44 protein-coding genes and 1 tRNA gene (1 of these 45 running past the window's edge) are annotated in these 57,671 nt (G+C 75.0%); 19 read left to right on the forward strand and 26 right to left on the reverse strand.

Translation table 11 applies throughout. The features are described 5' to 3' along the window. Nucleotides 1-402: 402 nt before the first annotated feature. The gene (locus tag QNH85_RS00005; protein WP_282943716.1) at nt 403-3,243 is read left to right on the forward strand and encodes an aconitate hydratase; all 2,841 of its coding nucleotides are present in this window, start codon (nt 403-405) and stop codon (nt 3,241-3,243) included. A 104-nt stretch (nt 3,244-3,347) separates the two neighbouring features. Beyond that, nucleotides 3,348-3,914 (forward strand): GNAT family N-acetyltransferase, encoded by a 567-nt coding sequence (locus tag QNH85_RS00010; RefSeq protein WP_282943717.1) that lies wholly within the window; start codon nt 3,348-3,350, stop codon nt 3,912-3,914. Here QNH85_RS00010 and QNH85_RS00015 read toward each other — a convergent pair. From QNH85_RS00015 to QNH85_RS00035, 5 genes are all read right to left on the reverse strand, one after another. Then, on the reverse strand, nt 3,904-4,338 hold the full coding sequence (locus QNH85_RS00015; RefSeq protein WP_282943718.1) for a DUF1801 domain-containing protein: 435 nt from the start codon (nt 4,336-4,338) through the stop codon (nt 3,904-3,906). The genes QNH85_RS00010 and QNH85_RS00015 overlap by 11 nt on opposite strands. Before the next feature lie 56 nt (nt 4,339-4,394). Next, nucleotides 4,395-5,306, reverse strand: a complete 912-nt coding sequence (locus QNH85_RS00020) for an aminoglycoside phosphotransferase family protein (RefSeq protein ID WP_282943719.1) — start codon at nt 5,304-5,306, stop codon at nt 4,395-4,397. A gap of 34 nt (nt 5,307-5,340) precedes the next feature. After that, nucleotides 5,341-6,090, reverse strand: coding sequence for an EI24 domain-containing protein (locus QNH85_RS00025; RefSeq protein WP_282943720.1), 750 nt, complete (start codon nt 6,088-6,090; stop codon nt 5,341-5,343). Between the two features lie 11 nt (nt 6,091-6,101). After that, nucleotides 6,102-7,610, reverse strand: coding sequence for an MATE family efflux transporter (locus QNH85_RS00030; RefSeq protein WP_282943721.1), 1,509 nt, complete (start codon nt 7,608-7,610; stop codon nt 6,102-6,104). Between the two features lie 225 nt (nt 7,611-7,835). Further along, on the reverse strand, nt 7,836-9,104 hold the full coding sequence (locus QNH85_RS00035; RefSeq protein WP_282943722.1) for an ROK family protein: 1,269 nt from the start codon (nt 9,102-9,104) through the stop codon (nt 7,836-7,838). A gap of 60 nt (nt 9,105-9,164) precedes the next feature. Between QNH85_RS00035 and QNH85_RS00040 the strand changes: the two genes are divergently transcribed. From QNH85_RS00040 to QNH85_RS00055, 4 genes are read left to right on the forward strand one after another with little or no spacing between them, the layout of a single operon-like run. Continuing rightward, complete coding sequence (locus QNH85_RS00040; RefSeq protein WP_282943723.1) at nt 9,165-10,424, forward strand: ABC transporter substrate-binding protein; 1,260 nt, start codon at nt 9,165-9,167, stop codon at nt 10,422-10,424. Between the two features lie 11 nt (nt 10,425-10,435). Then, on the forward strand, nt 10,436-11,296 hold the full coding sequence (locus tag QNH85_RS00045) for a carbohydrate ABC transporter permease (RefSeq protein ID WP_282943724.1): 861 nt from the start codon (nt 10,436-10,438) through the stop codon (nt 11,294-11,296). Continuing rightward, nucleotides 11,296-12,204, forward strand: a complete 909-nt coding sequence (locus tag QNH85_RS00050; RefSeq protein WP_282943725.1) for a carbohydrate ABC transporter permease — start codon at nt 11,296-11,298, stop codon at nt 12,202-12,204. The genes QNH85_RS00045 and QNH85_RS00050 overlap by 1 nt, the downstream gene beginning before the upstream one ends. A gap of 53 nt (nt 12,205-12,257) precedes the next feature. Beyond that, a complete protein-coding gene (locus tag QNH85_RS00055) occupies nt 12,258-13,961 on the forward strand; it encodes a glycoside hydrolase family 13 protein (protein ID WP_282943726.1) in 1,704 nt (567 codons plus the stop codon). A gap of 21 nt (nt 13,962-13,982) precedes the next feature. Here QNH85_RS00055 and QNH85_RS00060 read toward each other — a convergent pair whose 3' ends face one another. Both QNH85_RS00060 and QNH85_RS00065 read right to left on the reverse strand, forming a co-directional pair. Beyond that, complete coding sequence (locus tag QNH85_RS00060; RefSeq protein WP_282943727.1) at nt 13,983-14,690, reverse strand: NUDIX hydrolase; 708 nt, start codon at nt 14,688-14,690, stop codon at nt 13,983-13,985. Between the two features lie 6 nt (nt 14,691-14,696). Beyond that, a complete protein-coding gene (locus QNH85_RS00065) occupies nt 14,697-15,401 on the reverse strand; it encodes a type 1 glutamine amidotransferase (protein ID WP_282943728.1) in 705 nt (234 codons plus the stop codon). A gap of 197 nt (nt 15,402-15,598) precedes the next feature. On the opposite strand from QNH85_RS00065, the gene QNH85_RS00070 reads away from it, so the two are divergent. Beyond that, a complete protein-coding gene (locus QNH85_RS00070; RefSeq protein WP_282943729.1) occupies nt 15,599-17,077 on the forward strand; it encodes an HNH endonuclease signature motif containing protein in 1,479 nt (492 codons plus the stop codon). Between the two features lie 51 nt (nt 17,078-17,128). Here QNH85_RS00070 and QNH85_RS00075 read toward each other — a convergent pair whose 3' ends face one another. From QNH85_RS00075 to QNH85_RS00095, 5 genes are all read right to left on the reverse strand, one after another. Beyond that, entirely contained in the window at nt 17,129-18,583 is a 1,455-nt protein-coding gene (locus QNH85_RS00075) for a GuaB1 family IMP dehydrogenase-related protein (protein WP_282943730.1), read from the reverse strand. 71 nt (nt 18,584-18,654) lie between these two features. Beyond that, nucleotides 18,655-19,575, reverse strand: coding sequence for a carbohydrate ABC transporter permease (locus tag QNH85_RS00080; RefSeq protein ID WP_282943731.1), 921 nt, complete (start codon nt 19,573-19,575; stop codon nt 18,655-18,657). Continuing rightward, nucleotides 19,572-20,792 carry a carbohydrate ABC transporter permease gene (locus QNH85_RS00085; RefSeq protein ID WP_282943732.1) on the reverse strand — a complete coding sequence of 407 codons (1,221 nt, stop codon included), beginning with the start codon at nt 20,790-20,792 and terminating at the stop codon, nt 19,572-19,574. The genes QNH85_RS00080 and QNH85_RS00085 overlap by 4 nt, the downstream gene beginning before the upstream one ends. Nucleotides 20,793-20,797: 5 nt before the next feature. Next, nucleotides 20,798-22,066 (reverse strand): sugar ABC transporter substrate-binding protein, encoded by a 1,269-nt coding sequence (locus QNH85_RS00090; protein ID WP_282943733.1) that lies wholly within the window; start codon nt 22,064-22,066, stop codon nt 20,798-20,800. Between the two features lie 43 nt (nt 22,067-22,109). Continuing rightward, a complete protein-coding gene (locus QNH85_RS00095) occupies nt 22,110-23,147 on the reverse strand; it encodes a LacI family DNA-binding transcriptional regulator (RefSeq protein ID WP_282943734.1) in 1,038 nt (345 codons plus the stop codon). A 165-nt stretch (nt 23,148-23,312) separates the two neighbouring features. Here QNH85_RS00095 and QNH85_RS00100 point away from each other — a divergent pair, with 165 nt between their 5' ends. The 4 genes from QNH85_RS00100 to pflA all read left to right on the forward strand — a co-directional run bounded on the left by QNH85_RS00100 (nt 23,313) and on the right by pflA (nt 30,774). Further along, nucleotides 23,313-25,382, forward strand: coding sequence for a glycogen debranching N-terminal domain-containing protein (locus tag QNH85_RS00100; protein WP_282943735.1), 2,070 nt, complete (start codon nt 23,313-23,315; stop codon nt 25,380-25,382). Nucleotides 25,383-25,460: 78 nt separating this feature from the next. Next, nucleotides 25,461-27,344, forward strand: a complete 1,884-nt coding sequence (gene dxs / locus QNH85_RS00105; RefSeq protein WP_282943736.1) for a 1-deoxy-D-xylulose-5-phosphate synthase — start codon at nt 25,461-25,463, stop codon at nt 27,342-27,344. Between the two features lie 152 nt (nt 27,345-27,496). Next, a complete protein-coding gene (gene pflB / locus QNH85_RS00110; RefSeq protein WP_282943737.1) occupies nt 27,497-29,764 on the forward strand; it encodes a formate C-acetyltransferase in 2,268 nt (755 codons plus the stop codon). Between the two features lie 107 nt (nt 29,765-29,871). Further along, a complete protein-coding gene (gene pflA, locus QNH85_RS00115) occupies nt 29,872-30,774 on the forward strand; it encodes a pyruvate formate-lyase-activating protein (RefSeq protein ID WP_282943738.1) in 903 nt (300 codons plus the stop codon). Here pflA and QNH85_RS00120 read toward each other — a convergent pair. Further along, the gene (locus tag QNH85_RS00120) at nt 30,761-32,947 is read right to left on the reverse strand and encodes a 3-hydroxyacyl-CoA dehydrogenase NAD-binding domain-containing protein (protein WP_282943739.1); all 2,187 of its coding nucleotides are present in this window, start codon (nt 32,945-32,947) and stop codon (nt 30,761-30,763) included. The genes pflA and QNH85_RS00120 overlap by 14 nt on opposite strands. Nucleotides 32,948-33,076: 129 nt before the next feature. Continuing rightward, nucleotides 33,077-34,405 carry an HRDC domain-containing protein gene (locus QNH85_RS00125; RefSeq protein ID WP_282943740.1) on the reverse strand — a complete coding sequence of 443 codons (1,329 nt, stop codon included), beginning with the start codon at nt 34,403-34,405 and terminating at the stop codon, nt 33,077-33,079. Nucleotides 34,406-34,533: 128 nt separating this feature from the next. On the opposite strand from QNH85_RS00125, the gene QNH85_RS00130 reads away from it, so the two are divergent. After that, nucleotides 34,534-35,937: an outer membrane protein assembly factor BamB family protein gene (locus QNH85_RS00130; RefSeq protein WP_282943741.1), complete on the forward strand. Its 1,404-nt coding sequence runs from the start codon at nt 34,534-34,536 to the stop codon at nt 35,935-35,937. Nucleotides 35,938-35,993: 56 nt separating this feature from the next. Here QNH85_RS00130 and QNH85_RS19985 read toward each other — a convergent pair whose 3' ends face one another. Next, entirely contained in the window at nt 35,994-36,422 is a 429-nt protein-coding gene (locus QNH85_RS19985) for a response regulator transcription factor (protein WP_213281582.1), read from the reverse strand. Between the two features lie 304 nt (nt 36,423-36,726). Beyond that, complete coding sequence (locus tag QNH85_RS00140) at nt 36,727-37,308, reverse strand: DUF3000 domain-containing protein (RefSeq protein WP_213281583.1); 582 nt, start codon at nt 37,306-37,308, stop codon at nt 36,727-36,729. Nucleotides 37,309-37,418: 110 nt separating this feature from the next. Here QNH85_RS00140 and gndA point away from each other — a divergent pair, with 110 nt between their 5' ends. After that, nucleotides 37,419-38,858 carry an NADP-dependent phosphogluconate dehydrogenase gene (gene gndA, locus QNH85_RS00145; RefSeq protein ID WP_282943744.1) on the forward strand — a complete coding sequence of 480 codons (1,440 nt, stop codon included), beginning with the start codon at nt 37,419-37,421 and terminating at the stop codon, nt 38,856-38,858. After that, nucleotides 38,855-40,126, forward strand: coding sequence for a carboxylate--amine ligase (locus tag QNH85_RS00150; RefSeq protein WP_346016276.1), 1,272 nt, complete (start codon nt 38,855-38,857; stop codon nt 40,124-40,126). Before gndA ends, QNH85_RS00150 begins: the two co-directional genes overlap by 4 nt. Nucleotides 40,127-40,222: 96 nt before the next feature. On the opposite strand, the gene QNH85_RS00155 is transcribed toward QNH85_RS00150, so the two are convergent. The 3 genes from QNH85_RS00155 to QNH85_RS00165 form a co-directional block, all read right to left on the reverse strand. Next, nucleotides 40,223-40,708, reverse strand: coding sequence for a hypothetical protein (locus QNH85_RS00155; protein WP_282943746.1), 486 nt, complete (start codon nt 40,706-40,708; stop codon nt 40,223-40,225). A 10-nt stretch (nt 40,709-40,718) separates the two neighbouring features. Then, nucleotides 40,719-41,507 (reverse strand): dihydrofolate reductase family protein, encoded by a 789-nt coding sequence (locus QNH85_RS00160; RefSeq protein ID WP_282943747.1) that lies wholly within the window; start codon nt 41,505-41,507, stop codon nt 40,719-40,721. A gap of 61 nt (nt 41,508-41,568) precedes the next feature. Further along, the gene (locus QNH85_RS00165) at nt 41,569-43,029 is read right to left on the reverse strand and encodes an aminotransferase class I/II-fold pyridoxal phosphate-dependent enzyme (RefSeq protein ID WP_282943748.1); all 1,461 of its coding nucleotides are present in this window, start codon (nt 43,027-43,029) and stop codon (nt 41,569-41,571) included. 108 nt (nt 43,030-43,137) lie between these two features. Here QNH85_RS00165 and zapE point away from each other — a divergent pair, with 108 nt between their 5' ends. Continuing rightward, entirely contained in the window at nt 43,138-44,187 is a 1,050-nt protein-coding gene (gene zapE / locus QNH85_RS00170; RefSeq protein WP_282943750.1) for a cell division protein ZapE, read from the forward strand. A 78-nt stretch (nt 44,188-44,265) separates the two neighbouring features. Here the strand turns inward: zapE and treZ are convergent, their stop codons facing one another. The 3 genes from treZ to glgX are packed head-to-tail and all read right to left on the reverse strand — an operon-like array spanning nt 44,266 to nt 50,845. Beyond that, nucleotides 44,266-46,089: a malto-oligosyltrehalose trehalohydrolase gene (gene treZ, locus QNH85_RS00175; RefSeq protein ID WP_282943752.1), complete on the reverse strand. Its 1,824-nt coding sequence runs from the start codon at nt 46,087-46,089 to the stop codon at nt 44,266-44,268. Then, on the reverse strand, nt 46,086-48,617 hold the full coding sequence (treY, locus tag QNH85_RS00180; RefSeq protein WP_282943754.1) for a malto-oligosyltrehalose synthase: 2,532 nt from the start codon (nt 48,615-48,617) through the stop codon (nt 46,086-46,088). The genes treZ and treY overlap by 4 nt, the downstream gene beginning before the upstream one ends. Beyond that, nucleotides 48,614-50,845, reverse strand: a complete 2,232-nt coding sequence (gene glgX / locus QNH85_RS00185; RefSeq protein WP_282943756.1) for a glycogen debranching protein GlgX — start codon at nt 50,843-50,845, stop codon at nt 48,614-48,616. The genes treY and glgX overlap by 4 nt, the downstream gene beginning before the upstream one ends. Before the next feature lie 264 nt (nt 50,846-51,109). Between glgX and QNH85_RS00190 the strand changes: the two genes are divergently transcribed. Next, nucleotides 51,110-51,319, forward strand: a complete 210-nt coding sequence (locus tag QNH85_RS00190; RefSeq protein ID WP_282943758.1) for a hypothetical protein — start codon at nt 51,110-51,112, stop codon at nt 51,317-51,319. 61 nt (nt 51,320-51,380) lie between these two features. On the opposite strand, the gene QNH85_RS00195 is transcribed toward QNH85_RS00190, so the two are convergent. Together QNH85_RS00195 and QNH85_RS00200 are read right to left on the reverse strand one after the other, a co-directional pair. Then, a complete protein-coding gene (locus QNH85_RS00195; protein WP_282943759.1) occupies nt 51,381-52,004 on the reverse strand; it encodes an isochorismatase family protein in 624 nt (207 codons plus the stop codon). A 52-nt stretch (nt 52,005-52,056) separates the two neighbouring features. Continuing rightward, on the reverse strand, nt 52,057-52,854 hold the full coding sequence (locus tag QNH85_RS00200; RefSeq protein WP_282943761.1) for a putative protein N(5)-glutamine methyltransferase: 798 nt from the start codon (nt 52,852-52,854) through the stop codon (nt 52,057-52,059). A 101-nt stretch (nt 52,855-52,955) separates the two neighbouring features. On the opposite strand from QNH85_RS00200, the gene QNH85_RS00205 reads away from it, so the two are divergent. Both QNH85_RS00205 and QNH85_RS00210 read left to right on the forward strand, forming a co-directional pair. Next, nucleotides 52,956-53,969: a methyl-accepting chemotaxis protein gene (locus QNH85_RS00205; RefSeq protein WP_282943762.1), complete on the forward strand. Its 1,014-nt coding sequence runs from the start codon at nt 52,956-52,958 to the stop codon at nt 53,967-53,969. 266 nt (nt 53,970-54,235) lie between these two features. Beyond that, nucleotides 54,236-54,312, forward strand: a tRNA-Leu gene (locus QNH85_RS00210). Nucleotides 54,313-54,323: 11 nt separating this feature from the next. Here the strand turns inward: QNH85_RS00210 and QNH85_RS00215 are convergent. Then, the gene (locus QNH85_RS00215) at nt 54,324-54,905 is read right to left on the reverse strand and encodes a M15 family metallopeptidase (RefSeq protein WP_282943763.1); all 582 of its coding nucleotides are present in this window, start codon (nt 54,903-54,905) and stop codon (nt 54,324-54,326) included. Nucleotides 54,906-55,211: 306 nt separating this feature from the next. On the opposite strand from QNH85_RS00215, the gene QNH85_RS00220 reads away from it, so the two are divergent. Further along, a complete protein-coding gene (locus tag QNH85_RS00220; protein ID WP_282943765.1) occupies nt 55,212-57,494 on the forward strand; it encodes a putative bifunctional diguanylate cyclase/phosphodiesterase in 2,283 nt (760 codons plus the stop codon). 11 nt (nt 57,495-57,505) lie between these two features. Here the strand turns inward: QNH85_RS00220 and QNH85_RS00225 are convergent, their stop codons facing one another. Next, a protein-coding gene (locus tag QNH85_RS00225; RefSeq protein WP_428830341.1) for an RNA polymerase sigma factor crosses the window boundary here: on the reverse strand, nt 57,506-57,671 show its end. 1,079 nt of this gene lie beyond the right edge of the window; only the last 166 of its 1,245 coding nucleotides appear in the window; its start codon lies beyond the right edge, outside the window; it ends in the stop codon at nt 57,506-57,508.

Here is a 57,671-nt window from a genome sequence, read left to right on the forward strand (position 1 = left end):
GGATGGCCAGGGCCGGCACCGCGACGAGGATCAGGTCGAGCAGGTTGTTGGAGTCCACCGGGACAGTCTGTCAGCCGTCGCGGGGCTGCGGCGGCTGGGGCTGAGAAGGCGACGCGGGCGAGGCGGGGGGGGGGGCCGCGGGCGGCGGCGGCGGGGCGGGGGGGGGGGGGGGGGGGGGGGGGGGCGCCGCGCCGCGGGGGGGCCGGACGGGCGGTGGGCGCGCGGGCCGCCGCCCGCCGCACCCCCGCTGCCCCTCCGGCGGCACCCCGCGACGGTGCCGCGCGCCTCCTCGCGCGTCGCCGCCGGAGCCCCGACGCGGTACGATGTATCTTGACGTCAAGATACTTGCCCCACCCCGGCCGACCCCCATGCGGCCGCACTCGCCCAACGAAGGAGCCCACTGTGAGCAGCGTCGACAGCTTCGGGTCGAAGTCCCGGCTGCAGGTCGCCGACGAGACCTACGAGATCTTCCGGCTGGACGCCGTCCCCGGGACCGAGAAGCTGCCGTACAGCCTCAAGGTGCTGGCGGAGAACCTGCTGCGGACCGAGGACGGCGCGAACATCACCGCCGACCACGTCCGCGCGCTCGCCGCCTGGGACCCCGCGGCGGAGCCCGACACCGAGATCCAGTTCACGCCCGGCCGCGTGATCATGCAGGACTTCACCGGCGTGCCCTGCGTCGTCGACCTGGCCACCATGCGCGAGGCCGTCGCGGAGCTCGGCGGCGACCCGGCCCGGATCAACCCGCTCGCCCCGGCCGAGCTGGTCATCGACCACTCCGTGCAGATCGACGTCGCCGGCCGCCGCGACGCCTTCGAGCGCAACGTCGAGCTCGAGTACCAGCGCAACCACGAGCGCTACCAGTTCCTGCGGTGGGGCCAGACGGCGTTCGACGACTTCAAGGTCGTCCCCCCGGGCACCGGCATCGTGCACCAGGTCAACATCGAGTACCTGGCCCGGGGCGTCATGACCCGCGAGGTCGACGGCGCGCTCCGCGCGTACCCGGACACCTGCGTCGGCACCGACTCGCACACCACCATGGTCAACGGCCTCGGCGTGCTCGGCTGGGGTGTCGGCGGCATCGAGGCCGAGGCCGCCATGCTCGGCCAGCCCGTCTCGATGCTCATCCCGCGCGTCGTCGGCTTCAAGCTCACCGGCTCCATCCCGCCCGGCGTGACCGCGACCGACGTGGTGCTGACCATCACCGAGCAGCTGCGCCAGCACGGCGTGGTCGGCAAGTTCGTCGAGTTCTACGGCGACGGCGTCGCGGCGGTCCCGCTCGCGAACCGCGCCACGATCGGCAACATGAGCCCCGAGTTCGGCTCGACCTGCGCCATCTTCCCGATCGACCAGGTCACGATCGACTACCTGCGGCTCACCGGGCGCTCCGAGCAGCAGCTGGCCCTCGTCGAGGCGTACGCCAAGGAGCAGGGCATGTGGCTCGACCCGGCGGCGGGCGCGGCCGACGCGGTGTACTCCGAGTACCTCGAGCTCGACCTGTCGACCGTCGTCCCGTCGATCGCCGGCCCGAAGCGCCCGCAGGACCGCATCGAGCTGACCGCGGCCAAGGAGTCGTTCGCGACGTCGATCCTCGACTACGTCGACGCCGACGAGGCCGCGCCGTTCACCGGCGCCGCCCGCGGCTTCACGGGCCTGGACGAGTCCGTCGACGAGACGTTCCCGGCCTCCGACCCGATCGCCGCGGGCGAGCACGCCGACGCGAGCGACGCCCCGGCGCACGTCCCCGGCGGCGACAGCAGCCACCGCCCGCACAAGCGGGTCCCGGTCACGCTGGCGGACGGCACGCAGTCCGAGCTCGACCACGGCGCCGTCGTGATCGCCTCGATCACGTCCTGCACCAACACGTCGAACCCGTCGGTGATGCTCGCCGCCGCCCTGCTCGCCCGCAAGGCCGTCGAGCGCGGCCTGGCCGCCAAGCCGTGGGTCAAGACCTCGATGGCCCCCGGGTCGCAGGTCGTCACGAACTACTACGAGAAGGCGGGCCTCTGGCCGTACCTGGAGAAGCTGGGCTTCCACCTGGTCGGCTACGGCTGCGCCACGTGCATCGGCAACTCCGGCCCGCTGCCGGAGGAGGTCTCGGCGGTCGTCAACGAGCACGACCTGTCGGTCGTCTCCGTGCTGTCCGGCAACCGGAACTTCGAGGGCCGCATCAACCCCGACGTGAAGATGAACTACCTGGCGTCGCCGCCGCTGGTCATCGCGTACGCGCTCGCCGGGACCGTGGACTTCGACTTCGCGAACGAGCCGCTCGGGCACGACGACGCCGGGCAGCCGGTGTTCCTCACCGACATCTGGCCGACGCCGGAGGAGGTCCAGGCGACCATCGACGCGTCGATCGACCGCCAGATGTTCGAGGCCGACTACGCCGACGTCTTCGCGGGCGACGACCGGTGGCGGTCCCTGCAGACGCCCGAGGGCGACACGTTCGCCTGGGACCCGGAGTCGACGTACGTGCGCAAGCCCCCGTACTTCGAGGGCATGGGTGCCGAGCCGGCGCCGGTCGCGGACGTCACCGGCGCCCGCGTGCTGGCCAAGCTCGGCGACTCGGTCACGACCGACCACATCAGCCCCGCGGGGTCCATCAAGGCGGACAGCCCGGCCGGGACCTACCTCGCGGAGCACGGCGTCGAGCGCCGGGACTTCAACTCCTACGGCTCGCGCCGCGGCAACCACGAGGTGATGATCCGCGGCACGTTCGCGAACATCCGGCTGCGCAACCAGCTGGTGCCGGGCGTCGAGGGCGGCTTCACGGTCAACCACCTGACCGGTGAGCAGACCTCGATCTACGACGCCGCCCAGGCGTACGCGGAGGCCGGCGTCCCGCTGGTGATCCTCGGCGGCAAGGAGTACGGCTCCGGCTCGTCCCGCGACTGGGCGGCCAAGGGCACGGCGCTCCTGGGCGTCAAGGCCGTCATCACCGAGTCGTTCGAGCGGATCCACCGGTCGAACCTCATCGGCATGGGCGTGCTCCCGCTGCAGTTCCCCGCCGGCGAGTCGGCCGACTCCCTCGGGCTGGACGGGACCGAGACGTTCGCCATCGCGGGCATCACGGAGCTCAACGCGGGCACCACCCCCCGCACCGTGCACGTCACCGCGACCAAGGCCGACGGCTCCGCCGTGGAGTTCGACGCCGTGGTCCGGATCGACACCCCCGGCGAGGCGGACTACTACCGCAACGGCGGCATCCTGCAGTACGTGCTCCGCTCGCTCGTCGCGGCCTGACGCACCGACCCGGCGCCCCCACCACCCCCGCGGTGGTGGGGGCGCCGTCGTGCGCGGACGAAATGCGCTGCGGCCGCGTGGGACCGGCCGCTAGCCTCGCGGCCGTGATCCACTCCGACGCCCTCGCCCCCGTGCCCACGCTCGTCACCCCGCGGCTGCGCCTCGTGCCGCTCGGGCCCGAGCACCTGGACGACACGTGGGAGGCGCTCCAGGACGCCGAGTCGATGCGGCTCACGGGCACCCGCGCGTCGTTCACCCGCGAGCAGGTCGCCGCGCACCTCGCGCGGGTCGGGGCCGATCCCGAGCGCGGCGACTGGGCGATCACGCTCGCCGACGACGGCTGCTACGTCGGGGAGGTCGTCCTCAACGACCTGGAGCCCGACGACGCCGCGATGAACGTCCGCATCGCGCTGGCCGCCGGCATGCCCGGGCGCGGGTACGGCACCGAGGCGATGACGGCCGTGCTCGACCACGCGTTCGGCGCGGTGGGGCTGCACCGCGTGAGCCTCGACGTGTTCGCGTTCAACCCGCGGGCGCAGCGGTCCTACGAGAAGGCCGGGTTCGTGGTCGAGGGGCGGCAGCGGGACACGCTGCTGTGGGACGGCGAGTGGACGGACTCCGTGCTCATGGGCGTGCTGGCGACGGACCCGAGGCCGACGTTCAGGCGGTGACGCCGCCGGGCGGCTCGGCGGTGAGCGTCCGCCAGCTGCGGGCCAGCACCCGCTCGAGCACAGCGAGGTCCACCTGCTCGAGGTCCTTGAGGTACAGGCACCCCTTGCCGACGGTGTGCGGGCCCAGCGCGGCCAGGTCGTCCGCGTGCGCCTCGACGCCGTCCATCAGGTAGACTGTCGTGGCGGCCTTGCGCGGCGAGAACGAGGCGGCCGGCCACTCGCCGGTCCGGCCGCTGCCGTACCGGTACGCGTACCGCCCGAACCCGACGATCGACGGCCCCCACATCACGGGCTGCTCGCCCGTGACGCGCTCCAGGAGCGCCAGGAGGGTCCCGGCGTCCCGGCGGCGGGCGGCGGGTGACGCCTCGGCGAGGAAGGCGTGGACGTCGGCCTCGGTGGGTGCGGTCTTCGCGGTCTCGGCCATGCGCCCATGATGCGCCCGGACCGTCGCACGGCTCGCGACGCAGGGCGCCGGGCGGGTCAGCCGAGCAGCTCGCGCACGGCGTGGGCGCCGATCGCCGCGATCGTCGGGTCGTCGTCGCCGTGCGTCACCATCGCCGACGCCATCACGAGCGCCCAGCCCGCCGCGCGGCGCCAGCGGCCGCGGTCCGGAACGCCTCCGCCCGCGTCGGCGAGCGCGTCCGTGCGGTCCCGGAACGCGGCCCGCCCGTCGGCGTCGAACGTGAGCCAGGCGGTGGCCAGGTCGCACGCGGGGTCGCCGGCGGTCACGTCACCGAAGTCCAGCAGCGCCACCAGCGCGCCGCCGCGCGTCACGAGGTTCGCGGGGTGCGGGTCGCCGTGCGCCCACACCGCCGGGCCGGGCCACGCCGGCGCGGCGAGGGCGTCGTGCCACAGCGCGGTGGCGCGGGAGCGTGCGTCGGGCACCAGCTGGTCGAGGTGGCCGGCGGCGAGCCGCTCCGTGAACGCGGCTCGCCGGCCGGCGAGCGCGCCGCCGCGGACCGGGTTCACGGGCGCGCCCGCCGGGGCGGGGACGTGCAGCGCCGTGAGGGCCGACGCCAGGGCCGGTGCCCAGGCGGTGCGGTCCGCGACGGGCTCGTCGGCCGCGGGACGCCCGGCGAACCACGGCACGACGCTCCACGCCCAGGGGAACGTGGCGCTCGGCACGCCGACGCGGACCGGCGCGGGGACCGGCACGGGGCAGAGCCGCGCGAGCAGGGGGAGCCACTGCTGCTCGTGCTCGACGAGGTGCGCGGCCACCGCCCGACGGGGGAGCCGCACCGCGAGGCCGTCGCCGAGCCGGAACGTGGCGTTGTCCCAGCCCTGCGCGACCAGCCGCACCTCCCGCCCCGCGAGGTCGGGGTGCTGCTCGGCGAGGAGCGCGTGCACCAGGCCCGCGGTGAGCTCGACCTCGGCGGGCGGCTTGACGGGCACGGCGCGGGCTCCTTCGCGGGACGGACCCGCCACGCTACCGGAGCGTGGTGGCCGCCCTCGGCGCCGGCAGCACGGACTGCGCCAGCAGCGTCGCGCCCACGACGGCGGCCGGCATCGTCGCGACCGCACCGCCCGGGACCAGGAAGCACAGCTGCGTCGCGACGCCGAAGCCGAGCGTCCGCCCGCGGTGGGCGCGCAGCACCGCGTTGCGCCCCCGCCGGTCGACGCCGCGTGCCAGCAGGGCGCGGGATGTCAGCTCGTGCGCCAGCAGCCACCCGGTGAGCACCACGCCGGCCGTCCAGCCGAGCGCCGCCCCGACGACCGGGACGAGGCCGAGCGCGCCCGCGAGGGCGGCCGCCACGAGGCCCCGCGTCAGCAGCGCCAGCCCGTCCGCGGCGCCCCGCCAGAAACCGGTCGGCTCCTGCGGCACCGCCCCGGTCACGTCCTGCTCCACCGCGCGCCAGATGCGGTCGTAGAACGGCTCGCCGACCGCCAGCGTCAGCGCGGTGAACGTGACGACGACGAGCACCAGCGCGCCGGCGAGCACCACCCCCTGGGCCGCCAGCTCTGCGGCGCGCTCGAGGCCCGGCGACCAGCCGTCGGCGAACGGGGTGAGCCCCTCGCCGACGACGTCCAGGTTGACCACCAGCGTGATCAGCGCGGCGAGCACGAACGCCCCGACCACCGCCGCCGGGATCAGCCCGCGCGCCATCGCCCCCGGACGCCGGCGCCACCAGCCCCAGCCGCGTCCGAGCAGGCGGACACCCTCCACGACCTCGCGCACGGGACCGCAGCCTAGGGCGCGGAGGGCGTCCGGGCGACGCCAGGCCCGCCGGTGTGCGCGGTGCCGTCGGTGCGGTCCGTGCCGTCGCGGGGCTGCGGCACCACGGCGTCGACGACCATCGACCCGTCCGTCGGACCCTCGAGCGGCACCGGGGGCGGGGTCGCCTCCACCCGGCTCATCGGCGCCACCGGCAGGCCGGCCAGGTGCCGGTGCGCCCGCACGTACGCGGGCACCAGCAGCACGACCGCCCCGGCCCAGGCGAGCGGGTTGCCCCACACCACCCCGACGAACCCGAACGCCCCGCCCAGCACGATCGCCGCGCCGACGCGCATCACCAGCTCCACGACCCCCGTCAGCGTCGGGACCCCGGTGTGGCCCAGGCCCTGGAGCGCGCCGCGCAGGACGAACAGCACGCCCAGCAGCACGTACAGCGCGGCGTTGACGCGCAGGAACTGCGTCGCGAGCGCCACCACCTCGTCCTCGCCCGCACCGACGAACAGGCGGACCAGGGTCGTGCCCGAGACGATCAGCAGCGCGCCGAGCACCACCGAGCCCGCCACCGCCATCCACGACGCCTGCACGACGCCCCGCCGGATGCGGTCCGGACGGCCGCCGCCCAGGTTCTGCGCGACGAACATCGACACCGCCAGGCCCAGCGACTGCAGCAGCGCCACCGCCAGCCCGTCCACCCGCGAGGCCGTCGTGTACGCCGCGACGGCGTCGGAGCCGAGCTCGTTCAGCCGCACCTGCACGGCCAGCGCGCCGATCGCGATGATCGACGCCTGGAAGCCCATCGGCAGGCCCAGCCGCAGGTGCTCCGCGACCTCCGCACGTGCGCCCCGCCAGTCCGCGCGGCGCACGTGCAGCACCGGGATGCGGCGCCGGACGAGCTGGAGGCACAGCAGCACGGACACCGCCTGCGACAGCACCGTCGCCAGCGCCGCCCCACCGACCCCCAGGCCCGCCGGCCCGACGAGCAGGACGACGAGCCCGACGTTGAGCGCGCACGCCAGCGTGAGGAACAGCAGGGGCGTACGGGAGTCGCCGATCGCCCGGATGATCGCCGACAGGTAGTTGAAGAACATCAGCGCGCCGGTGCCGAGGAAGCTCACCTGCGCGAACGTCGTCGCCTCGGCCATCAGCTCCTCGGGGGTGCGCAGCAGCTCCAGAGCGGGCCCCGCGAGCAGCGGCGCCGCGACCGTGAGCAGCACGCTCGCCGTGCCGGTGAGGATCGTGCCCGCACCGACCGACCGGCGGACCGCCGCGGCGTCGTGCGCGCCGAACGCCTGCGCCGTCGGGATCGCGAACCCCGACGTCATGCCCCACGCGAACCCGAGCAGCAGGAACAGCAGGCTGCCGGTCGCGCCGACCGCCGCGAGCGAGTCCACGCCGAGGTGCCGGCCGACGACGATCGCGTCGACGAGCTGGTAGAGCTGCTGGACGACGTTGCCCACCAGCAGGGGGACGGCGAACGCGAGGATGACGCGCCAGGGGCTGCCGGCGGTCAGGACCTTGGCCATGACGAGGGGACTCCGGGACAGAGGCGGGGCAGGGGGCGGAGCGGGGGCGGTGCGGGGCGGTGCGAGGGGGCGGTGCGGGGGGCGGTGCGAGGGAGGCGGTGCGGGCGGCGGGCGGGGCGTGCCGGGGCCACCGCTGTGGATCGTATCGTTTTGATCGACCGCGACCAGCGCTTTCTTCGGGGTCCGCGCGTGCCCGCCGGTGGCTAGCCCTCCGAGGTCGGTTGGCTAGCCCCCCGACGTCGTGGCACGAGGCAGGCGAAGGTCCACCGCCCGTCCCGCGACGTGCTCGAGCGCCGCCTGCACGGCGCCCACCAGGACGATGTCGCCGCCGTGCTCCGAGGCGAACACGCGGGGTGGCACGAGCGTGTGCGCGGCGATCCGGGCGTCGATGTCGCGGAGCACCGGTCCTAGCGCCGGGGCGACGCTGCCCCCGAGGACCACGACCTCCGGGTTCACCAGGCTCGCCAGCGTCGCCACGACGCGGGCCAGCCGGTCCGCGAGCCGGTCGGCGATCGCCAGGGCGAGCGGGTCGCCGGCCTCGGCGGCAGCGAGCACCGCCTCGGCGGAGGGGGCGCCGTCGTCGGTGGGGGCCTCCGCGAGGACGGACCTCGCGCCGCCGGCCAGCGCCTCGGCGGCCCAGGTCCGGGCGAGCAGGGCCAGTGCGTCGGGTGAGCCGACGCCCTCGACAAGGGTCAAGTACTGCATCTCCCCGCTACCCCCGCGGTGCCCGTGCAGCAGCCGCCCGCCGTCCACGATGCCCGCGCCGAACCGCTCGGCCGCGAGGAGTACGACGTAGCACGCTTCGGGGTCGTCGGAGGGACGTTCGGCGAGCGCCGCGAGGTTCGCGTCGTTCTCGATCAGGCAGTCCCAGCCGGCGTGCGCCGCGAGGATCTCGGCCGGCTCGATCCGCACCGTCTCCCAGAACCCGTCGTCGGCGGGGCTGCCGCCGCGGCCGTCGACCGGGGCCGCCACGCCGAAGCAGGCTGCCAGGACCGCCTCGTCCTGCACGCCGGCTGCGAGCAGGGTCTCGTCCACGAGGGTGCGCAGCTGCCGGATGCGCGCGTCCGAGCGGGTGCTCGCCGCGCCGAACCGCACCCGGCGGCGTGCGACGGGCCGGCCGTGCAGGTCGGCGACCAGGCAGGAGGCGTGCCGGAATCCCACGTCGATCCCCACGACGTAGCCGGCCTCCGAGCGGAACCGGAACCGCCGGGCGGGCCGGCCGCGCGAGCCCGCGCCCGCCGGGTCCGGACCCTCCTCCGCGAGCCACCCCTGCTCCACCAGGTCGTCGCAGACGCCGAGCACCGTTGCGCGGGTGAGCGACGTCGCGGCGACGAGGTCGTTGGACGTCACCGCCTCGCCGGGCGCCCGTCCGCGCATCAGCTCCAGGATCACGTGGGCGTTGGCCCGTCGCAGCACCTGGGGGGAGGTGGCGGTGCCCCCGCCCGGCTCCGGGCGGCGCGCGGTCGCCGGTTCGTCTTGACCCTGCTGCTGCATCCGCCGATACTAGTTGACGCCATAGATTTATGGTCCATATAAATGAGCGAAGGAGCTCGTGTGGCCACCCACCGTCCGGTCCGACGACGCACCCGCTGGGGCGCCGTCGCCGTCGCGGCACTCGTCGCGGCCCTCCCTGCCTGCTCCGAGCCCGGCCCGTCCGCCGACGGCGTCGTGACGATCGAGCTCTTCCAGAACAAGTCCGAGGCGATCGAGCTGTACGACGAGCTCATCGCCGACTTCGAGGCCGCCAACCCCGGCATCCGCGTCGCGCAGAACAACGTGCCCGACTCCCTGTCGGTGCTGCGCTCGCGCCTCGTGAAGAACGACCCGCCGGAGGTCGTGGCGATCAACGGCGACCAGAACTTCCGGGGGATGGCCCAGGCCGGCGTGTTCCGGGACTACGCCGGCTCCCCGGCGCTCGACGGGCTCAACCCCGTCGCCGTCGACACCCTGCGCACCCTCGCCCAGAACGGCGAGGAGGTGAACGGCGTCCCGATCACCCTCAACGCCCAGGTCCTGCTCTACAACGCGGACCTCTTCGAGCAGGCGGGCCTCGCCGTGCCGCGCACGTGGGACGAGGTCGTCGCCGTGAGCCGGGCCATCCAGGACGCCGGCGGGACGCCCTTCGCCTTCACGTACAAGGACGCGTGGACCGCGCAGGCGGTGTGGAACACCATCACGCCGCAGACCCTGCCCGAGGGGTTCTGGGACGACCTGCGCGCCGGCGACGCCGCGCTCACCGACGCCACGACGGACGCCGCCACCAAGATGGTCGAGCTGCTCGACTACGCCAACGCGGACCCCTTCGGCACCGACTACAACGCCGGCAACACCGCGATGGCGAATGGGGAGGCCTTCATGTACCTCCAGGGCATCTGGGCGATCCCCGCCATCCGGGCCGTGAACCCCGACGTGCGGCTCGGCGCTACGGTCGTCCAGTGGGCGGGTACCGACGAGCCCGCCACGATGGTCTCCGGGCTCGACCAGATCCTCACCACCGTCGAGGGCGCCGAGCACCAGGCCGAGGCCGACCGGTTCATCGAGTACCTCACCACCCCCGAGGCGCAGCGGACGCTCTCCGCGGGGCTCGCGGTGTTCTCCGCCCGCGAGGACGTCGTCCCCGACGACGAGCTCCTCGCCGGGCTCAAGCCCTACCTCGACGAGGGTCGGATCGTCGACTTCCCCGAGCACGAGCTGCTCACCGGGGTGAACCTCGGCGGCGCGCTGCAGACGTTCCTGTACTCCCGGGACCCGGCCCGCCTCGGCACGACGCTGCAGTCCGAGTGGGACGCGGCCTACGAACGGGAGTCCCTGTGAGGAGCGGGTCCATGACGACGTCCCGGCGGTTCGCGTACACGGTCGGCGCCGTCGCGCTGCTCGCGTTCTTCGCCTTCCACACCCTGCCCGCCCTGCAGGGCTTCTTCTACAGCCTCACCAACTACAAGGGCTACGGCGACTGGGAGTGGGTGGGCCTGAAGAACTACGAGCTGCTGTTCTCCGACGCCCGGATCGGCCGGGCGTACCGGTTCACGTTCCAGTTCGCGATCGTCTCCGCGGTCCTCACCAACGTGATCGCCCTGGCGCTCGCCGTCGGGCTGAACGGCCGGATCGCGTTCCGGCGGACCCTGCGTGCCGTGTTCTTCGTGCCGAACATCCTGTCGCTGCTGATCGTCGGCTACATCTTCAACTTCATCTTCTCGTCCGCCGTCCCGCAGCTCGGGTCGTCGCTCGGGATCGATGCCCTCACCACGAGCATCCTCGGCAACCCCGACCTCGCGTGGCTCGGCATCGTCGTCGTCGCCGTGTGGGGCTCCACCGCGGTGACCACGATCATCTACCTCGCGGGTCTGCAGACCGTGCCCGTCGAGGTCTACGAGGCCGCGTCGCTGGACGGCGCGACGGGCTGGCGGCGGTTCAGCCGGGTGACGTTCCCGATCATCATGCCGTTCGTCACCATCAACACCCTGCTGACCGTCAAGGGCTTCCTCATGGTGTTCGACCAGATCGTCGCCATGACCAACGGCGGGCCCGGCGACGCCACCCGCTCGATGTCCGTCCTGATCTTCGGGGCCGGCTTCAGCGGCGGGGAATTCGCCTACCAGTCCGCCAACGCCATCGTCTTCTTCATCGTGATCGCGCTCGTCTCCCTGTTCCAGGTGCGGACCATGCGCAGCCGGGAGCGTGTGTGATGACCGCAGCGACCCCCACCGCGCCCGACCGCGCCGCCCTCGCCGGCGTCGGACGGCCGCCCCGCACGCGGCGGGCCGAGCTGTACCCCGGCCGGCGGCGCACGAACTGGCTGCTGACCGCCGTGCTCGTCGTCTGCTCGCTGACCGTGCTGATCCCGTTCTACCTCGCGCTGGTCACCGCGCTGAAGTCTCCCGAGCAGCTCGGCGCGAGCCCGTGGGCGCTGCCGACCGACTGGCGGTGGGACAACTTCGCGACCGCCGTCGACGTGGTGGACTTCCCGCTCGCGCTGCGGAACTCCGCGATCGTCACCGCAGGGGCCGTCGTCCTGACCCTCGTGACGAACGCGCTCGTCGGCTGGGTGTTCGCCCGGAACATGGACCGCCGGTTCTTCCGGTTCGGGTTCTACTTCCTGCTCGCGGCGATGTTCATCCCGTTCCCGGTCATCATGCTGCCTCTGGTCAAGCAGACCTCGGCGCTCGGGATGGACTCCCTGTGGGGGCTGGTGCTGCTGTACGCGATCTACAACCTGCCCTTCAACACCCTGCTGTACACCGGCTACGTGCGGTCGATCCCGTACGAGCTGGAGGAGGCCGCGGCCCTCGACGGCGCCGGGCCCCTGCGCCGGTTCCGGACCATCGTGTTCCCGCTGCTCATGCCGATCAACGCGACCGTCGTGATCCTGTCGGCCCTGGGCGCGTGGAACGACTTCCTGATGCCGCTGGTCGTGCTGTCCGACCGCTCGCAGTACACGCTGCCGCTCGTGCAGTACGCGTTCCAGGGGCAGTTCAACACCCAGTACAGCCTCGCGTTCGCCTCGTACCTCATGGCGCTCGCCCCGATGATCCTGGTCTACGTGATCGGCCAGAAGTGGATCATCGGCGGCGTCGTCCGGGGGTCCGTCAAGTGACCGCACCCGCCACGCCCTCCCGCACCGTCCGTCCCCGAGCCCCGAGGAGCCCGATGACCACCGAGGACATGTCCACCGCCCCGCTGCCCTGGTGGCGCGATGCCGTGGTGTACCAGGTGTACCCGCGGTCGTTCGCCGACGCGGACGGCGACGGCATCGGCGACCTGCCCGGCATCACCAGCCGGCTCGAGCACATCGCGTCGCTCGGTGCCGACGCCGTGTGGCTCTCGCCGTTCTACCCGTCGCCGCAGAACGACGCGGGGTACGACGTCGCCGACTACCGTGACGTCGACCCGCTGTTCGGCACGCTCGCCGACTTCGACGCGCTCGTCGCCACGGCCCGGGACCTCGGCGTGCGCGTCGTGGTCGACATCGTCCCCAACCACACCTCCTCGGCGCACGCCTGGTTCCGGGCCGCGGTGGCCGCTGGCCCGGGCTCGCCCGAGCGGGACCGGTACCTGTTCCGGGACGGCCGGGGCCCCGGTGGCTCGCTGCCGCCCAACAACTGGCAGTCCGTGTTCGGCGGCGACGCCTGGACCCGCGTCACCGAGGCGGACGGGCAGCCGGGGCAGTGGTACCTGCACCTGTTCGACCCGACGCAGCCCGACCTCAACTGGGAGAACCCGGAGGTCCGCGACGAGTTCCTCGACATCCTGCGGTTCTGGCTCGACCGGGGGGTCGCCGGGTTCCGCGTCGACGTCGCGCACGGGCTCGTCAAGGCCACCGGCCTGCCCGACTTCGGCGCGGAGCAGAAGATGCTCGACGGCTCCGTCGCCGAGGACGCCGCAGGGGAGGACCGGCCAGCCTCCAACCAGGGCCCCATGTGGGACCAGGACGGCGTGCACGAGATCGTCCGCGGCTGGCGCTCGTTGCTCGACTCCTACGACGGCGACCGGTCGATGGTCGCCGAGGCGTGGGTGTCCGACCCGGCGCGGCACGCCCTGTACCTGCGGCCCGACGAGTACCACCAGGCGTTCAACTTCAACTTCATCTCCGCCCGGTGGCGGGCCGACGAGATCGCCGCCGCCGTCGACCAGTCGATCGCGTCGACCGCGGCCGTGGGGTCCGTGCCCACGTGGGCGCTCGAGAACCACGACATCGTCCGGCTGCCCGCCCGCCTGGGGCTGTCGGAGCCGGGCACCCGGCCCAACGGCATCGGCGTCGACGACCCGCAGCCCGACGAGGCCGCCGGCCTGCGACGGGCCCGGGCGATGACCCTCCTCGCAGCCGCCCTGCCGGGGTCGCTGTACGTCTACCAGGGCCAGGAGCTCGGGCTGCCGGAGCACACCACCCTGCCCGACGAGCTGCGGCAGGACCCCACCTTCGCCCGGTCCCAGGGCGCCGAGCGTGGCCGCGACGGCTGCCGGGTGCCGCTGCCCTGGCACGCCGACGCGCCCGGGTTCGGGTTCGGCCCGAGCGGGCGGACCTGGCTCCCGCAGCCCGAGGGCTGGGCCGGCTACGCGGCCGACGTGCAGGAGCGCGACGAGGAGTCCACCCTGCACCTGTTCCGGCGCGTGCTCGCGCTGCGGGCCAAGCACCGGCTCGGCGCCGGGCCCTGGCGCTGGCTCGTGCGCGACGCGGGGCTGCTCGTCGGCGAGGCGGGGGACGGCGCCGTGCGCGTGGCGCTCAACACCGGTGGCTCGCCCGTCGCGCTGCCCGGCGCGGTCCTCGGCGAGGTGCTCGTCGCGTCCGAGACCGGCACCCTGCGCGACGGCGTGCTGGCCGGCGACTCCGCGGTCTGGCTCGCGGTGCGCTGAGGCCCGGACCGTGCCCGCGCGTCACACCGGCGCGGGCACCGTCCGGCCCTCGTCCCACGGCACCGCCCAGCCGAGCGCGTCGAGCACCCGGTCGAGCACGAACGCCGTGAAGCCCCACACCAGCACGCCGGCCACGTCGAACGCCGGACCGCGGTACTCCCGGTCACCGTGCCGCAGCGTCGCCGTGACGCGCCGCGCGGGGTCGACCAGGTCCGCCACCGGCACGCGGAACACGTCGACCGTCTCCGCGGGGTCCGCCGCGGCGACCGCGGACGGGCGGTCCCACCAGGCGAGCACCGGTGTGACGAGGTTGCGGCTCGCGGTGACCGGCAGCGGCGGCAGCGTGCCGAGCACCCGGACCCCGCTCGGGTCCAGCCCCGTCTCCTCCTGCGCCTCCCGCAGCGCGGCCGCCTCCGGACCCGCGTCCCCCGGGTCGATCCCGCCCCCGGGGAACGAGACCTGACCGGGGTGGTGCGTCAGCGTGGGGGAGCGGCGGGTCAGCAGCACGTCCAGGTCGGCCGCAACCGCCGGGTGGTCCGTCCGCGCCACGACGTGGTCGAGCACCCCGAACAGCACCAGCACGGCGGAGGCGCGCACGGGGCGGGCCTGGGCCCGGTCGCCCGCGTTGGCCGGGGTGAAGGCGCGCTCCGGGTCGGGCGCCCACACCGGGCGCGCGGCGCACAGGGCGCGCAGGTCGGCCAGCGCGGCGGTCGGTGCGGGGTCAGCCACGACGACTCACGCGCGCTCGCGGACGGACCGCGCGAACGCGGCCAGCCCGAGGTCGGCGCCCGGGCGCAACGCGCTCAGGTGCTGGCGGGAACCCAGCCGGATCGCGTCCACCTCGGCGGGCTCCAGGTCCGCGGTCATCATCGGGGTGGTCAGCCACAGGTCCAGCACCGACGCGTCGACCTCCAGGTGGAACTGGAGGCCCACGGCGCTGCCCGCGCGGAACGCCTGCACCGGCGTCGTCCCGCTGCGGGCCAGCAGTGTGGCGCCCTCCGGCAGGTCGACCGCGTCGGAGTGCCAGTGCAGCACCGTCGGCTCGGGACCCGCCCCGGCCAGCAGAGGGTCGTGCGCGACCACCTCCACCGGCGCGAAGCCGATCTCCGTGCCGTGGCGGCGGTGCAGGCGCGCGCCGAGGGCCAGTGCGAGCAGCTGCATGCCCAGGCACACGCCCAGCGTCGGGAGGCCCGCGTCGACCGCCTCGGCCAGCAGGCGGCGCTCAGCCGCCAGGCCGGGGTGCCCCGCGTCGTCGTCCGCGTCCTGCGGCCCGCCCATCACCACCAGGCCGGCCAGGTCCTCGATCGCCGGCAGCCGGGGCGCCGGGTCGTCCAGGACCGTGCGCGTCGTGATCGGCAGACCGTCCAGCGCGCGGGCGATCAGGCCCGGCCCCTCGTGCGCGACGTGCGTGAGGACGAGGACGGGACGCGGCTGGCTCACGGGGTGACGATAGCCGCCGGGCGTCGGTGACCCGCTCGGGGGGCGGGTGCTGAGGCGTCCCCAGGGCGCGGGGGGTGTGCGTGGTCCCCAGGGCGGGGGGTCGTTGTCGGTCTCGTGGCGGTTGCGGCTCCTAGCGTCGGTGTATGCCCGATGACCTGCAGGAACGCGCTCCTGTGTCGACTGCTGTCGACTCGGCTGTGAGCGCCTCGGGGGCGTGGACCGAGGCCGAGCGGGCCTTCGTGGCCCGGTTGTCCGGTGCGGCGCCCGGTTCGCCGCTGGTGGCGTTGCTGGAGGCGTTGGAGGCCGAGGGCCTGGACGGGTTGGGCGGGTTCGAGCGGGTGGAGGTCGTGGCGGCGGCGGCCCGGGTGGAGTCGTGGGCGCATGCGTTCAAGGCGCGGGCGGCGGCGGCGGTGGACCGGCACGAGTCGATGCGCGCGCCGGTCGGGCGGATCCCGGCGGGTCAGGCGTTCGTGTCGCGGAACATCACGGCGGCGACGTTGGCGATGCGGTTGCAGTGCTCGCCGCGGGAGGCGGACACGCTGGTGCGCGAGGGCGTGTCCTACGGGCAGGCGCTGACCGCGACGGGCGAGGCGCTGGCGGCCGGGACCATCGACGTGCCCCGCGCGCGGGCGCTGGTGACGCGGCTGTGGGACCAGATGCCGCACGTCGCCGCCCACGTCGAGGACGAGGTGCTGCCCCGCGCGGGCGGCCGGACCTCGTTCCAGGTCCGGCAGGACGTCGAACGCGCCCTCAGCGTCGTGGACCCCGAGGGCGCGGCCGACCGGCACCGGGTGGCTCAGCAGGGCCGGTGCGTGGGTCGCCCGCAGGTCCGCCCGGACGGGATGGCGGCGCTGTGGGTGCTGCTGCCGGCCGTGCGGGCGGTGCAGGTCGACACGGTGCTGGAGGCCGCGGCGCGCACCGCCCGGTCGGCGGGTGACCCGCGGACCCTGGAGCAGCTGCGCGCCGACGGGCTGTGCGACCTGGTCCTGGGTGGGCCCGGCGAGGCGACCGCCGCGGACTCGACGGTGCCGGCGGTCCCGCTTTCGCAGCGTCCCGGCGATGACGAGCTGCCGGCGGAGGGCGCCACCGCCGGCCCGGCGCGCGCGCGTACCCCGCGTACGCACGTGCTGGTGACGGTGCCGCTTTCCACCCTGATCGGGGTCGACGACCAGCCCGGCGACCTGGCCGGGTACGGGCCGCTCGACGCGGTGCAGGCCCGGGCGATGGCGTGGGGCGGGACCTGGCAGCGGCTGGTCACCGACCCGCTGTCCGGCACTGTTCTCGACGTGGGACGCACGCGGTACCGACCACCGGCGGCCCTGGACGAGCACGTGCGCTACCGCGACCGGACCTGCACCGCACCGGGCTGCACCGTGCCCGCCGACCGCACCGACCTCGACCACACCGTCGAGTACCACCCCCACGACAGCGACACCGACGGCGACCCCGACGCCGCCCGGGCCCTGGGCACCACCAGCGCCGACAACCTCGGCCCAGCGTGCCGGCACCACCACCGCCTCAAGACCGAGACCGCGTTCACCCTCGCCCAGGTCGAACCCGGCCTGTTCGCCTGGACCGACCCCACCGGCCACACCTACCTCGTGCGACCCGGCACCGACGACCCTGTCCACCACCTCACCGGCCCCGCAGACACCGACGGGCCACCCCCCTACTGAGGGGCGGCCCGTCGCGTGTCACGCATGCGGTGGCTCAGGAACCTCCGCTGCTCACCAGCCGTCGGGCAGCGGGCGTCCCTCGTCGTACCCCGCGGCGGACTGGATGCCCACGACCGCTCGCTCCGTGAACTCCTCCAGCGACGTGGCGCCGACGTACGTGCACGACGACCGGACACCGGCGGTGATCCGGTCGAGCAGGTCCTCGACGCCGGGGCGCAGCGGGTCCAGGTACATGCGCGAGGAGGAGATGCCCTCCTCGTACAGACCCTTGCGGGCACGGTCGAAGGCCGAACCGCCGCGGGTGCGGGCGGCGACGGCGCGTGCCGAGGCCATGCCGAAGCTCTCCTTGTACAGCCGGCCGTCGCCGTCGGCGTGCAGGTCCCCCGGGGACTCGTGCGTGCCGGCGAACCAGGACCCGACCATCACCTGCGACGCACCGGCGGCGAGCGCGAGCGCGACGTCGCGCGGGTGCCGTACGCCACCGTCGGCCCACACGTGCTTCCCGAGCCGGCGCGCCTCGGTGGCGCACTCGAGCACGGCGGAGAACTGCGGACGGCCGACGGCGGTCATCATCCGCGTGGTGCACATGGCGCCCGGGCCGACGCCCACCTTGACGATGTCCGCGCCGGCGTTGATCAGGTCGCGGGTGCCCTCGGCGGTGACGACGTTCCCGGCGACGACGGGGATCTGCGGGTCGAGCGACCGCACCGCCTCGAGGGCGTCGAGCATCTTGCGCTGGTGACCGTGCGCCGTGTCCACGACGAGCACGTCCACCCCGGCCTCGAGCAGCGCCGCCGCCTTGCCCTTGACGTCGCCGTTCACACCGACGGCCGCGGCGACCCGGAGCCGCCCCTGCGCGTCGAGCGCCGGCGTGTAGATGGACGAGCGCAGCGCGCCGACCTGCGTCAGCACACCGACGAGCTCACCGTCCCGGACGACGGGGGAGAACTTGCGGCGGGACGCGTGGAGCCGCTCGAAGGCGGCCTCGAGACCGCGCACGCCGCCGGACTCGACAACGGAGAGCTCGACGGTGGTGGGGTCGGAGCTCATCACCTCGGAGATCTGGGTGAATCGGTCGACGCCCTCGCAGTCGGCGGGGGTGACGACGCCGACGGGCCGGTTGCCCTCGACGACCACAGCGGCGCCGTGGGACCGCTTGCCGATGAGGGTGAGCGCCGTGTGCACGGTGTCCCGGGGGGTGACGACGACGGCGCTCTCCACGACGGTGTGCTTCGCCTTGACGGAGGCCACGACGTCGGCGACGACCTCGGTGGGGACGTCCTGCGGGAGGACGGCCAGGCCGCCGCGGCGGGCGACGGTCTCCGCCATGCGGCGTCCGGCGACAGCGGTCATGTTGGCGACCACCACGGGGATGGTCGTCCCGGTGCCGTCGGCGGCTGCCAGGTCGACGTCGAAGCGGGAGGCGACCTCCGACTGCGACGGGACGAGGAAGACGTCGCCGTAGGTGAGGTCGGAGGAGGGCGAGTGCCCGGTGAGGAAGCGCATGTGTGTGTCCCCTTTCCTCCCGAGCCTACCCTCCGCCCCTCTCGCGACCGGGGGACCGCCGCGGGCCTGCACTACTCCTTCACGGCACCGGCGCTCTGGTTCATGATCCGGCGCTGGAACACGAAGAACAGCACGGCGACGGGGATCGTCATGATCGCGGCGGCGGCGAGCTTCAGCGGGTACTGCGTGCCCTGGCTGAGCTGGCCGGACGCGAGCTGGGCGACGCCCTTGGTGAGCGTGACCAGCTGCGGGTCCTGCGACGCGACGATGAAGTGCGACAGCTCGTTCCAGGAGCCCTGGAACGACAGGATGACGATCGTGACGATCGCGGGCCGCGCCATCGGCAGCACCACGGACCAGAACACCCGGAAGGTCCCGGCGCCGTCCATGCGGGCGGCCTCCTCGACGGACGGCGGGATGGACTCGAAGAAGTTCTTCATGATGAAGATCCCGGCGGCGTCGGCGAGCAGCGGGATGATGAGGCCGGCGAACGAGTTGTAGATGCCCACCTGCTTGATCACGAGGAACTTCGGGATGAGCAGGACGACGTTCGGGACGGCCATGACGGCGACGAGGCCGGCGAACACGAGGCCGCGCCCGCGGAACCGCAGACGCGCGAGCGCGTACCCGGCGAGCGAGTTGATGAAGACGCGCCCGAGGGTGACGACGACGGTCACGACGACGGAGTTCCGGAACCACAGCGGGAAGTCCGACCGCAGGAAGAGTCGCTCGTAGGCGGCGGTGGTCCACGTCTGCGGGAGCAGGGACACGGCGTTCTGCGCGGCCTCGGCGTCGGTCTTGAAGGACGTCGCGAGCTGGATCAGGAAGGGGTACACGTACAGGATCGCGAGCACGACGAGCACGGCGTACGCGAACGAGGTCCCGAGGAGCCGGCGGTTGCTGCGGCGCGGCCGGCCGGCGGCGGCGGGTGCGCCTCGGCGTGAGCTCGGCGGGGTGGGCGTGCGGGACGCCGGCGCGGTCACGGCGCTCATCGGTCGCTCCGGTCGGTCGGTGGGGTCGCGGCGGCGGGCGGGGCGGACGTGAGGGTGCCGGCTCCGGGACTGCCGGTGGTCGCGACCGTGGCGGCGACGGCGGCGGGCGGCGCGGGCGGTTCGCGGTGGAAGCGCCTGCGCCGCGGCACGGTGTCCCGTTCGCGCAGGACGACGCGCTGGACGACGGTGAGGATCACGATGATCGCGAACAGCACGAACGCGATGGCGGCGCCCCGGCCCCACTGGTTGTTCTGGAACGCGGCGCTGTAGGAGAGGTACGCGGGGGTGAGGGTGGTCTTGGCGGGCCCGCCCTGGGTGCCCGTGTAGATCTGGTCGAACACCTGCCAGGTGCCGATGAGCCCGAGGGTCACGACGGTGAACACGGTCGGCCGCAGCATGGGAAGGGTCACCCGGAAGAACCGCTGCCGCGCGTTGGCGCCGTCCATGACGGCGGCCTCCTCGACGTCGGCGGAGACGGCCTGCAGCCCGGCGAGGAACAGCAGCATGAAGGTGCCGGACGTGGTGAAGATGGCCAGGAGGATGAACGCCGACATGGCGACGCTGGGTCCTGCGAGCCACTCCCAGAGCGGGATCCCGAGGAACCCGTGCTGCGCGAGCGCGGCGGGTGCGGTGTCGACGCCGACGGCCGCGAGCACCAGGTGGAGCACGCCCCGGGGGTCGTTGAACCAGTTCGGCCCGTCGATCGACAGCTTCGCGAGGAGGCCGTTGATCGTCCCGGACGCGGAGAACAGGAACAGCCAGAGCACGGTGATCGCGACGGAGGAGGTGACGGACGGGAAGTAGAACGCCGTCCGGAACAGGCCCCGGCCGCGCAGCGCCTTGCGGTTGACCACGGTCGCGAGGAACAGCGCGAGCGCGGTCTGCAGGGGCACGACGAGCAGGACGTAGTAGGCGTTGTTGCGCAGCGCGGTGCCGAAGTCCTGGGTGGCGAGGCCGCCGCCGAGCAGGAGGTCCCGGTAGTTGTCGAGGCCGACGAAGCCGACGTCGGAGGCGAGAGGGCTGCCGCGCCCGGTCCAGTCGGACAGGCTGACCCACAGGGCCATGAGCACGGGCACGACGAGGAACAGCCCGAGGATCACGAGCATCGGGGTGAGGAACAGCCACCCCGACGCGGCCTCGCGGCCCCGGGCGGACCCGGGGCCGCGCGACCGCCGGCGGTGCTGCTGCGCCGCCGGCGCTGTCGAGACAGAGGACATCGTCGTCAGGAGGCGTTCTCGTCGAGGACGGCCTGGAGGTTGGTCTGGACGGATCCGAGGATCGCGGCGGGGTCGCCGGTCTTCAGGCCCTCGAGCTGGGCGTTGAAGTCGGTGATGACGTCGGCCGCGCCGCGGGCGTTGACCACGTTCTGCGCGAAGTCGGCGGAGTCGATGAACGCGGTCATCTCCGGGTACAGCTCCTTCCAGCCGTCGGCGGCGGACTGCACGGACGGCATGACGCCGAACGCCTCGGAGAACGCGAGCTGCTGGTCGGTCTCGGTGAGGTGCTGGACGAGGTCGACCGCGTCGGACTGGTTGTCCGAGTCGGCGGCGACGCCCCAGCAGTTCGTGAACTGCAGGGTGCCCTGGCCGGCGGGGCCCGCGGGCAGCTGGACGACCTGGTAGTCGACGTCGGGGTAGTCGTTCTCCATGGCCCCGGTGATCCAGTTGCCCTCGACGGTCATCGCGGCCTTGCCGGTGCCGAACGCCTCGCCGCCCCAGCCGGTGCCGAGGTCGGCGGCGTAGGCGGCGTTCCCGGAGGTGAGCAGGTCCTGGACGTAGGTGAGGCCCTCGACGTTCTCCGCGGAGTCCGCGGTCGCCTCGGTGCCGTCCTCGCTGACCAGCGTGCCGCCGGCCTGCGCGAGGAACGCGCCGACCCGGGCGTACTCGCCGGAGAAGCCGAGGCCGACCTGCCCGTCGGTGGTGAGCCGGCCGGCGACGTCGGTGAGCTGCTCCCAGGTGGTGGGCACGTCCGCGTCGGTGAGGCCGGCCGCCTGCCAGGCGCCGGTGTTGATGATGAGCGCGAGCGTCGAGAAGTCCTTGGGCGCGCACACGAGCTCGCCGTCGTAGGTGAACTGCTCGACGAGGCTCGGGTAGAAGTCGTCCGCGTTGTCCAGCTCGGAGCCGTACGGGTGCAGGGACCCGTTCGCGGCGTAGGTCTGGAACTGGTCGGCGCTGACGTAGAACACGTCGGCGGGGTCGCCGGAGGCGAAGCCCTGGGAGAGCTCCTGGTTGAGGTCGGACGCCACCTGCACCGTGGCGTCGACGCCGGACTCCTCGGACCAGTCGGCCACGGCGGCCTTCACCGCGTCCGTCTCGGCGTCGCCGGAGGACCCGATGAGGATGCTGAGCGAGCCGCCGCTCTCGGAGGACGCGGCGTCGTCGCCGCCCTCCTCGAAGCCGGAGCCGCCGCAGGCGGTGAGGGCGAGGACGCCGGCGGCGCCGACGGCGGTGGACGCCAGCAGGCGCCGTCCTCGCGTGGGGGTGCTGTGCATGGGGGTCGTCTCCTTCGGGGATGGTGCGGGAGGACAGGGCGGGTCAAGGGGTGCGCGTCGACGCGCGTTCCACGAGGTGCGGTGCGAGCAGCACCTGCCGGCTCCGGGTGCCGCCGGTGCCGTCGAGCTGGTCCAGCAGCAGGTCGAGCGCGCGGTGCGCGGCCTCGGTGAGGGGCTGGGCGACGGAGGTCAGCCCGACGGCGGCGGCGACGGGGGTGTCGTCGAAGCCGACGACGGCGAGGCGGGTGCCGCGGCTGCGGGCGACGGTGAGGGCGCCGAGGGCGAGGGAGTCCGACGCGCAGACCACCGCGGTCGGTGCGGCGTCGGCGAGGACGCGCTCGATGGCCTGCGCCCCGGCGGCGACGCCGTCGGGGACGCGGGCGTGCAGCCGCCGCAGGAGGCCGGCGTCGTGGCCGGCGTCCACCATGGCGGAGACCCAGCCGGACGCGCGGTCCTCGCCGACGTCGGACCCGTCGGGCCAGCCGAGGTAGGCGATCCGCTCGTGGCCGAGGCCGCGCAGGTGCGCGACGGCGGCGCGGGTCCCGGCGGCACCGTCGACGTCGACCCACGGGTGGTCGTCGTCGGACCCGGCGGGGTCGCCCGGGGCGTCCCAGGGCCGGCCGAAGGTCACGAACGGCACGTCGCGCTCCGCGAGCCAGGCGGCGCGGGTGTCCCCGCGGTGCGTGCTGGTCAGGACGAACGCGTCGAGGTCGGCGGTGTCCAGCAGCTCGCGGTACTGGGCGATCTCGCGCTCGTCGTCGGGGGCGGTGAACAGCATGAGCCGGTAGTCGCGCGCCTGCGCGCTCTCGGTGAGGGCGTGCAGGAACCGGTCCAGGACGGCGCCGTTGATGCCGTCGTGCACCGGCTCGAGCCGCAGCCCGAGCACGCGGGACCGGCCGGTCCGGAGCTGACGCGCCGCGGACGACGGGCGGTAGCCCAGCTCCTCGATGGCCGCTCGGACCCGGTCGGTCGTCTCCGGGCGGACCAGGTGGGGGGAGTTCAGCACGTTGGAGACCGTCTGCCGGGAGACGCCGGCGCGCTGCGCGACGCTCTCGAGCGTCGGCCTCGTCGTCGTGTCCATGGGGCTCCTCGGGTCTCCGGTGATCCATATGAGCGTTCCAATCCGCGATTGGAACGCTCAAACGATTGCCCCTAGAGTTGCCAGCACCCTCCGGGCTGTCAAGCGGAGGGGGCCGTCGCCCGGTCACGATCCGGTCTCGAACACCGCACGAACGACGAGGTACCCATGGAGCTCCAGCCCCTGCTGCACGACCTCTTGGTCGCCGTCCACGCGCCCACCCAGGCGTGGTCGGCCCCGGACGGCCAGGTGGGCCTCACGGACGGCCGCGGTGCCCAGGGCGTCTACCACGGGGACGTGCGGGTCCTGGCGGGCGCGCGCCTCACGGTCGACGGCGCGGAGCCGGAGGTGGTGGCGTCGGGGGCAGACGGCCCGGGGCGGGCGCGGGCGGTCCTGCTCGCCCGGACGGTCGACGGACCCGGGGCCGACCCGACGGCCCGCCTGGAGCGCCTCCGCGAGGTCACGCCCGGCACCGTGACGGAGATCCTGTCGCTCAGCTGCTCCACCGCCGAGCCGGTGCACGCCCGGGTGGTCGTCGAGGTGCGCCCCGACGGCACCCCGATGGACCGGATCAAGTCCGGCGCCCCGGCCGGTGCCGCGCCCGCTCCCGAGCCGACCGCGGCCGGCGCCCGCTGGCAGGTCGACGCGGAGGTCGCCGCCGAGCTCACGGCGCCCGGTGCGCAGGTCGACGTGGCCGTCGACGGCACGGTGCGCCTGTCCTGGGACGTCACGGTGACCACGGGGAAGGCGGAGGTGCGCACGTGGTCCGTGGTCGTCACCGACACCGGTGGCGTCGCGACCGCCCCGCGACGGAGCGAGCCCGAGTGGTCCCCGCTCGCGGTCGAGGCCGCCGACCGCCGGCTCCCGGCACTGCTCGACCAGGCGCTCGCCGACCTGGGCACGCTGCGGATGAGCGCACGGTTCGCGCCCGACGACGTGTTCCTCGCCGCGGGCGCCCCCTGGTTCTTCACCCTGTTCGGCCGCGACTCGATCTGGGCGGCCAGGATGCTGCTGCCGCTCGGCACGGAGCTCGCCGCCGGGACGCTGCGCACGCTGGCGGTGCTGCAGGGGGAGCGGACGGACCCGGCCACGGCGGAGCAGCCGGGCAAGATCCTGCACGAGGTCCGGCGGGCCGAGCTGTCGATGCCCGGCGAGGGCACCGTGCTGCCACCTGTGTACTACGGCACCGTCGACGCCACCCCGCTGTGGGTCTGCCTGCTGCACGACGCGTGGCGCTGGGGCATGCCGGCGGACGAGGTCGAGGCGCTGCTCCCGGCCCTCGAGCGGGCGCTCGCGTGGATGTCCGACCACGGCGACTCCGACGGGGACGGGTTCCTCGAGTACGTCGACGAGTCCGGCACCGGGCTCGCCAACCAGGGGTGGAAGGACTCCGGCGACTCCGTGCAGTGGCGCACCGGCGAGCTGGCCACCGGGCCGATCGCGCTCGCGGAGGTCCAGGGCTACGCGCACGAGGCGGCGCTCGCGGGGGCCGCCCTGCTCGACGCGTTCGGCCGCCCCGGCGGCGACCGGTGGCGGGCCTGGGCGGCCGCCCTGGCGGAGCGGTTCCGGTCCGCCTTCTGGACCTCGGACGAGCACGGCCCGTACCCCGGCATCGCCCTCGACGCCGACAAGCGGGTGGTCGACACCCTGACCAGCAACGTCGGCCACCTGCTGGGCACGGGCATCCTCTCCGCCGACGAGGAGGCCGTCGTCGCCGCGCGGCTCACGGGGCCGGACATGGACTCGGGCTACGGGCTGCGCACGATGGCCACCGGGTCGGCGGGCTACTGGGCGCTGCGCTACCACGGCGGGGCGGTGTGGCCGCACGACACGGCCATCGTCGTGCAGGGACTGGCCCGTGCGGGGCACGCCCGCGAGGCGGCGGCGCTCGCGGAGGGGCTGCTCGCCGCGGCGCAGGACTTCGACGACCGGCTGCCGGAGCTGTACGGCGGCGACGCGCGAGGCACGGTGCCCCGGGCGGTGCCCTATCCGGCGGCGTGCCGCCCGCAGGCGTGGTCCGCCGCCGCCGCGGTGTCGGTGCTCGGTGCCGCCCTCGGGCTGCGCCCCGACGTCCCGGGCGGGCGGCTGGACGTCGACCCGCCCGCGCCGGCTCCCTTCGGCGCGGTCGCGGTGGCCGGCCTGCGCCTGGCGGGGCAGCCGCTCGCGGTGCGGGTCGGCGCGGACGGCGCCGCCTCGGTGACGACGGACGCCGACGTCGCGGTGCACGTGCGCGGCTGAGCGGCGCGCGGGTCGCCGCGTATCGTGGGGGACCTCGTCCGCGGGCCGCGCGGGCGACGGTGACGGGCGGTGGGATCGATGGGGCTGCTGCAGCGGATCGGCTCGCCGGCGGACGTGCGCGCGCTGTCCGCGCCCCAGGTCCGCGCGCTCGCCGCGGAGATCCGGACGTTCCTCGTCGACCAGGTCTCCCGCACGGGCGGCCACCTGGGGCCGAACCTCGGCGTCGTGGAGCTCACGCTCGCGCTGCACCGCGTGTTCGACTCCCCCCGGGACACGCTGGTGTTCGACACCGGGCACCAGGCGTACGTGCACAAGCTGCTGACGGGGCGCCGCGACTTCAGCCGCCTCCGCCGCCGCGACGGCCTGTCCGGGTACCCGAGCCGCAGCGAGTCGCCGCACGACGTGGTGGAGAACTCGCACGCGTCGACGGCCCTGAGCTGGGCGGACGGCATCGCGCACGCCAACGCGCTGGGCGGCCGCACCGACCGCCACGTGGTCGCGGTGATCGGGGACGGCGCGCTGACGGGCGGCATGTCGTGGGAGGCGCTGAACAACATCGCCGACGGCACGCAGCGCAACCTCGTCGTGGTGGTCAACGACAACGGCCGGTCGTACGCGCCGACGATCGGCGGGCTCGCGCTGCACCTGGACGCCCTGCGCACGACGCGCGGCTACGAGACCGTCCTGTCCTGGGGCAAGCGGACCCTGCAGCGCTCGGGCCCGCCGGGGAGGTTCGCCTACGACGCGCTGCACGGCCTGAAGAAGGGCATCAAGGACGTCGTCGCGCCCCAGGGCATGTTCGAGGACCTCGGGCTGAAGTACATCGGACCGGTCGACGGCCACGACATCGCGGACGTGGAGTTCGCCCTGCAGCGCGCGCGGGCGTTCGGCGGGCCGGTCATCGTGCACGTCATCACCGAGAAGGGCCGCGGGTACAGCCCCGCCGAGCAGGACGTCGCCGACCGGTTCCACGCCGTCGGGCAGATCCACCCGGAGACGGGCCTGCCGGTCGCGCCGTCCCGGTTCGGCTGGACCGGGGTGTTCGCGGACGAGATCGTGCGGATCGGGCGTCGCCGCCCGGACGTGGTCGCGCTGACCGCGGCCATGCTCGCGCCGGTGGGGCTGGCGCCGTTCGCCGAGGAGTTCCCCGACCGGACGTTCGACGTCGGCATCGCGGAGCAGCACGCCGTCACGACGGCCGCGGGCATGGCGTTCGCGGGTCTGCACCCGGTGGTGGCGGTGTACGCGACCTTCCTCAACCGCGCCTTCGACCAGGTGCTGATGGACGTGGCCCTGCACCGCGCCGGCGTGACGTTCGTGCTCGACCGCGCCGGGCTGACCGGGGACGACGGCGCCAGCCACAACGGGATGTGGGACCTCGCCGTCCTGGGCGTCGTCCCGGGCCTGCGCCTGGCGGCACCCCGCGACGAGGCCACGCTGCGCTCGGCCCTGCGGACGGCGGTGGACGTCGACGACGCGCCGACGGTGGTGCGGTACCCGAAGGGCGCGCTGACCGAGCCGCTGCCGGCCGTGGACGAGGTGGACGGCGTCGACGTCCTCGCGCGCCACGGCGCCGGTGCGGGCGCGCGCTCCGTGCTCGTCTGCGGCGTCGGCGCGATGGCGCGCACCGCGCTGGCCCTCGGGGAGCTGCTCGCCGCGCACGGGCTGCGCGTCACCGTGGTGGACCCCCGGTGGGTGCTGCCGGTGCCCGCGGCGCTGGTGAAGCTGGCGGGGGAGCACGACCACGTCGTCACGCTGGAGGACGGCGTCCGCGAGGGCGGGATCGGCTCGGCGGTGGCCCTGCGGGCCCGGGACGCGGGGATCGGCACGCCGGTGCAGGCGTTCGGCGTCCCGCGCCGCTTCCTCGCGCACGCCTCGCGCGACGAGCTGCTGACCGCACTGCGCCTCACGGCCCCGGACGTCGCGCGGGACGTGCTTGCGGCCCTCGGCGCCGACGCCTGAGCGGGGTCCTCGCCGCCAGGAGCGCCGACGTGAGGGGCATCACGTCGGTGTTCGCGCCGGTCAGCGCGTCCCCGGGCCGTAGGTCCCAAGACATCCCATGACCTCGTGAATAGCGTCACTAGTACGACGCACTCAGCGAGGGAGACCCCCAGATGTCCACCACCGCAGTACCTCAGACCGGCACCGACGCCACCGTGGGTGCCTGGGACGGATTCGTCACCGGACCCTGGTGTGACGGGATCGACGTCCGCGACTTCATCCAGCGCAACTACACGCCCTACACCGGCGAGGCCGACTTCCTGGCCGGCCCGACGGAGCGCACCACCGGTGTCTGGGCGAAGCTCAGCGAGATGTTCCCCGCCGAGCGCGCCAAGGGCGTCTACGACATCGACAACCACACCCCGTCGACGATCGTCTCCCACCCCGCCGGCTACATCGACCAGGGCCAGGAGCTCATCGTCGGCCTGCAGACCGACGCCCCGCTCAAGCGCGCCATGATCCCCAACGGCGGCTGGCGCATGGTCGAGAAGAGCCTCGAGACCTACGGCTACGAGGTCGACCCCGCCGTCGCGAAGATCTTCAGCACCTACCGCAAGACGCACAACGACGGCGTCTTCGACGTGTACCCGCCGAACGTCCGCGCCGCCCGCTCCTCGCACCTCATCACCGGTCTGCCGGACGCGTACGGCCGCGGCCGCATCATCGGCGACTACCGCCGCGTGGCCCTGTACGGGGTGGACGCCCTGATCGAGGCCAAGCGCCTGGAGCGCCACGAGCTCGACATGGAGGCCTCCGTCGAGGACGTCATCCGCGACCGCGAGGAGAACGCGGAGCAGATCCGCGCGCTCAACGAGCTCAAGCAGATGGCCGCCTCCTACGGCTACGACATCTCCAAGCCCGCGACGACCGCCCGCGAGGCGATCCAGTGGCTGTACTTCGCCTACCTGGGCGCGGTGAAGGAGCAGAACGGCGCGGCGATGTCGCTCGGCCGCACCTCGACGTTCCTCGACGTGTACCTGCAGCGCGACCTGGCGTCGGGCGCCATCACCGAGGAGTTCGCGCAGGAGCTGATCGACGACTTCGTCATCAAGCTGCGCATCGTCCGGTTCCTGCGCACCCCCGAGTACGACGCGCTGTTCTCCGGCGACCCGACCTGGGTCACCGAGTCCATCGGTGGCATCGGTGAGGACGGCCGGCCGCTGGTCACCAAGTCCTCGTTCCGGTTCCTGCAGACGCTGTACAACATCGGCCCGGCCCCGGAGCCGAACCTCACGGTGCTGTGGAGCAACCGCCTGCCGGAGGGCTTCAAGAAGTTCTGCGCCCAGGTCTCGATCGACACCTCGGCGATCCAGTACGAGTCGGACGACCTCATCCGCACCTCGTGGGGCGACGACGCGGCCATCGCGTGCTGCGTGTCCCCGATGCGGGTCGGCAAGCAGATGCAGTTCTTCGGCGCCCGCGTGAACATCGCCAAGGCCCTGCTGTACGCGATCAACGGCGGCCGCGACGAGATCACCGGCAAGCAGGTCGCGCCGGTGAGCGCTCCCGTCGAGGGCGACGTCCTGGACTACGAGGACGTGGCGGCGAAGTACGACAAGCTGCTCGACTGGCTGGCCGAGACCTACGTCGACGCCCTGAACTGCGTGCACTACATGCACGACAAGTACGCGTACGAGCGGCTCGAGATGGCGCTGCACGACCGCACCATCCTGCGCACGATGGCCTGCGGCATCGCCGGCCTGTCGGTCGTGGCGGACTCCCTGTCGGCCATCAAGTACGCGACGGTCCGCCCGGTGCGGGACGAGGACGGCCTGGTGACGGACTACGTCATCGAGGGCGACTTCCCGGCCTACGGCAACGACGACGACCGCGCGGACGACATCGCCGTGGAGATCGTCAAGTCGTTCATGGCGAAGATCCGCCAGCACAAGACGTACCGCGACGCGCTGCACACCCAGTCGGTGCTGACCATCACGTCGAACGTCGTCTACGGCAAGGCCACCGGCAACACCCCCGACGGCCGCCGCGCCGGCGAGCCGTTCGCCCCCGGTGCCAACCCGATGAACGGCCGCGACTCGCACGGGATGCTCGCCTCGGCGATGTCCGTGGCGAAGCTGCCGTACTCCGAGGCGATGGACGGCATCTCGCTCACCTCGACGGTCGTGCCCTCGGGCCTCGGCCGCACCAAGGAGGAGCAGGTGACGAACCTGGTGGGCCTCATGGACGCGTACAACGTGTCCTCCGGGTACCACCTGAACGTCAACGTGCTCAACCGGGACACCCTCGAGGACGCCATGGAGCACCCCGAGAAGTACCCGCAGCTCACCATCCGGGTCTCCGGCTACGCGGTGAACTTCGTCCGGCTGACGCGCGAGCAGCAGCTCGACGTGCTGTCCCGGACGTTCCACGGCGGGCTCTGACCCCGGCGCGGGTGCCCGCCGGGGGAGCAGCCCCGGCGGGCACCCGCCACCCGCACCACCCCAGCACCACCCCGCAGCACCCCAGCAGCACCCGGGAGGAGCCCGAGATGACCGGCACGCAGACCGTCGCCACGCAGACCGTCCCCGCGGAGGTCGGCGCCCCGGTCATCGAGCTCGGCCTGCCGGTCGTCGGCGGCTCCCACCACCGGTCGTCGGCCGGCACGGCGGGCCTGGAGACGAGCGACGCCGAGCGGAGCGAGAAGTTCGCGCAGATGCGCGCCGGCGAGCTCGGGTCGCTGCACTCGTGGGAGCTCGTCACGGCGGTCGACGGCCCCGGGACGCGCCTGACGACGTTCCTGTCGGGCTGCCCGCTGCGCTGCCTGTACTGCCACAACCCCGACACGATGGAGATGCGCCGCGGCGAGCCGGTGCTCGCCGAGGAGCTGCTCAAGCGCGTCGCCCGGTACCGCGGCGTGTTCGGCGTGACCGGCGGCGGCCTGACGATCTCCGGCGGCGAGCCCCTGATGCAGCCGGCGTTCGTCGCCCGCGTCCTGCGGGGCGCGAAGGAGCTCGGCGTCCACACGGCGATCGACACCTCGGGCTACCTCGGGGCGCACTGCACGGACGCGATGCTCGCCGACATCGACCTGGTGCTGCTGGACGTCAAGTCCGGCATCCCGGAGACGTACAAGCGGGCCACCGGGCGGGAGCTGCAGCCGACGCTCGACTTCGGCCGGCGCGTCGCCGCGAGCGGCACCGAGATCTGGGTCCGGTTCGTGCTGGTCCCGGGCCTGACGGACGCCCCGGAGAACGTCGACGCGGTCGCCGACTACGTGGCGACGCTCGGCACGGTCAGCCGGGTCGAGGTGCTGCCGTTCCACCAGATGGGGCGCGACAAGTGGGCCAGCCTCGGGATGACCTACGAGCTCGAGGACACCCAGCCGCCGTCGCCGGAGCTGGTCGCCCGGGTCCGCCAGCAGTTCCGGGACCGCGGCCTCACGGTGTTCTGAGGGCGTCCGCGACGCCCGGGGCGAGCAGCCGCCGCCCGAGCACCCGCTCCGACCACCCCGCCCGGTCCAGGTACGGGCAGATCCCGCCGAGGTGCGCGGGCCACCCGGCACCGAGCAGCATCGCGAGGTCCACCTGCTCGGCGGACGGCACGACGCCCTCGTCGAGCAGCAGCCCGATCTCCTCGGCCAGCCCGGTCGCGACCCGCGCGAGCACCGCGTCGCCGTCGCCGGCCCCCGGCGCCCCGAACGCGTCCTGGATGGCCGGGTCGACCTCCGGGAGCCCCGCGGGACCTTGCCGGGCGACGGTGCGGCCCTCCTCGACCAGCCGGTCCAGGCCGGGGGACAGCGGGTAGCGCGCCCCGAGCTCCTCGTGCAGCGTCACGAGCACGTGCCGGGCCACGGGCAGCCCGACGAGCTGCAGCAGGGCGAACGGGCTCATCGGCAGCCCCAGCGGCCGCAGCGCGGTGTCCGCGACCTCGACGGGTGTGCCCTCCTCGACCGCGCCGAGCACGTCGGCGAGCATCCGCAGCAGCACCCGGTTGACGACGAACCCCGGACGGTCGGTGGTCCGCACGACCGTCTTCCCGGCACGGCGCGCGACGTCGACGGCGGTGGCGAGCGCGGTGGCGTCGGAGGCGGGGGTGGCGACGACCTCGACCAGGGGCATCTGCGCGACGGGGTTGAAGAAGTGCAGCCCGACGACCCGCTCGGGGTGCGCGAGCCCGTCGGCCATGGCCGTGATGGACAGGGCGGAGGTGTTGGTCGCGAGGACGCAGCCCGGCCGCACGAGTCCCTCGAGGTCGGCGAACACGGCGCGCTTCACCTCGAGCACCTCGGTGACGGCCTCGATCACGAGGTCCGCGTCCGCGAGGGCGGCGAGGTCGGTGCCGACCTGCACGTTCTCGACGAGCCGGCGCGCGGCGTCCGGCGTGAGCCGGCCCCGGGCGGCGGCCTGCTCGGCGAGCGTCCGGACGCGGTCGCGGCCGGCGGCGGCGCGCTCCTCGTCGACCTCCCGCATGGTGACCGGCACGTCGAGGCGCGTGCCGAGCAGCACGGCGAGCTGCGCGGCCATCAGCCCGGCGCCGACGATCCCCACGCGGCGGACCTCGGTCGGGGCCGCGTCGGAGTCGGCGCGCGCCGCCCGGCGGGCGCCCCGGCCGGTGAGCTCCGCCGCGTACAGGGCCGCGCGCGCCTCGTCGGACATCAGGAGGGCGGACAGGGCGTCGTCCTCGGCGCGGAAGCCGGCGTCCCGGCCCCGGTCCCCGGCCGCGGCGAGCAGGTCCAGCACGCGGGCGTAGGCGGGGGCAGCGCCGTGCAGCCGGGCGTCGAGGACGGCGGCGGCACGGTCGACGGGGTCGGGCTCCCCGGCGGGCACCGGCGGGACGTCGGCGGACCGACGGTCGGGCGACCCGGCGCGCACGGTGCCGGCCGTCCAGGCGAGGGCCTGCTGCGCGAAGCCCTCGGCGGGCAGCACGGCGTCGACGAGGCCGAGCTCGAGGGCCTGTTCGGACGTCGTGAGCCGGTTGTTCGCCAGGGGCCGCAGCACGGCGAGGTCGACGGCGGCGGGCAGGCCGACCAGGCGGGGGAGCAGCCAGCAGCCGCCCCAGCCGGGGACGATGCCGAGGGACGCCTCCGGCAGGCCGATCGAGCGGACGCCCGCGGCGGCGACGCGGTGGTCGCAGTGCAGCGCGAGCTCCAGGCCGCCGCCGAGCGCGTGCCCGGTCAGCCACGCGAACGTCGGCACGGGTAGCTCGCCGAGCAGCCGGAGCGTCGCGTGCCCCTGCTCGGCCAGGGCCCGGGTGTCGGCCAGGTCGCGCAGGGAGCGCGCGACCGTGAGGTCGGCCCCGGCGACGAAGCACCCGGGCCGGCCGGTGACGGCGACGGCGGCGACCTCGCCGGCCTGGGCGCGGCCACGGACCGCGACGAGCGCGTCGTGCAGGACGGCCAGGCCGCGGGGGCCGAGCGTGGTCGGGCGGCGCTCGTCGGTGGCGGTCAGCGTGAGCAGCACCAGCACCCCGCCGTCGTCGGGCAGGGGCACGTCCTCGACGACGACCCGCAGCACGTGCGGGTCCGGCTCCCCGGGCAGGGAGGCGGGCCGGGCGGGGTCCGCCGGTCGGGCCGGGTCGCGCGGGGACGAGGACGGGGACGGCTCGGTGGTGCCGGCGTGGCGCATGCGCTCTCCTGGGACTGCTCTGTCCGACGGAACACCCGCGACCCTAACCGACGCCGCGCGGCCGCGCCGGGGTCTGCGCAGGCGGCCCGCGCGGCCGCGCCGCAGGTCAGCCCCCGGCGGCCCCGGGCGTCAGCCCGCGACGGCGCCCTGCGCGGCGAACGCGTCCGCCAGCCGGCCGGCGAGCAGCCCCACCTGCCACGGCCGCGCGCCGCCGGCGCTCAGCCGCTGCGCGATGTGCTCGGCGTCCGGCGGTGTCGGCGGGCTCCAGCACACCCGGCGCAGCAGGTCGGGCTGCAGCAGGTTCTCCGCGGGGACGGTGTGCGTCTCGGAGAGCTCGGTGACGACGGCGCGCGCCGCGGTGAGGCGGGCGGCGGCGGCCGGGTCGCGGTCGGGCCAGGCGCGGGGCGGCGGCGGTGCGTCGCTCCGGGGGCCGCGCGGGTTCGGCAGCTGGTCGTCCGCGAGGGCCAGCCCGGTGTCGATCGCCCGCTGCCACAGCGCCGCGCGCCGGCGGGTGCCCTTGCCGGAGAACTGGGGGAGCGCCACGAGCTGCGGGACGGAGCGCGGCAGGGCCTGCGCGGCGGCCACGATGGCGGCGTCCGGCAGCACGCGGCCCGGCGAGATGTCCCGCTGCCGCGCGTTCTCGTCCCGGGTCTCCCACAGCGACCGCACGACGGCCAGCCGGCGGGGGTCGCGGATCGCGTGCACGCCGGACACCCGGCGCCAGGCCTCGACCCGCGGGGCGGGCGGCGGGGCGAGGCGGACGGCCTCGAACTCCTCGGCGGCCCACTGCGCCTTGCCGGCCAGCGCCAGCCGCTCGGCCAGCACCTCGCGCAGCTCCACCAGCACCTCGACGTCCAGCGCGGCGTACCGCAGCCACTGCTCGGGCAGCGGGCGGGTGGACCAGTCGACGGCGGAGTGCTCCTTGGCGAGCCCGAGACCGAGCAGCTCGGCGACCACGGCGGCCAGCCCGACGCGCTCGAGCCCCAGCAGGCGCGCACCGAGCTCGGTGTCGAAGACCCGGCTGGGCCGCATGCCCTGCTCGGCGAGCGCCGGCAGGTCCTGGGACGCCGCGTGCAGGACCCACTCGACGCCGACGAGCGCCTCGGACAGCGGGGACAGGTCGGGCAGGGCGACGGGGTCGATCAGCGCGGTCCCGGCGCCCTCGCGGCGCACCTGGACCAGGTAGTTGTGCTGGCCGTAGCGGTAGCCGGACGCGCGCTCCGCGTCCACGGCGACGGGGCCGGTCCCCGCGCCGAACGCCGCCACGACGCGCGCGAACGCCTCGGGGGTGTCGACGACGGCGGGGACGCCCTCGGCCGGCTCGGTCAGGGGGACGACGACGGGCGCGTCGGCGCGGGGCTCGGCCGCCGCTGCGACGGACGCGTCGTCGGGGTCGGCGCCGCCCGGGGCGCCGGAGGGCTCGGCCGGGGTACCGGCCGGGTGCGGGACGGACTGCATGGGACAACCGTAGGGCGTCAGCGCGCGCCCGCCGTGGTGCCGCGCAGGGCGGGCGGGATCGCGGGGCGTCGCACGGGAGCAGGTCGTAGGTTCCTCGCATGGGGCGGGGCCGCGCGGGGCAGGGACGCATGGACGACGTCGAGCTCGTCGAGGCCCCGGCGCGCGGCACCGACCAGTCGCCGGCCCGGCGCGCCCGGGTGGTCCGGGTCCTGCGGCGCTGGTGGCCCGTGCCCCTCGCGGTGGTGCTGGCCGCGGTGGCGTGGCAGGCGGCGTCCGGCGACCAGGAGCGCGCCGTGGCGGAGCGGCTGCAGGAGACGCCGGGGGTGATCCGGACGACGGTGGCGCCGCCGCTGACCACGCGGCAGTGGGGCGACCCGGACTCCCCGGGGGTGCTGACGTCGGCATCCCTCGGCGGCGGGCTGGTGGTCGCGGCGGAGGAGGGCGCGGACGGCGCGGCCCGCACCGTGGTCGGGGTCGACGCCGCGACCGGGCGGGAGCGCTGGCGGGTGGCCGCGGGTGACGAGGAGGACCCGCGCGGCAGGGCGCCGGTCGGCGCGGCGTGCGGGGACGCGGCCGGGGCGCTGGTGTGGTGCAGCTTCACGTCGGTGCGCACGTTCGGCGAGGCGTCGTTCGAGCCGGTCGCCACCCTGGTGCTCGTCGACGTGACGACCCGCGCGACGGTGCCGGCCCCCGACCTCCCGCGGGCGTCCTCCGTCGTCGTCCTCGACGACGTCGCGGTCACCGTGTCCCGCGCAGGAGACACGGCGGTGGTGGACGCCACGGACCTGGCGACCGGCGCGTCACGCTGGCACGTCGAGCTGCCGGACCCGTCCGGCCGCCGGGTCGGGCACGCGCCCGACCCGTCGGTCGTGGTCGCGGGCCACCGGGTGCACGTGACGGGCGGCGCCGGGACCTGGGCGCTCGACGCGGCGGACGGCCGGCTCGTCGCCGCCGCGACGGACCTGCGCCTGCTGCGCGGCGAGCAGCTCGTGGCGGTCGACGGGGGCGTGGTGACCCGGCTGCTCGGCCCCGACGGAAGGGGGACCGCCCGCGCGGACGGGGCGCCCGTCCCGGTCGAGCCGGACGACGGCTCGGCCCCCGGCGTGCTGCTCCTGGCCCGGGTCGACGCCGGCGCGGGCGGCCGGCTGCGCGCGGTGGCGGCCGCGAGCGGCGAGGTGCTGTGGGAGCGGCCCGCGCAGGTGGACGCGCTCGGCCGGCTCGTCCTGCTGGACGGCCTGCTCTACGGCACCGACCGCGAGGGGCTGTGGGCGGTCGACGCGACCACCGGGCGGGCGGTCTGGTCGACCGACGCCGGGTCCCGGGCCGGCCCCGCGCTCATGACCGACGGGGTGCACCTGCTCCGCACCGAGCACGACCCGGAGCGCGCCGGCGCGACCGTGCTGGCCGCCTACGGCCTGGAGGACGGCGAGCGGCGGTGGGCCGAGCCGCTGCCGCAGGGGGTCACCGACGTGGGGGCCCTCGCGGGCGTGCTGCTCGGGTCCGGGCCGGGGCGGACCGTGCTCGTGGAGTAGCCGCGGACCTGCCGCGGACCTGCCGAGCGACGCGCCGGGGCTCGGGCGAGCAGGCCTCAGGCCAGCAGGCCGGTCCGGATGGAGATCGCGACGAGCGCCGCGCGGTCGCCGGTGCCCAGCTTGCGGGAGATCCGCGCGAGGTGGCTCTTCACGGTGAGTGCCGACAGGCCGAGCTCCTCGCCGATGGCGCGGTTGCTGAAGCCGTCGGCGACCAGCCGCAGGACGCTGATCTCGCGGGTGGTCAGGTCGGGGCGGGACCGCGCGAACGGCGACGGGACCGCGCCGGGGGCGGAGCCGGCCGGGCCGACGACGGCGTTGGGCTCGGTCGCGACCGCGCCGCGCAGGCCGCCGGTCAGCAGGCCGACGAGGTCGCGGCGACCGGCGCGGCGGGCGAGCAGGATGACGCGTCCGGAGCCCCGGCGCCGCAGGTTGCGGACCAGGATCTGGCCGTCGCCCTCGGCGAGCTCGGTGACGACGACGCACATCTGGCCGAGGCCGCGGCGGCGGGGGTCAGGGGCCGATCCAGGGTGGAACCGGGGGCGGTCCCGGCGCGCCGGGGCGGCGCACCTGGGGCGCGAGGGTGGCCGCGCGGGCACCGGGCGCGGAACCCGGCGCGAGGCCGGGACCTCGTCGAATCGGCTCGATGCTCACTGCTGTGCCCCCTTGACGGTCCACTTCCTTGCTCCCCCTATCGGTCCTGCGCACGCGTGTCTTGAGCGGAACGGGTGACATCGTGACCCGCTCGTGACCCCGGTGTCACGGGTTCGGCCACCTGCGGCGTCACCCGGGTCAGTGCCGGGGTCCGAGCGCGACCACGCCCTCGGGCAGCGGCGGCAGCCCGGCGACGGTGCACAGCAGGACCCCCCAGGCCTCCAGGTGCGGGGCCAGGTCCTCGTCACGCGCCGTCCAGGAGGCACGCAGCTCCAGCTCGCACAGCTCCGGGCGCTCGTCGAGCGCGCCGAACGACTGGGACAGCACGCGCGTCACGGTGCCGCCCGCCGCGCGGGCGTCGACCCCCGACCCGGCGAGGGCGTCGGTGAACCAGGTCCACGCGACCTCGGCGAGCAGCGGGTCCTGGCCGACCTCGGGCTCCAGGGTGGCGCGCACCAGCGTCACCAGGCGGAACGCCCCGTCCCAGGCCTCCTGGCCGGCGGGGTCGTGCAGCACGACGAACCGGCCGGACGCGAGCTCCTCGGCGTCGGGGTCCCGGCGGCTCGCGCGGACGTCCGCCACCAGCGCCGCGGTGTACGGCGCGATGCGCGCGGGGCCGGGCGCCTCCTCCAGGGAGACCTCCGGGCGCAGCGTCACGCCCCGCAGCGACCGCAGCGCGCGCAGGAACTCCGGTGGCGCGTCTCGGGGGCCGGTGCTCACAGCAGCCGAGCGTAGGGGGCCGCCGCCCGGGCGGTGGTCGCGGCACGCCGGACGTCCGTGGCCAGCACTAGGGTGAAGCCTTGGCACCGCCTTCGAAGGAGCACCCGCGCATGTCCGCACCTGCCGCACAGATCGGCGTGACCGGCCTGGCCGTCATGGGCCGCAACCTGGCCCGCAACCTCGCCCGGCACGGCTACACGGTCGCGGTGCACAACCGCTCGAACAGCCGCACGGAGTCGCTGGTCGCCGAGCACGGGCACGAGGGCATCTTCGTGCCGTCGGCGTCCACCGAGGACTTCGTCGCGTCGCTGGAGCGGCCGCGCAAGATCATCGTGATGGTCAAGGCCGGCGCGGCGACCGACGCCGTGATCGAGGAGCTGGTGCCCCTGCTGGACGAGGGCGACATCGTGATCGACGCGGGCAACGCGCACTTCCCCGACACACGCCGGCGCGAGGCCGCGCTGAAGGCCAAGGGCCTGCACTTCGTCGGGTCCGGCGTGTCCGGCGGCGAGGAGGGCGCGCTCAACGGCCCCTCGATCATGCCGGGCGGCTCGCGCGAGTCGTACGAGGTGCTGGGCCCGATCCTCGAGGACATCTCCGCGAAGGTCGACGGCGTGCCGTGCTGCACCTACGTCGGCCCCGACGGCGCCGGGCACTTCGTCAAGATGGTGCACAACGGCATCGAGTACGCCGACATGCAGCTGATCGCCGAGGCGTACGACCTGCTCAAGCAGGGGCTGGGCGCGTCGGCCGCCGAGATCGCGGACATCTTCCGGACGTGGAACGAGGGCGACCTGGAGTCGTTCCTCATCGAGATCACCGCCGAGGTGCTCTCCCAGGTCGACGCGGAGACCGGGCAGGCGTTCGTCGACGTCGTGCTGGACCAGGCGGAGCAGAAGGGCACCGGCCGCTGGACGGTGCAGAACGCCCTCGACCTCGGCGTGCCGATCACCGGCATCGCCGAGGCGACCTTCGCCCGCGCGCTGTCCGGCTCCGTGCCGCAGCGCGCCGCCGCGCGCGGCACCCTGCCCGCGCACGTCGCGCCGCTGGACGTCCCCGACCGGGAGGCGTTCATCGAGGACGTGCGCCTGGCGCTCTACGCCTCCAAGGTCGTCGCGTACTCGCAGGGGTTCGACCAGATCGCGGCGGCCTCCGCCGAGAACGGCTGGGACATCGACCGGGGCGCGATGGCCCGGATCTGGCGGGGCGGCTGCATCATCCGCGCACGGTTCCTCAACCGGATCACCGAGGCCTACGAGCGCGACGCGGACCTGCCGCTGCTCCTGGCCGACGAGTACTTCACCGGCGCGGTCGGCAACGGCGTGCCGGCGTGGCGCCGGGTCGTCGCGCACGCCGCGCTCGCCGGCGTCCCGACGCCCGCGTTCGCGTCGTCCCTGGCGTACTACGACGCGGTCCGCGCCGAGCGGCTGCCCGCGGCGCTGATCCAGGCGCAGCGCGACTTCTTCGGCGCGCACACCTACCGGCGCACCGACCGCGAGGGCACGTTCCACACCGAGTGGTCCGGCGACCGCGCCGAGCACGAGGCGTGAGCGCGTCGGACACCACGCCGGCGGCGACGGGCGTCGACGGGCTGCAGCCCGTGATGCTCGGGGCCGACATCGGCGTGTACGCCCTGGCCCGGGCGTTCCACGAGCAGTACGGCGTGCGGTCGATCGTCGTGAGCGGGGCCGCCCTCGGGCCGGTCGCGCACTCGCGCATCCTCGACAACGTCCTCGTGGAGGACGGGCACGACCCGCGGCAGCTCGTCGACGCCCTCCTGCGGGTCGCCCGCGAGCAGGCCGGCCGGCGCCTGGTGCTGCTGGCGAACTCGGACTGGCTGGTCCGGGTCGTCGTGCAGCACCGCGCCGAGCTCGAGCCGCACTACGTCGTCCCGTTCCTCTCGGAGGAGCTGCTGGACCGGCTGTCGGACAAGGCGACCTTCTCGGAGATCGCCACCGACCTGGGCCTGGCGGTGCCGCGGACGATCGTGCAGGACTTCGCGCTGGCCGACGACCCCGCGTGGGCGCCGGTCCCGGTGGACGTCGGCTACCCGCTGATCGCCAAGGCCGCCAGCAGCGCCGACTACCAGGACGTGACGTTCCCGGGGAAGAAGAAGGTCTTCGAGATCTCCACCCCCGACGAGCTCGACGCGCTGTGGGCGTCGCTGCGCGCCGCGGGGTTCCGGGGCCGGTTCGTCGTGCAGGAGATGATCCCGGGCGACGACACCCAGATGCGGTCGATCACCGCGTACGTCGACGGCCGCGGGTCGATCACCCTGCTGTGCTCGGCGCACGTCCTGCTCGAGGAGCACACGCCGTCCGGGCTGGGCAACCCCGCCGCGATGGTCGTCACCCGTGAGGACGCGATGCTGGAGCAGGCGGCGACGTTCCTGCGCGGCGTCGGCTACGTGGGCTTCGCGAACTTCGACGTGAAGGTCGACCCGCGCGACGGCGCCTTCCGCTTCTTCGAGGTGAACCCGCGCATCGGGCGGAACAACTACTACGTGACGGCCGCCGGGGCGAACCCCACGCGGTTCCTGGTCGAGGACCGGGTGCTGGACCGCGCGGTCGAGCCGGTCGTTGTCGACACCGAGGTGCTGTACTCCATCCTCCCGCACCGGCTGCTGCTGACGTACGTGCTGGACCCGGCGCTCGCCGGGAAGGTGCGCGGGCTGATCCGCGCCGGGCGGGTCGCGCACCCGCTGCGGTACGCGCGGGACGCCGGACCCCGCCGGCGCTGGTACGCCTTCGCGGCCGCGCTGAACCAGGTGCGCAAGTTCCGCCGGTACTACCCGGAGGTCACGAGCACCGGGTTCTGAGCACCGGTTCTGAGCACCGGTTCTGAGCCGCGGCAGCACGCACGACGGCCGGCCGTCCCGCGGCGGAGGGCCGGCCGTCGTGCGTCTGCGGGGGCGTCAGCCCAGCTCGGACGTGCCCGAGTACAGGTGCAGCACGGGGACGTGCAGCTCCTCGCGGGCGCGCGACGCCCAGTCCCGGTGGAACGTGTCCTCCAGCGCGTGCGGGTACGTCACGACGACGACCTCCCGCGCGCCCTCGGCCGCGACGGCGGCGCGCAGGGCGGGCAGCGGGTCGTCGTCGACGACGGTGCCGGTCGCGGTCACGCCGGCCTCCGCGAACGCCGCGAGGCTCTCGGCGAGCTGCTCGGCGGCGTCGGCCGTCGCCTCGGTGGGCTTGGGCTCGCGGCCCAGCACGGTGTCGAGCGCCTCCCGGAGCTCGCCGAGGCTGAGCTGGTCGACGAGCGACACGAGGACGTTGCGCTCGGTGTCGGCGGGGACGAGGACGCGGTACTCCAGGGTCTCGCCGTCGTGCAGCGAGAGGATGTGGGAGACGTCCGCCGAGGCCAGGGTGTCCTCCGTGAGGACGAGGATGGTGTCGGTCACGCGTCCGAGACTATCGGTCGCCCAGCAGCCAGCGCCCGAGCAGCATCCCGTCGTGGTGCAGCAGGTGGGCCGCGCGGGCGGGGACCGGCGCCAGCCAGTCGGGGGACTGCATCGCGCGGAGCCCCGGCCCGGCGACCACGAGCGGGCTGGAGGTGAGGCAGAGCTCGTCGACCAGACCCGCGGCGGCCAGGTCGGTGAGCAGCCGCGGACCGCCCTCGGCGAGCACCCGTGTCAGGCCCCGCCCGGCCAGGACGTCCAGCGCGGCGGGCAGGTCCACGGTCGCACCACCGGCGACGACGACCCGGTCGGGACCGACCTCCGCGCGCAGGGCGTCCAGGGTCGGGCACGCGCGGGACGTGACGACGTACGGGGGCCGGTCCGTGCCGCGCAGCCCCGGGGGCAGCTCGCCGGACACCGTGACGACCGCCAGCTCCAGGTCGGGCGCCTGGCCGCGGGCGGCACGCGCCTCGCGCAGGTCGGCGGGCACGGCCAACGGCGTGTACCCCTCGGCGCGGGCCGTGCCGGCACCGACCAGCACGACGTCCGCGACGGCACGCATCACGCGGAACACCCGCCAGTCCGCCGGGCCGTTGATGCTGCGCGACCGGCCGTCCGGCCCCTGCGCCGCCCCGTCGAGGGTGGCGATCATGTTCGCGCGCACCGCGCTCGCCCGGCCCGGCCGGGGCGCCGGGTGGGCGTACAGGTCGTGCAGCACCGGCTCGCCGGGCTCCGGCGCGAGCGTCACGCCGGAGCGGTCGAGGGGCAGCAGCACGTCCAGGGGCGGGAGCTCGCGGGGCATGGCGGCCAGGCTAGCGGGCGCCCCCCTGCGCTCACCTGGGGTCACCTGCGCCGACCTGCCCTCAGTCCGCGACGACGCGGATCGTCTTCAGCTCCGGGTCCGCCGAGTCGGGGATCAGCATCCCCGCCGCCACGCCCGTGGTGAGGTAGTCGACGACGGCCTGCGTGATCCGCTCGCCGGGGGCGACCGCGGGGACGCCCGGCGGGTACGGGCTGATCATCTCGGCCCCGACCCGCCCGACCGCCTGGGCGACCGGCACCTGCTCCGTCGGCCCGAAGAACGCGTCGCGGGGGAGCATGACGCTCTCCAGCTCGAGCTCACCCGGCCCGGGCAGGGCGACGTGCGGCGGCCGCTCGATGCCGGCGGCGCCCTCCACCAGGGCCCGCAGGCCCTCGACCACGCGGCGCTCGGCGGCGTCGTCGTCGCCGTAGGTGAACCGCGAGCTGATCCGGCAGGCGTCGGCCGAGCCGATGTCCAGGTGCTGCTCCGCCCGCAGCCACTCCGCCGCCTGGTAGCCGGTGATCCCGAGGCCCCGGACGTCCATGGTCAGCACCAGCGGGTCGAGCTCGAACGCGCCCTTCGGGCCCAGGACCTCCTCACCCATCACGGCGATGCCCGGCAGGTCCCGCGCCACGTCGCGGATGCGGCCCGCGCGGGCGATCGCCGCCGTCAGGAGCTCCGCGCCCTGCTCGACCATCTGCCGCCGCCAGCCGTCCAGGGTGAGGAAGACCAGCGAGGACGCGCTGGTGGTGCCCAGCAGGTCCTCCCGCTGCTTGAGCACCGTCGGGTCGACGAGGTCGCCCTGCAGGTGGAACACCGAGCTCTGCTCCACGGCGCTGCCCATCTTGTGCACGCTCGTGACGACCAGGTCCGCGCCGGCGTCCATGCCCCACGTCGGCAGGTCGTCGTGGAACGGCAGGTGCGCGCCCCAGGCCTCGTCGACGATCAGCGGTACGCCCCGCTCGTGGCAGACCCGGGCGACCCCGGCGATGTCGGCGCAGGTGCCCCAGTCGGTCGGGGTGATGAGCAGCATGCCCTTCGCGTCCGGGTGGGCCGCGAGGGCGCTCTCGACGTCGGCGGGCTCCGGGGGGTGCACGAGGTCCCAGCGGTCGTCGTGGTGCGGGTGCACCCACACCGGCTGGATGCCGGCGAGGATCAGGCCGGCGACGACGGACTTGTGCGAGTTGCGGGAGACCAGCAGCTTCTCGCCCGGCCCGGCGACGGACAGCATCGCGGTCTTCACCGACAGCGACGAGCCGCACGTCGAGAAGAACGCCGTCTCCGCGCCCACCGCGTCGGCCATGAGCTGCTGGGCCTGCTCGACGACCCCCTGCGACTGCCGGCGGTCGTCCAGCCCGCCCATCGCCAGCACGTCGGACGCGAACACGCCCTCGCCGACCACCTCCAGCACCCGGGGGTCCGCGCCCGTGCCCTGCCGGTGCCCCGGCGGGCCGATCACCACGTCGCCCCGGCGGCGGAACTCCAGCAGCGCTTCGAGCACGGGTACGCGCGAGTGGTCCACGGTGGTCCTCTCCGTCGGCAGCGGTGACGCGTTCATGCTGCTCGCGCCCCCGCGCCACCCGGGCGGCCCGTGTCGCCCCGGCGCCCGCCCGGCCTAGGCTGTGCGGCCGTGACCCCGAGCCCCGCCACGCCGACGACGGCCAGCCTCGCCGCCCGGCGACCCGAGGTGGCACCCGACCGGCTGCTCGCCGAGCGCGTGCCGCCGCGCCACTTCGAGCACGAGTCGTTCGACACCTACCGGCCGGACCCCGCGTTCCCGAGCCAGCAGGCCGCGGTCGCCCGGCTGCGGGAGGTCGCCGAGACGCTCACCGCGCCCTCCGGCGGCGGCCTGCGGTGGTTCCGCCGCAAGCCCGCGGCCGTGCCGGCGGTCTACCTCGACGGCGGCTTCGGCGTCGGCAAGACGCACCTGCTCGCGTCGCTGGCCAGCGCGGTGGGCCCGGATGCGTCGTCGTACGGGACGTTCGTGGAGTACACGAACCTGGTCGGCGCGCTGGGGTTCCGGCCGACCGTCGACGCCCTCGCCACGCGCCGCCTGGTGTGCATCGACGAGTTCGAGCTGGACGACCCGGGCGACACCGTCCTGATGTCCCGGCTGCTGCGCGAGCTCACCGACCGCGGGGTGGCGCTCGCGGCCACGTCGAACACGCTGCCGGAGTCCCTCGGGGAGGGGCGGTTCGCGGCCGACGACTTCCTGCGGGAGATCCAGGACCTGTCCGACCGGTTCGAGGTGCTGCGCATCGACGGGCACGACTACCGGCGCCGCGAGACCGTCACGGACGCCCCCGGGCTCGACGACGCCGCCGTCCGCGCCGCCGTGGCGGGGGTGCCCGGCGCGACGCTCGACGACTTCGGCGCGCTGCTGGCGCACCTCGCGACGGTGCACGCGTCCCGGTACGGCGCCCTGCTCGACGGCGTGGACCTCGTCGGCCTCACCGGCGTCGGGCCCGTCCCGGACCAGGACGTCGCGCTGCGGCTGGTCGTGCTGGTCGACCGGCTCTACGACCGCGACGTCCCGGTGCTGCTCGGCGGCGCGGGGGAGTCGGCCCTGTTCACCGAGCAGATGCTGGCCGGCGGGTACCGGAAGAAGTACTTCCGTGCGCTGTCCCGGGTGGGCGCGCTGGCCGAGCGCGGCCGCGAGGAGGCCGCGGCCCGGGCCTGACTGCGCCGCGTCGGGCCCGGACCGCGCGCCCGATCAGGCCGGGACCGCGACCGGCCCCGGCCCGCGGCGCCGGCCCGCTCAGGCCAAGACCGCGACCGAGCGGGCGGGGAGCGCCACGTGCGTCTCGCCCTCGCCGGGGAGCACCCGGGCCTGGCTCCACGACGCCCGCACCTCCAGCGGCGCGTCCGTGCCCAGCGGGACGACCCGCTCCGAGCCGGCCAGGTTCACCACGACGCGCGCGTCGCCGCGGTGCAGCACCAGCCAGTCCTGCCACGCGCCGTCCGCCTCGGCCCCGTCGGGCGCCCACGTCAGGTCGGTGGCCCGCCGGTCGCCGGACGCGAGGTCCGGGACCTCCCGGCGCAGCGACGTCAGCGTCCGGTACCACTCCAGCATCCGGGCGTGCCCGGGAAGCTCCGGCTCGGTCCAGTCCAGGCGGCTCGCGGTGAACGTGGCGGGGTCCTGCGGGTCGGGGACGTGGAACGTCGCCTCGTCCTCGCCGTACATCTCGGCCCAGCCGTGCCCGCCGAACTCCCGGGCCCGGCCCTCGCGCACGGCCTGCGCGAGCTCCGGCTCCGGGTGGTCGGTGACGTACATCCACGGGGTCCGGGCGCCCCACTCCTCCCCCATGAACAGCATCGGGGTGAACGGCGAGAGCAGCACGAGCGCCGCGGTCGCGGCCAGGCCGCCGTCGTCGAGCGCCGCGCTGGGCCGGTCGCCGAGCGCCCGGTTGCCGACCTGGTCGTGGTCGGAGCCGAACACGACGAACCGGTGGCCGTCGACCTCCGGCGGGACCGGGCGGCCCCAGTCCTCGCCGCGGAACGTCGAGTACCCGCCGTCGTGCACGAACACGCCGGTCATGGCCTTCCGGAGCGTGGCGGGGGAGCCGAAGTCCACGTAGTACCCGTGCCGCTCGCCCGTGAGCAGGGCGTGCAGGGCGTGGTGCACGTCGTCGGCCCACTGGGCGGTCATGCCCCAGCCGCCCTCGGACGTCGGGGTGACGCTCGTCGGGTCGTTGAGGTCGACCTCGGCGATCAGGGACAGCGGCCGGCCGACCTGCGCGGCCAGCTCCGCCACCTCGTCCGCGAGCTGCGCCAGGACGTGGCGGGGGGAGTCGTCGACCAGGGCGTGCACCGCGTCGAGCCGGAGGGCGTCGACGTGGAAGTCCCGCAGCCAGCGCAGGGCGCTGTCGACGATCCACCGGCGCACGTGCTCCGCGCCGTCGCCGTCGAGGTTGATCGCCGCGCCCCACGGGGTCTGGTGGGCGTCGGTGAAGTACGGGCCGAACTCGCCCAGGTAGTTGCCGGACGGCCCGAGGTGGTTGTGCACCACGTCGAGGCACACCCCGAGCCCGGCGCCGTGCGCGGCGTCGACGAACCGCTGCAGCGCCGCGGGCCCGCCGTAGGGCTCGTGCACCCCGTACAGGCTCACGCCGTCGTAGCCCCAGCCGTGCGTGCCGTTGAACGGCGCGAGCGGCAGCAGCTCGACCACGTCGACGCCGAGCGCCGCCAGGTGGTCCAGTCGCTCGGCGGCGGCGTCCAGCGTGCCCTCGGGCGTGAACGTGCCGACGTGCAGCTCGTAGACGACCGCCCCGCGCACGTCGCGCCCGGCCCAGCCGCCGTCGGCCCAGTCGTGCCGGGAGGCGTCGAACACGCGGCTGGCGCCGTGCACGCCCTGCGGCTGCCACGGCCCGCGCGGGTCGGGGCGCGGGTCGCCCCCGTCGAGCACGAACGCGTAGTCCGTGCCGTGCGGGAGGTCGCGCTCGGGGACCCACCAGCCGTCGCCGGCGGCCCGCAGCGGGACCGTCTCGGCGCCGGCGTCGTCCGCCGCCGGCAGGTGCAGCGCCACGGCGCGCGCCTGCGGGGCCCAGACCTCGCCGGGCCGGCGCTCGGGTGCGTGCGTCATGCGTCCGTCCTCCTCACCAGGAGCGCCACGGGCAGGCGGTCGAGCAGTGCCGCGAGCGGCTGCACCCCGCCGTCCACGCGCCGGTCCGCCAGCACGTCGTGCCACTCGCCCTCGGGGAGGGCCACCGTGTGGTCCGCCCAGCCGCCGAGCCGGTCGACCATCGCCGCGAGCCGCGTCGCGACGACCGCGACCCGCGGCTCGCCGTCCGCGGTGCGGGCGTAGGTCAGGACGTGGCCCGACGAGTGCGCCAGCGGGACGATGCCCGCGCCCGGCCCCACGAACGCCTCCGGCAGGTCCCGGCGCAGCCGCAGCGCCCGCGACGTGACCAGCAGCTTCTCGTCCGCCAGGTCCCGCGGCCCCGCGCCCTCGTCGAGCCGGGCGAGCCGGGCGGCCAGCGCGTCGGCGTCGACGGGTCGGCGGTTGTCCGGGTCCACGAGCGCCACGGCGGGCACCTCGGTGCCCTGGTAGACGTCCGCGATGCCGGGCAGCGTGAGCTGCACGAGCTTCTGCCCGAGCGTGGCCGCACGGACGGCGTCCCGGGTGCGGTGCTCCCACTCGCCGAACAGCTCCGCCACCCGCTCGTCCCGCAGCGCCTGCGTGGCGGCGTCCAGCACCGCGCGCTCGTACGCCTCGTCCGGCGCGGTCCACGACGTGCGGTCCTTCGCCTCGCGGACGGCCTTGGTCAGGTACTCCGTGAGCCGGTCGACGGAGATCGGGCCGTCCGCCGTCCAGGTGCCGGCGAGCGTCTGCCACAGCAGGTTCTCGGTCCGGCCGTCCAGCAGCGTGCTGCGGAACGACGCCGACGCCGCGCGCAGGCGCCCGACGAGCTCGGCCCACTCGACCGGCAGCTCGGACAGCACGCCGAGCCGGGCCCGGACGTCCTCGCTGCGCTTCGTGTCGTGGGTCGAGAGCGTGGTCATGCCCAGCGGGGTCTGCTGCTGCGCCCGCGCCGCCCACGCGAGCAGCTCGGTCGGGGACAGCGCGAACCGCCCGGGCTCGCCGCCGACCTCGGTCAGGGCGACCAGGTGCGTCCACCGGTAGAACGCGGTGTCCTCGACGCCCTTGGCCATCACCGCGCCGCAGGTCTGCTGGAACCGCACGACCAGCTCGTCGCGGCGCGCGTCCCGGGTGCGGCCGGCGCTGCCGACCTCGCGGCCCAGCAGCAGGTCGACGAGCACGTCCATCGTCTCGGCGCGCTCGGGCGTCAGGCGCTCCCGGGCGATCCGGGCGGCGGACTCCAGGGCGTCGATGTCGGTGGGGTGCGGGGTGCGGCCCGGCGCCACGTAGGCGCGGTACCGGTCCATCGCCACCAGCAGCTCGACCAGGCAGTCGTGCAGCGAGCGCCACGTGTGGTCCCGCAGCCGCAGGTCGTCGCGGCACACCGCGGCGGCGAGCTCGGTCAGCCGGTAGACCTCGGCGTACAGCGCGCGGTCGACGATCTCCCGCTTGGCCTGGTCGATCAGCTCGGGCAGGGCGTCGGAGGACTCGCCCGTCAGCCGGTGCATGAGGGCGCCGAGCAGCGAGCCGCCGCCCGGGTCGACGAACGCCTGCTGGATCCGCCACAGGGCCTCGTAGCCGGTGGTGCCGGCGGTGTCCCAGTCGGCGGGCAGCTCCTCCTCGCCCTGCAGGATCTTCTCGACGACCACCCAGGCGCCGCCCGACTGCTCGCGCAGCCGCTCCAGGTAGCCCCCCGGGTCGGCCAGGCCGTCCGGGTGGTCGATGCGCAGGCCGTCGACGACCCCCTCGTCGAGCAGCCGCAGCACCAGGGCGTGCGTCGCGTCGAACACCGCGGGGTCCTCGACCCGGATCGCGGCGAGCGTCCCGACGTCGAAGAACCGCCGGTAGTTCAGCTCCTCGTCGGCGACCCGCCAGTACGCGAGGCGGTAGTGCTGGCGCTCCAGCAGCTCCGCCATCGGCAGGGCCTCCGTGCCCGGGCGGACCGGGAAGGCGTGGTCGTAGTAGCGGATGACGGGCTGCGGCTCGTCGCCCTGGCCGGGCACCACCTCGTGCTCGAGGTGCAGCTCGCCCGACGCGAGCACCGTGCCGATGCGGTCGCCCAGGACGGGCATGAGCACGTCGCCCTGGCCCGCGGACCAGTCGACGTCGAACCAGCCGGCGTACGGCGACTCGGGGCCCTCGGCGAGCACGGACCACAGGGCCTTGTTGTGCCACACCGGGGTGGGGACGGCCATGTGGTTCGGCACGATGTCGAGCACCAGCCCGAGCCCGGCCGCGTGCGCGCGGTCGGCCAGCCGGCGCAGGGCCGGCTCACCGCCGATGACCGGGGACACCTCGTCGTGGTCGACGACGTCGTACCCGTGGGTCGAGCCCGGCGCGGCGGTGAGGATCGGCGACAGGTACACGTGCGTGACGCCGAGCTCCGCGAGGTACGGCACCCGCTCCGCGACGTCGTCCAGCGTCAGGTCCGCGCCGAGCTGCACCCGGCACGGGGACGGCCGGACCCGGCGGCCGGGGGCGGGCAGGCGGCGGGTCGGGGTGCGCGGCTCCTGCCCGCGCTCGACGCTCACCGGCCGGACCGCGGCTCGGGCGCCGGGGAGGAGCCGAGCGTGGAGCCCTCGCGCTCCGGGTTCGGCTGCGCCTGGCGCTCCGGCTCCGAGGGTGCCTGGGTGACCGGGTCGATCGCCTGGGTCGGCGGCCGCATGAGCACGACCGTGGACCGGTGCTCCAGGCGGACCTCCGCGCCGTGCTTCACCTGGTCCCCGACCTCGTACTGGTGGTCGGTGTCCAGCGCGACCGTCCACGTCTCGCCGTACTCGGCGTCGGGCAGCGTGAACGTCGTCGGCTCCGGCTGCGCGTTGAACAGCACCAGGAACGAGTCGTCGACGATCTCCTCGCCGCGCAGGTCGGGCTCGGCGATCGCGTCGCCGTTGAGGAACACCATGACGGCGCGGGCGAACTCCTCCTGCCACTGCGCGTCGGACATGTGCTGACCCCCCGGCGTCAGCCAGGCGATGTCGCGCAGGTCGGACTCGCCGCCGCGCTCCGGGGCGCCCGCGAAGAACCGGCGGCGCCGGAACACCGGGTGGTCCCGCCGCAGGTGCACGACGCGGCGGGCGAAGTCGAGCAGCGTCGTGCGCGCGTCGTCCAGCTCCCAGTCCACCCACGACAGCTCGTCGTCCTGGCAGTACACGTTGTTGTTGCCCTGCTGGGTGCGGCCGAGCTCGTCGCCGTGCGCGATCATCGGCACGCCCTGCGACAGGAGCAGGGTCGTGAGGAAGTTCCGCTGCTGCCGGCCGCGCAGGTCGTTGATCTCCGGGTCGTCCGTCGGTCCCTCGACGCCCGAGTTCCAGGACCGGTTGTGGCTCTCGCCGTCGCGGTTGCCCTCGCCGTTCGCCTCGTTGTGCTTCTCGTTGTACGACACGAGGTCGGCCAGCGTGAAGCCGTCGTGCGCGGTGACGAAGTTGACGCTCGCGATGGGCCGGCGGCCGCTGTGCTCGTACAGGTCCGAGGACCCGGACAGGCGCGACGCGAACTCCGCGAGGGTCGACGGCTCGCCGCGCCAGAAGTCGCGCACGGTGTCGCGGTACTGCCCGTTCCACTCCGACCACAGGGGCGGGAACCCGCCGACCTGGTAGCCGCCGTCGCCGAGGTCCCACGGCTCCGCGATGAGCTTCACCTGCGAGATGATCGGGTCCTGCTGGACCAGGTCGAAGAACGCCGACAGGCGGTCGACCTCGTGGAACTGCCGGGCGAGCGTCGCCGCGAGGTCGAACCGGAAGCCGTCGACGTGCATGTCCTGCACCCAGTACCGCAGCGAGTCCATGATCAGCTGCAGCACGTGCGGGGACCGCATGAGCAGCGAGTTCCCGGTGCCGGTGGTGTCGAAGTAGTGCGCGAGGTCGTCGTCGACGAGCCGGTAGTACGAGGCGTTGTCGATGCCGCGGAAGCTGAGCGTCGGGCCCAGGTGGTTGCCCTCGGCGGTGTGGTTGTAGACCACGTCGAGGATGACCTCGATGTCGGCGGCGTGCAGGGCCTTGACCATGCCCTTGAACTCCTGCACCTGCTGGCCGGTCGTGCCGTACGCCGCGTAGCCGTTGTGGGGCGCGAAGAAGCCGATCGTGTTGTAGCCCCAGTAGTTCGACAGCCCGCGGTCCTGCAGCGACGGGTCGTTGACGAACTGGTGCACGGGCATGAGCTCGACCGCCGTCACGCCCAGGCTCGTGAGGTGCTCGATGACCGCGGGGTGCCCGAGGGCCGCGTAGGTGCCGCGCTGCTCCTCCGGGACGGCCGGGTGCAGCTGCGTCAGGCCCTTCACGTGCGCCTCGTAGATGACGGAGTCGTGGTACTCGCGCTGCGGCGGGCGGTCGTGGCCCCAGTCGAAGTAGGGGTTGACCACGACGGACGTCATCGTGTGGCCGGCGGAGTCCTCGGTGTTGCGCTCGCCCTCGGCGCCGAACGTGTACGAGTACAGCGACGGGTCGTTGTCGATCTGCCCGTCGATGGCCTTGGCGTACGGGTCGAGCAGCAGCTTCGAGGGGTCGCACCGGTGCCCCTGGGACGGGTCGTACGGGCCGTGCACGCGGTAGCCGTACCGCTGCCCGGGCTGCATCCCCGGCACGTAGCCGTGCCACACGAAGGCGTCCATCTCGGGCAGGTCGACCCGCGTCTCGTTGCCGGCCTCGTCGAAGAGGCACAGCTCCACCCGCTCGGCGACACCCGAGAACAGCGCGAAGTTCGTGCCGCTCCCGTCGTACGTCGCGCCCAGGGGGTAGGGGCGTCCGGGCCAGATCCTCATGCGCGTCAGTCCTCCGCAGGGCCGTTGGTGCTCGGGCACGACGTGCCCATGGCACAGCGTGCCAGTGGACACCCCAGGTCCGCAGGACGAACGGAGCGCCCGGGGACGACGCGAGGACGACACACGGCGCGGCGCGTCGGCGGGCGCGAGGCCCGCGGGGGAGCCCGGGCGGGCCCCGGAAACGCATGGTTCACCCCCGCTGCGCCCCTCGTTCACCCCGTCGGACTATCGCATAACGGGCAAATCGGACGCATGCTCGACGGTATGGCAGAGGACGACGAGGCGCGGGTGGTCATCACCAACGCAGACATCGCGGCGGCGAAGCGCGACTGGCAGCTCGCGCGGACCCGCGGTGACCTGCCCGATCGCATCGACGCCGCGTACGACCTGTACCGCCGCCTCGTGTCCGCCCAGGCCCAGCAGATCGCCGACACCTTCCGCCAGACCGGGGCCCTGCGCACCGACCAGGGCTGAGCGCTCCCGCCCCCGGGCCAGGGGCTCGCCCCCACGCCGGGACGCGCCCCGGAGGCGCCGCCTACCGCGCGTCCGACGTCGTGAGCGTCACACCCCGCGCGGCCAGCGCGGTGAGCGCGTCGATGGTCGTGCGCACCCCCACGCCCGCGGTGAGGTCGGTCAGGACGCGGACGTCGAACCCGGCCGCCAGCGCGTCGAGCGCCGTCGCGGTGACGCAGTGGTCGGTCGCGAGGCCGACGACGTCGACCCCGTCGACCCCGTGCGCGCGCAGCGTGTCCGCGAGGCCGGCAGGCGTGCCGTCGGCGCCGTCGGCCTCGCCCGCCGCGGGCACCACGCCGCCCTCGAACCCCGAGTAGTCCTGCCGGCCCTGACCCTTGCGCACGTGCACGGTCCCGGCGGGCAGCCGCAGCGCGGGGTGGTAGGCGGCCCCGGCGGTGCGCCGGACGCAGTGCTCGGGCCACGTGGTGACGTAGTCGGGATCGGCGCCCACCGCGAAGTGGCCGGCGTTGTCGTCGGGGAGCGGCTCGTGCCAGTCGGCGGTCGCGACGACGACCCCGTAGCCGTCCGCGGCGCGGTCCAGCAGCGCGCTCACCTGCTCCGCCACCCGCGCGCCGCCGGCGACGGCCAGCGCACCGCCCTCGCAGAAGTCGTTCTGCACGTCCACCACGATCAGAGCCCGGCCCACCGTGACCTCCACCTCGCCCGGACCCGCCCGCTGCGCGCCCGACGGGTCCACTCTACGAAGCGGCGTCCCGCCGCCGGGCGACCACCACGGTGCCGTCCAGGTCGTCGTCGTGCACGACGTGCACGACCATGCCCTGCCCCTCGCACGCCGCCGCGGTGGACCCCGCCTGGCGGACGCTCGTCTCGATCAGCAGGTGCCCGCCGGGCCGGAGCCAGCGGGGCGCGAGGGCCGCGATCCTGCGGTGCAGGTCGACGCCGTCCGCCCCGCCGTCGAGCGCCGCGCGGGGCTCGTGGTCCCGCGCCTCCGTCGGCATGTGCGCGATCTCGGCGGTCGGCACGTACGGCGCGTTGGCGACCAGCACGTCCACCTGGCCGGCGAGCACCCCGGGCAGCGGGGCGTCGAGGTCGCCCAGCAGGACCTCGCCACGTCCCCCGAGGTTCACCCGGGCGCACGCGACGGCCGCGGGATCCAGGTCCGCCGCCCACAGGCGCGTCCCGGGTCGCTCGGTCGCCAGCGCCAGGCCGACCGCGCCGCTGCCGCAGCACAGGTCCACGACCGTCCCGACGGCGGGCAGCACCCCGAGCGCCTCCCGCACGAGCAGCGCGGTGCGGGCCCGCGGGACGAACACGCCGGGAGCGACGGCCACCCGCAGCCCGCGGAACTCCGCCCAGCCGACCACCTGCTCCAGGGGCTCGCCGGCGACGCGGCGGGCCGTCATCCGCTCCAGGGCCTCGGGATCGGCGGCCTCGGCGGCGAGCAGGGCGGCCTCGTCCTCGGCGAACACGCACCCGGCGCCGCGCAGCCGGGCGACCAGGGCGTCGAGGGCGGCCGGGGGCAGGGGGAGCGGCACGCAGCGCAATCTACGCCGCGACCCCCGGCTCAGGACGGCGCGCCCCCGGCCGATGAGCAGGCAGAACAGCGCCGCGCCCACCGCCAGAAGGGAAGTCCGCCGTGCCGGAACGGGTCGTGCGGTTGGCCGAGGAGGTCGGCCGGGTCACGGGGGAGAAGCTGCACGGCATCGAGCAGGTGGCCCGCAGCACCAAGATGCTCGCGCTCAACGCGCTGATCGAGTCGGCACGCGCGGGCGACCAGGGCGCCGGGTTCGCGGTGGTCGCGCGCGAGGTCAGCGAGGTGGCGGACCGCGCCCGGCTGCTGTCCGAGGAGCTGTCGTCCGAGCTCGGCCCGCGGATCGAGGAGCTGACGGCGCTCGGGCACCAGCTGGTCGGGCGCGTCCGCGGGCAGCGCCTCGCGGACCTCGCGCTCAACGTCATCGAGCTGATGGACCGGAACCTCTACGAGCGCTCCTGCGACGTCCGGTGGTGGGCGACCGACGCCGCCCTGGTCGACGCCCTGACGACGGGCGACCCCGCGGCGGCGCGCCACGCGGGCGACCGGCTCGCGGTGATCCTGCGCAGCTACACCGTCTACGTGGACCTGTGGCTCGCCGACGCGTCCGGCCGGGTCGTCGCCCGCGCGGCGGCGGACCGCGGTGGTGCGGGCGTGGTGGGCTCCGACGTGTCCGACCGGCCGTGGTTCCGCGCGGCGATGGGGACCCGCACCGGGGACGACTACGCGGCGCTCGACGTGGCACGCGACCCGGCGCTGGGCGCGCTGACCGCGACGTACGCGACGGCGGTCCGCGAGGGCGGCCGCGCCGACGGCAGGCCCGTGGGGGCGCTCGGTGTGTTCTTCGACTGGGAGCGCCAGGCGCAGGCGATCGTCGACGGCGTGCGGCTGGCCCCCGGGGAGCGGGAAGCGACGCGCGTGCTGATCCTCGACCGCACCGGGCTCGTGCTCGCCGCCTCCGACCGTGCCGGGGTGCTGAGCGAGCGCGTGGCGCTGCGCACGGGGGACCAGGCGGCCGGCTCGTACACCGACGAGGACGCGACCGTCGGGTTCGCCGCGACGCCGGGATACGAGACGTACGAGGGGCTCGGCTGGTACGGGGCTCTCGTGCAGCGCTGACGCGCCCAGCCCGGGGATCGCGCATTGGGACGGTGCGGCGGGGGCGGGGCGGCGGCGATGACGCACCCGGCCCCCGCCTGCCCGGCGGACCCCTCCTGGCCGACGGGCGGTGCCCAGCCCAGCACGTCGCCTGCGCACGGCGCGCCCGTTGAGTGGTGACCCGGGGCCGATCTGAGTGCTGCGCGGCGCCGGTTGAGTGCTCCGCCCCCGGTCCAGCCCCTGGTCGGGCCGCTGCTGGGTGGGGCGGCCGGTAGCCTGGTCCCGCGGCCCCGATAGCCCAACCGGCAGAGGCGTTCGGCTCAAACCCGATCCAGTGTGGGTTCGAATCCCACTCGGGGCACCACCGCCGGTCCGTCAGATCGCCCGACGACGCTCCGGCGGGCAGATGCGGTCCCAGGTGACCGCGTCGACGTCCGCCACCGGGATGCCCGCCTTCCGCAGGGCGCCGGCCGACGCCGCCTCCTGGATGAGTGCCCAGCTGCCGTCGTTGAGCACGAGCGCGACGGTGCCGGGCTTGCCGAGGTTGCCGACGATGAGCACGGGGTCCTCCTGGGGGATGGTGGGCGGCGCGGCTGGCGCCGGTGGGCGGTCGTCGACGTGCGTGTCGTGCTGCGGGCGGTAGGCGACGTGCCAGTCCTCGGAGCCGTCGGTGAACAGCCACCCGTAGGGCCGGCCGTGCACCCGGAACCAGGTCTTCGCCTTGACGCCGCGCAGGTCGAGCGCCAGCCCCCGGCAGTGGTCGGACTTGGAGGGATGCAGCGCGAAGTTGTAGCCGGGGAGGCGGCGCAGCCAGCCCTGGAAGAGCTCCATCTGCTCGTCCGGGTCCCGGTAGGAGCTGGTGACGGAGTCCGGTGCGCCCGCGGCCAGGGTGCGCCCGTATGCGGCGGCGGCGGGGGCGTCGAGCAGGGCGCCGGCGGCGCGGACGAGGGCGGTCACGTCGCGTCCTGCGTCATCGTGAGCACCCCCACGCGGTCGCGGCGGCCGGCCGTGCCCCCCGGGACGGGATCGGGACGACCCGCGCCTGAGGGCATCGTCCGCCACGACGTCGCGGCTCGGCCCGCGGGCCGTGACCTGACTGACTCGTCAGGATTTCACCCCGCTCTGACCTGCGGACCTGCCGCCGCCTGGCCGAAGATCTCCAGACAGCCGCGGGGCACACAGCCGGCGCGGCAGAGCCGTCCGGCACGACGCGGCGCGGGCCACCCCTGCGCGCACCGTCCCCGGGCCCACCAGGGGGATCGGATGAGCAGGAGCGTGCGGGTGCAGCGGCCGTCGGGCAGGGCCGCCGCCGGCGCGGCCGGGCTCGTCGTCGCCGGCGTGCTGCTCGTCGTCGCCGCGCTCGCGGTCCCCGACGGGCTGCCGGTGTGGCTGTCGGGCGCCGGCGCGGTCGGCGGCGCGGTCGCGGGGACGCTCCTGCGGCGCTCCACCCGGCAGCGCGAGGGCGACCACACGATGTGGCGCTGGTCCGGTGCGGCGGCGTGGCTGCTCGCGGCCGCACTCGCGGCGGAGGCGGGCGCCGGGGCGCTGGGCCTGTTCCCGGGCGTGGCGTTCACCGCGGGCGGGATCGCGGCCGCCGCGGCGCTCTACCACGCCCTGGTGCACTGGAACCGGTTCCGCTCCGCGATCTCCGACCCGGGGGACTGGCTCAACGGGATCAGCGCCGTCGTGGCCCTGCTCGCGCTGGGGAACCTGCTGGTGCGCCAGGCGCCGGGTGGCGCCCCGTGGTGGGGCCTGCAGCTCGGGATGCTGCGCGTCTCCGTCCTGCTGGTCGTCCTCGGCACCGCGTCGACGGTGCTGGTGATCGCGGGTCTGCGCGGTGACTCCCGGGTCAAGGTGCTCGTCGCAGGTGTCGCGGGCGCCGCCGCGGTGGAGCTCGTCGGCCTCGCGCACACCGGGCCCACCGGGGCGCCGGCCCCGGTGGCCGTCGCCACCTGGACGGCGCTGGTCCTGCTGGTCGCCGCCCTGCGCGTCGGACCGGCGCGTGCCCTGCCGCCCCGGGAGGCGTCGTCGCAGGACACCACCGTCGGGGCGGTCGTCGTGATGGTCGCGGGGATCGGCGTGCTGGTGGTCGGTGCCCTCGCCCCGGGGGACCACCGGGTCGCGTCGGTGCTTGCCGCGGTCGCCGCGACGGGCGGCGGCGTCCGGGTGGTGCGCCTCGTGCGGGACCTCGCGCAGCTCGCGCTGGTCCGGCAGGAGGCCCGCACGGACCCGCTCACGGGGGTCGGCAACCGCCGCGCGCTGGTCGAGGCCGTCGAGGCCGTCACCGCGGGCGGCGAGGGTGCGCTGCTCGTCATCGACCTCGACCGGTTCAAGGACGTGAACGACCGGTTCGGGCACACGGTCGGCGACGGCGTCATCCGCACGGTCGCCGCCCGGATCGAGGGGCGGATCGGCGCCCGGGGGTTCCTGGCGCGCCTCGGTGGCGACGAGTTCGCCGCGGTGCTGCACGACCCGGACCCCGTCGCCGCCGTGCAGCTCGCCGAGGCCCTGTGCGCCACGGTGACCGAGCCGGTGACCGTCGAGCACCGGCGCGTCCAGCTCGAGGCCAGCATCGGCGTCGCGAGCACGGCCCTCGGCGCCCGGCGCCCCGGGGAGCTGCTGCGCCGCGCCGACGCCGCCATGTACTCGGCCAAGCAGGCCGGCGGCGGCGTGCGGCTCTACGACGAGGCCGCCGACTCCCGCGCCCAGGAGGAGCGGGAGCTGCTCGACGCGCTGCGCGGTGCGCTCGACCCCGAGGGGGACGGCCGGCACGGCGCGCTCACCGTGCACTTCCAGCCGCAGGTCGACGCGCGCAGCGGGCGGGTGGTCGGCGCCGAGGCGCTCGTGCGGTGGGCCCACCCGGACCGGGGCCTGCTGCCGCCCGCGGCGTTCCTGGACCTCGCCGAGGGGCACGGCCTGATGCCGCGGCTCACCTGGCACGTCCTGGACCAGGCGACGCGCGCGGCGAGCGGCTGGGCGCTCGCGGGCCACGACCTGCGCGTGGCGGTCAACCTGTCGACGTCGTCCCTCGTGCTCCCCGGCCTGCTGGAGGTGGTCGACGGCGCCCTCGCCCGCAGCGGTCTGCCGCCGGACCGGCTCGTCATGGAGATCACCGAGACCAGCCTCATGCACGACCCCGACCTGGCCGTCGACGTCACGCGGCGGCTCGCCGCGCGGGGCATCGGCATCAGCATCGACGACTACGGCACGGGGTACTCCTCCCTGGCGTACCTCAACGACCTGCCCGCCGAGGAGCTCAAGCTGGACCGGTCGTTCACCGCGCGCGCCACGACGGACCCCCGCACCCGCGCGATCGTGTCCGGCACCGTCGAGCTCGCGCACCACCTGGGGCTGCGGCTCATCGCGGAGGGCGTGGAGGACGAGGCGACCCGGGCGCTCCTGGACGACCTCGGCTGCGACCGGACGCAGGGGTACCTGCACGGCCGGCCGGTGCCCGCCGAGGAGTTCGGGCGCTGGCTCGCGGCGCACGACCCGCGCGCGCACGAGCCCGCTACCCACGACCCCGCCTCCGTCACCGTCTCCTGAGGCGGCGGGGCTCAGCCCGTCGGCCCCGCGAGCCGGCGCCGCAGGAGCTCGCGCTCCGCCTCGTTCCCGGTGCGGGCGATCGCGGCGGCGTACGCCTCGGCCGCCTCGGTGTGCCGGCCCAGGCGCCGCAGGAGGTCGGCGCGCACGGCGTGCAGGACGTGCAGCCGGTCCAGGTCG

This window comes from Cellulomonas endometrii, assembly GCF_949769265.1.
Taxonomy (GTDB): domain Bacteria; phylum Actinomycetota; class Actinomycetes; order Actinomycetales; family Cellulomonadaceae; genus Cellulomonas; species Cellulomonas endometrii.

Coding starts and splice junctions, on each gene's coding strand:
- QNH85_RS00015 (WP_282943718.1), bottom strand. CDS start 4,338: ATGGCCGAGACCGCGAAGACCGCACCCACCGAGGCCGACGTCCACGCC.
- QNH85_RS00030 (WP_282943721.1), bottom strand. CDS start 7,610: ATGGCCAAGGTCCTGACCGCCGGCAGCCCCTGGCGCGTCATCCTCGCG.
- QNH85_RS00035 (WP_282943722.1), bottom strand. CDS start 9,104: ATGCAGCAGCAGGGTCAAGACGAACCGGCGACCGCGCGCCGCCCGGAG.
- QNH85_RS00045 (WP_282943724.1), top strand. CDS start 10,436: ATGACGACGTCCCGGCGGTTCGCGTACACGGTCGGCGCCGTCGCGCTG.
- QNH85_RS00050 (WP_282943725.1), top strand. CDS start 11,296: ATGACCGCAGCGACCCCCACCGCGCCCGACCGCGCCGCCCTCGCCGGC.
- QNH85_RS00055 (WP_282943726.1), top strand. CDS start 12,258: ATGACCACCGAGGACATGTCCACCGCCCCGCTGCCCTGGTGGCGCGAT.
- QNH85_RS00075 (WP_282943730.1), bottom strand. CDS start 18,583: ATGCGCTTCCTCACCGGGCACTCGCCCTCCTCCGACCTCACCTACGGC.
- QNH85_RS00080 (WP_282943731.1), bottom strand. CDS start 19,575: ATGAGCGCCGTGACCGCGCCGGCGTCCCGCACGCCCACCCCGCCGAGC.
- QNH85_RS00085 (WP_282943732.1), bottom strand. CDS start 20,792: ATGTCCTCTGTCTCGACAGCGCCGGCGGCGCAGCAGCACCGCCGGCGG.
- QNH85_RS00090 (WP_282943733.1), bottom strand. CDS start 22,066: ATGCACAGCACCCCCACGCGAGGACGGCGCCTGCTGGCGTCCACCGCC.
- QNH85_RS00095 (WP_282943734.1), bottom strand. CDS start 23,147: ATGGACACGACGACGAGGCCGACGCTCGAGAGCGTCGCGCAGCGCGCC.
- QNH85_RS00100 (WP_282943735.1), top strand. CDS start 23,313: ATGGAGCTCCAGCCCCTGCTGCACGACCTCTTGGTCGCCGTCCACGCG.
- dxs (WP_282943736.1), top strand. CDS start 25,461: ATGGGGCTGCTGCAGCGGATCGGCTCGCCGGCGGACGTGCGCGCGCTG.
- pflB (WP_282943737.1), top strand. CDS start 27,497: ATGTCCACCACCGCAGTACCTCAGACCGGCACCGACGCCACCGTGGGT.
- pflA (WP_282943738.1), top strand. CDS start 29,872: ATGACCGGCACGCAGACCGTCGCCACGCAGACCGTCCCCGCGGAGGTC.
- QNH85_RS00120 (WP_282943739.1), bottom strand. CDS start 32,947: ATGCGCCACGCCGGCACCACCGAGCCGTCCCCGTCCTCGTCCCCGCGC.
- QNH85_RS00125 (WP_282943740.1), bottom strand. CDS start 34,405: ATGCAGTCCGTCCCGCACCCGGCCGGTACCCCGGCCGAGCCCTCCGGC.
- QNH85_RS00130 (WP_282943741.1), top strand. CDS start 34,534: ATGGACGACGTCGAGCTCGTCGAGGCCCCGGCGCGCGGCACCGACCAG.
- QNH85_RS19985 (WP_213281582.1), bottom strand. CDS start 36,422: ATGTGCGTCGTCGTCACCGAGCTCGCCGAGGGCGACGGCCAGATCCTG.
- gndA (WP_282943744.1), top strand. CDS start 37,419: ATGTCCGCACCTGCCGCACAGATCGGCGTGACCGGCCTGGCCGTCATG.
- QNH85_RS00160 (WP_282943747.1), bottom strand. CDS start 41,507: ATGCCCCGCGAGCTCCCGCCCCTGGACGTGCTGCTGCCCCTCGACCGC.
- treZ (WP_282943752.1), bottom strand. CDS start 46,089: ATGACGCACGCACCCGAGCGCCGGCCCGGCGAGGTCTGGGCCCCGCAG.
- glgX (WP_282943756.1), bottom strand. CDS start 50,845: ATGAGGATCTGGCCCGGACGCCCCTACCCCCTGGGCGCGACGTACGAC.
- QNH85_RS00190 (WP_282943758.1), top strand. CDS start 51,110: ATGGCAGAGGACGACGAGGCGCGGGTGGTCATCACCAACGCAGACATC.
- QNH85_RS00220 (WP_282943765.1), top strand. CDS start 55,212: ATGAGCAGGAGCGTGCGGGTGCAGCGGCCGTCGGGCAGGGCCGCCGCC.